This is a genomic window from Colwellia sp. BRX10-1 (genome assembly GCF_014077545.1).
In the GTDB taxonomy this organism is placed as follows: Bacteria; Pseudomonadota; Gammaproteobacteria; order Enterobacterales; family Alteromonadaceae; genus Colwellia_A.
The window spans coordinates 1-57671 of record NZ_JACGWC010000018.1; the positions used below are offsets into that span (position 1 = coordinate 1).

General features: G+C 37.8%; 53 protein-coding genes (1 of these 53 running past the window's edge). 27 read left to right on the forward strand and 26 right to left on the reverse strand.

What is annotated here, in order from left to right; genetic code table 11:
* Positions 1-633 precede the first annotated feature (633 nt).
* On the reverse strand, positions 634-2850 hold the full coding sequence (locus H4J75_RS13885; RefSeq protein WP_182222464.1) for an EAL domain-containing protein: 2217 nt from the start codon (positions 2848-2850) through the stop codon (positions 634-636).
* A gap of 1422 nt (positions 2851-4272) precedes the next feature.
* Between H4J75_RS13885 and H4J75_RS13890 the strand changes: the two genes are divergently transcribed.
* From H4J75_RS13890 to H4J75_RS13910, 5 genes are all read left to right on the forward strand, one after another.
* Positions 4273-6264 carry a hypothetical protein gene (locus tag H4J75_RS13890; protein WP_182222465.1) on the forward strand — a complete coding sequence of 664 codons (1992 nt, stop codon included), beginning with the start codon at positions 4273-4275 and terminating at the stop codon, positions 6262-6264.
* 550 nt (positions 6265-6814) lie between these two features.
* On the forward strand, positions 6815-7636 hold the full coding sequence (locus H4J75_RS13895) for a transporter substrate-binding domain-containing protein (RefSeq protein WP_310733765.1): 822 nt from the start codon (positions 6815-6817) through the stop codon (positions 7634-7636).
* A gap of 153 nt (positions 7637-7789) precedes the next feature.
* Positions 7790-8731: a DUF2785 domain-containing protein gene (locus tag H4J75_RS13900; RefSeq protein WP_182222466.1), complete on the forward strand. Its 942-nt coding sequence runs from the start codon at positions 7790-7792 to the stop codon at positions 8729-8731.
* Between the two features lie 114 nt (positions 8732-8845).
* Positions 8846-9433 (forward strand): LURP-one-related/scramblase family protein, encoded by a 588-nt coding sequence (locus tag H4J75_RS13905; protein ID WP_182215416.1) that lies wholly within the window; start codon positions 8846-8848, stop codon positions 9431-9433.
* A 22-nt stretch (positions 9434-9455) separates the two neighbouring features.
* The gene (locus H4J75_RS13910) at positions 9456-10409 is read left to right on the forward strand and encodes a glyoxylate/hydroxypyruvate reductase A (protein ID WP_182222467.1); all 954 of its coding nucleotides are present in this window, start codon (positions 9456-9458) and stop codon (positions 10407-10409) included.
* Between the two features lie 85 nt (positions 10410-10494).
* Here H4J75_RS13910 and H4J75_RS13915 read toward each other — a convergent pair whose 3' ends face one another.
* The 3 genes from H4J75_RS13915 to lgt all read right to left on the reverse strand — a co-directional run bounded on the left by H4J75_RS13915 (position 10495) and on the right by lgt (position 13696).
* A complete protein-coding gene (locus H4J75_RS13915) occupies positions 10495-11427 on the reverse strand; it encodes an exopolyphosphatase (protein ID WP_182215412.1) in 933 nt (310 codons plus the stop codon).
* 630 nt (positions 11428-12057) lie between these two features.
* Entirely contained in the window at positions 12058-12894 is an 837-nt protein-coding gene (locus H4J75_RS13925; protein WP_182215410.1) for a ribonuclease H family protein, read from the reverse strand.
* 13 nt (positions 12895-12907) lie between these two features.
* Complete coding sequence (gene lgt, locus H4J75_RS13930) at positions 12908-13696, reverse strand: prolipoprotein diacylglyceryl transferase (protein WP_070376208.1); 789 nt, start codon at positions 13694-13696, stop codon at positions 12908-12910.
* Positions 13697-13804: 108 nt separating this feature from the next.
* Between lgt and H4J75_RS13935 the strand changes: the two genes are divergently transcribed.
* The 4 genes from H4J75_RS13935 to H4J75_RS13950 all read left to right on the forward strand — a co-directional run bounded on the left by H4J75_RS13935 (position 13805) and on the right by H4J75_RS13950 (position 16266).
* A complete protein-coding gene (locus H4J75_RS13935; RefSeq protein WP_182215408.1) occupies positions 13805-14722 on the forward strand; it encodes an aldo/keto reductase family oxidoreductase in 918 nt (305 codons plus the stop codon).
* Positions 14723-14889: 167 nt separating this feature from the next.
* Positions 14890-15471 carry a DUF2975 domain-containing protein gene (locus H4J75_RS13940; RefSeq protein WP_070376210.1) on the forward strand — a complete coding sequence of 194 codons (582 nt, stop codon included), beginning with the start codon at positions 14890-14892 and terminating at the stop codon, positions 15469-15471.
* Complete coding sequence (locus H4J75_RS13945) at positions 15471-15680, forward strand: helix-turn-helix transcriptional regulator (RefSeq protein ID WP_070376211.1); 210 nt, start codon at positions 15471-15473, stop codon at positions 15678-15680. The genes H4J75_RS13940 and H4J75_RS13945 overlap by 1 nt, the downstream gene beginning before the upstream one ends.
* Positions 15681-15693: 13 nt before the next feature.
* Positions 15694-16266 carry an outer membrane beta-barrel protein gene (locus H4J75_RS13950; protein ID WP_182215407.1) on the forward strand — a complete coding sequence of 191 codons (573 nt, stop codon included), beginning with the start codon at positions 15694-15696 and terminating at the stop codon, positions 16264-16266.
* Between the two features lie 20 nt (positions 16267-16286).
* Here the strand turns inward: H4J75_RS13950 and H4J75_RS13955 are convergent, their stop codons facing one another.
* The gene (locus tag H4J75_RS13955; RefSeq protein WP_182215405.1) at positions 16287-17555 is read right to left on the reverse strand and encodes an MFS transporter; all 1269 of its coding nucleotides are present in this window, start codon (positions 17553-17555) and stop codon (positions 16287-16289) included.
* A 141-nt stretch (positions 17556-17696) separates the two neighbouring features.
* On the opposite strand from H4J75_RS13955, the gene recR reads away from it, so the two are divergent.
* Positions 17697-18302: a recombination mediator RecR gene (recR, locus tag H4J75_RS13960; RefSeq protein WP_070376214.1), complete on the forward strand. Its 606-nt coding sequence runs from the start codon at positions 17697-17699 to the stop codon at positions 18300-18302.
* 178 nt (positions 18303-18480) lie between these two features.
* The gene (gene htpG / locus H4J75_RS13965; protein WP_070376215.1) at positions 18481-20442 is read left to right on the forward strand and encodes a molecular chaperone HtpG; all 1962 of its coding nucleotides are present in this window, start codon (positions 18481-18483) and stop codon (positions 20440-20442) included.
* Positions 20443-20508: 66 nt separating this feature from the next.
* On the opposite strand, the gene H4J75_RS13970 is transcribed toward htpG, so the two are convergent.
* The 3 genes from H4J75_RS13970 to H4J75_RS13980 form a co-directional block, all read right to left on the reverse strand.
* On the reverse strand, positions 20509-20955 hold the full coding sequence (locus H4J75_RS13970) for a DUF255 domain-containing protein (RefSeq protein ID WP_182215404.1): 447 nt from the start codon (positions 20953-20955) through the stop codon (positions 20509-20511).
* Positions 20956-21201: 246 nt separating this feature from the next.
* The gene (locus tag H4J75_RS13975; RefSeq protein ID WP_182222468.1) at positions 21202-23013 is read right to left on the reverse strand and encodes an ATP-binding protein; all 1812 of its coding nucleotides are present in this window, start codon (positions 23011-23013) and stop codon (positions 21202-21204) included.
* A 42-nt stretch (positions 23014-23055) separates the two neighbouring features.
* The gene (locus H4J75_RS13980) at positions 23056-23820 is read right to left on the reverse strand and encodes a hypothetical protein (RefSeq protein ID WP_182222469.1); all 765 of its coding nucleotides are present in this window, start codon (positions 23818-23820) and stop codon (positions 23056-23058) included.
* Between the two features lie 688 nt (positions 23821-24508).
* Here H4J75_RS13980 and adk point away from each other — a divergent pair.
* On the forward strand, positions 24509-25153 hold the full coding sequence (gene adk, locus H4J75_RS13985) for an adenylate kinase (protein ID WP_182217507.1): 645 nt from the start codon (positions 24509-24511) through the stop codon (positions 25151-25153).
* A 225-nt stretch (positions 25154-25378) separates the two neighbouring features.
* Complete coding sequence (locus H4J75_RS13990) at positions 25379-25780, forward strand: MAPEG family protein (protein WP_182217508.1); 402 nt, start codon at positions 25379-25381, stop codon at positions 25778-25780.
* Between the two features lie 114 nt (positions 25781-25894).
* Here H4J75_RS13990 and H4J75_RS13995 read toward each other — a convergent pair whose 3' ends face one another.
* The 11 genes from H4J75_RS13995 to hisG all read right to left on the reverse strand — a co-directional run bounded on the left by H4J75_RS13995 (position 25895) and on the right by hisG (position 35368).
* Complete coding sequence (locus H4J75_RS13995; protein ID WP_182222470.1) at positions 25895-26353, reverse strand: GNAT family N-acetyltransferase; 459 nt, start codon at positions 26351-26353, stop codon at positions 25895-25897.
* Positions 26354-26597: 244 nt separating this feature from the next.
* Positions 26598-26894 carry a hypothetical protein gene (locus H4J75_RS14000; RefSeq protein ID WP_182222471.1) on the reverse strand — a complete coding sequence of 99 codons (297 nt, stop codon included), beginning with the start codon at positions 26892-26894 and terminating at the stop codon, positions 26598-26600.
* Positions 26895-27041: 147 nt separating this feature from the next.
* On the reverse strand, positions 27042-27926 hold the full coding sequence (locus tag H4J75_RS14005) for a hypothetical protein (protein ID WP_182222472.1): 885 nt from the start codon (positions 27924-27926) through the stop codon (positions 27042-27044).
* A 149-nt stretch (positions 27927-28075) separates the two neighbouring features.
* A complete protein-coding gene (gene hisIE / locus H4J75_RS14010) occupies positions 28076-28696 on the reverse strand; it encodes a bifunctional phosphoribosyl-AMP cyclohydrolase/phosphoribosyl-ATP diphosphatase HisIE (protein WP_182217514.1) in 621 nt (206 codons plus the stop codon).
* On the reverse strand, positions 28690-29466 hold the full coding sequence (gene hisF, locus H4J75_RS14015) for an imidazole glycerol phosphate synthase subunit HisF (RefSeq protein ID WP_182217515.1): 777 nt from the start codon (positions 29464-29466) through the stop codon (positions 28690-28692). Before hisF ends, hisIE begins: the two co-directional genes overlap by 7 nt.
* Positions 29467-29527: 61 nt before the next feature.
* Positions 29528-30265: a 1-(5-phosphoribosyl)-5-[(5-phosphoribosylamino)methylideneamino]imidazole-4-carboxamide isomerase gene (gene hisA, locus H4J75_RS14020; RefSeq protein WP_182204062.1), complete on the reverse strand. Its 738-nt coding sequence runs from the start codon at positions 30263-30265 to the stop codon at positions 29528-29530.
* The gene (hisH, locus tag H4J75_RS14025) at positions 30262-30885 is read right to left on the reverse strand and encodes an imidazole glycerol phosphate synthase subunit HisH (protein ID WP_259366406.1); all 624 of its coding nucleotides are present in this window, start codon (positions 30883-30885) and stop codon (positions 30262-30264) included. Before hisH ends, hisA begins: the two co-directional genes overlap by 4 nt.
* Complete coding sequence (gene hisB / locus H4J75_RS14030; protein ID WP_182217517.1) at positions 30885-31967, reverse strand: bifunctional histidinol-phosphatase/imidazoleglycerol-phosphate dehydratase HisB; 1083 nt, start codon at positions 31965-31967, stop codon at positions 30885-30887. Before hisB ends, hisH begins: the two co-directional genes overlap by 1 nt.
* 1 nt (position 31968) lies before the next feature.
* Positions 31969-33075 (reverse strand): histidinol-phosphate transaminase, encoded by a 1107-nt coding sequence (gene hisC, locus H4J75_RS14035; protein ID WP_182222473.1) that lies wholly within the window; start codon positions 33073-33075, stop codon positions 31969-31971.
* A gap of 2 nt (positions 33076-33077) precedes the next feature.
* Positions 33078-34376: a histidinol dehydrogenase gene (gene hisD, locus H4J75_RS14040; protein WP_182217521.1), complete on the reverse strand. Its 1299-nt coding sequence runs from the start codon at positions 34374-34376 to the stop codon at positions 33078-33080.
* 92 nt (positions 34377-34468) lie between these two features.
* Positions 34469-35368 (reverse strand): ATP phosphoribosyltransferase, encoded by a 900-nt coding sequence (gene hisG / locus H4J75_RS14045; protein ID WP_070376230.1) that lies wholly within the window; start codon positions 35366-35368, stop codon positions 34469-34471.
* 494 nt (positions 35369-35862) lie between these two features.
* On the opposite strand from hisG, the gene H4J75_RS14050 reads away from it, so the two are divergent.
* The 8 genes from H4J75_RS14050 (at position 35863) to fadD (ending at position 43622) form a co-directional block, all read left to right on the forward strand.
* Positions 35863-36219, forward strand: coding sequence for a hypothetical protein (locus H4J75_RS14050; RefSeq protein WP_182222474.1), 357 nt, complete (start codon positions 35863-35865; stop codon positions 36217-36219).
* Positions 36220-36316: 97 nt separating this feature from the next.
* Positions 36317-38245: an ATP-dependent DNA helicase gene (locus tag H4J75_RS14055; protein ID WP_182222475.1), complete on the forward strand. Its 1929-nt coding sequence runs from the start codon at positions 36317-36319 to the stop codon at positions 38243-38245.
* Between the two features lie 21 nt (positions 38246-38266).
* Complete coding sequence (tsaB, locus tag H4J75_RS14060; RefSeq protein ID WP_182222476.1) at positions 38267-38992, forward strand: tRNA (adenosine(37)-N6)-threonylcarbamoyltransferase complex dimerization subunit type 1 TsaB; 726 nt, start codon at positions 38267-38269, stop codon at positions 38990-38992.
* A gap of 66 nt (positions 38993-39058) precedes the next feature.
* Positions 39059-39538, forward strand: coding sequence for a hypothetical protein (locus H4J75_RS14065; protein WP_182222477.1), 480 nt, complete (start codon positions 39059-39061; stop codon positions 39536-39538).
* Positions 39539-39595: 57 nt separating this feature from the next.
* Complete coding sequence (locus H4J75_RS14070; RefSeq protein ID WP_182217530.1) at positions 39596-40276, forward strand: M50 family metallopeptidase; 681 nt, start codon at positions 39596-39598, stop codon at positions 40274-40276.
* A complete protein-coding gene (locus H4J75_RS14075; RefSeq protein ID WP_182230857.1) occupies positions 40263-40841 on the forward strand; it encodes a Slp family lipoprotein in 579 nt (192 codons plus the stop codon). The genes H4J75_RS14070 and H4J75_RS14075 overlap by 14 nt, the downstream gene beginning before the upstream one ends.
* A 5-nt stretch (positions 40842-40846) precedes the next feature.
* Entirely contained in the window at positions 40847-41719 is an 873-nt protein-coding gene (locus H4J75_RS14080; RefSeq protein WP_182222479.1) for an alpha/beta fold hydrolase, read from the forward strand.
* Positions 41720-41957: 238 nt separating this feature from the next.
* Positions 41958-43622, forward strand: coding sequence for a long-chain-fatty-acid--CoA ligase FadD (fadD, locus tag H4J75_RS14085; RefSeq protein ID WP_182217534.1), 1665 nt, complete (start codon positions 41958-41960; stop codon positions 43620-43622).
* A gap of 60 nt (positions 43623-43682) precedes the next feature.
* On the opposite strand, the gene H4J75_RS14090 is transcribed toward fadD, so the two are convergent.
* Positions 43683-44429: a YciK family oxidoreductase gene (locus tag H4J75_RS14090; RefSeq protein WP_070376239.1), complete on the reverse strand. Its 747-nt coding sequence runs from the start codon at positions 44427-44429 to the stop codon at positions 43683-43685.
* Between the two features lie 270 nt (positions 44430-44699).
* On the opposite strand from H4J75_RS14090, the gene H4J75_RS14095 reads away from it, so the two are divergent.
* Positions 44700-47120, forward strand: coding sequence for a VolA/Pla-1 family phospholipase (locus H4J75_RS14095; protein ID WP_182217535.1), 2421 nt, complete (start codon positions 44700-44702; stop codon positions 47118-47120).
* Positions 47121-47299: 179 nt separating this feature from the next.
* Positions 47300-48361 (forward strand): protease SohB, encoded by a 1062-nt coding sequence (gene sohB, locus H4J75_RS14100; protein WP_182217537.1) that lies wholly within the window; start codon positions 47300-47302, stop codon positions 48359-48361.
* Between the two features lie 166 nt (positions 48362-48527).
* On the opposite strand, the gene H4J75_RS14105 is transcribed toward sohB, so the two are convergent.
* Complete coding sequence (locus H4J75_RS14105; RefSeq protein ID WP_182222480.1) at positions 48528-48797, reverse strand: hypothetical protein; 270 nt, start codon at positions 48795-48797, stop codon at positions 48528-48530.
* Positions 48798-49094: 297 nt separating this feature from the next.
* On the opposite strand from H4J75_RS14105, the gene H4J75_RS14110 reads away from it, so the two are divergent.
* Genes H4J75_RS14110 through rlmM form a run of 4 tightly spaced genes read left to right on the forward strand, consistent with a single transcriptional unit; the run spans position 49095 to position 52203 of the window.
* Positions 49095-50003 (forward strand): transcriptional regulator GcvA, encoded by a 909-nt coding sequence (locus H4J75_RS14110; protein ID WP_182217538.1) that lies wholly within the window; start codon positions 49095-49097, stop codon positions 50001-50003.
* Positions 49993-50661: an alpha/beta family hydrolase gene (locus H4J75_RS14115; RefSeq protein ID WP_220465321.1), complete on the forward strand. Its 669-nt coding sequence runs from the start codon at positions 49993-49995 to the stop codon at positions 50659-50661. Before H4J75_RS14110 ends, H4J75_RS14115 begins: the two co-directional genes overlap by 11 nt.
* Positions 50615-51103 carry a DUF423 domain-containing protein gene (locus H4J75_RS14120; protein ID WP_259364611.1) on the forward strand — a complete coding sequence of 163 codons (489 nt, stop codon included), beginning with the start codon at positions 50615-50617 and terminating at the stop codon, positions 51101-51103. Before H4J75_RS14115 ends, H4J75_RS14120 begins: the two co-directional genes overlap by 47 nt.
* Positions 51104-51114: 11 nt before the next feature.
* Positions 51115-52203 (forward strand): 23S rRNA (cytidine(2498)-2'-O)-methyltransferase RlmM, encoded by a 1089-nt coding sequence (gene rlmM, locus H4J75_RS14125; protein WP_070376245.1) that lies wholly within the window; start codon positions 51115-51117, stop codon positions 52201-52203.
* A 93-nt stretch (positions 52204-52296) separates the two neighbouring features.
* Here the strand turns inward: rlmM and H4J75_RS14130 are convergent, their stop codons facing one another.
* The 5 genes from H4J75_RS14130 to H4J75_RS14150 all read right to left on the reverse strand — a co-directional run.
* Complete coding sequence (locus H4J75_RS14130) at positions 52297-53304, reverse strand: isocitrate dehydrogenase (protein WP_070376246.1); 1008 nt, start codon at positions 53302-53304, stop codon at positions 52297-52299.
* Positions 53305-53508: 204 nt separating this feature from the next.
* Complete coding sequence (locus H4J75_RS14135; protein WP_070376247.1) at positions 53509-53886, reverse strand: DUF3192 domain-containing protein; 378 nt, start codon at positions 53884-53886, stop codon at positions 53509-53511.
* A gap of 113 nt (positions 53887-53999) precedes the next feature.
* A complete protein-coding gene (xni, locus tag H4J75_RS14140) occupies positions 54000-54800 on the reverse strand; it encodes a flap endonuclease Xni (protein ID WP_182222481.1) in 801 nt (266 codons plus the stop codon).
* Between the two features lie 10 nt (positions 54801-54810).
* Positions 54811-56151 (reverse strand): nucleotide 5'-monophosphate nucleosidase PpnN, encoded by a 1341-nt coding sequence (ppnN, locus tag H4J75_RS14145; protein WP_182222500.1) that lies wholly within the window; start codon positions 56149-56151, stop codon positions 54811-54813.
* 105 nt (positions 56152-56256) lie between these two features.
* On the reverse strand, positions 56257-57671 hold the 3' portion of the coding sequence (locus tag H4J75_RS14150) for a GGDEF domain-containing protein (protein ID WP_182222482.1). 184 nt of this gene lie beyond the right edge of the window; the window shows 1415 of its 1599 coding nt (coding positions 185-1599); its start codon lies off the right edge, out of view; its stop codon occupies positions 56257-56259.

Here is a 57671-nt window from a genome sequence, read left to right on the forward strand (position 1 = left end):
TAACGGAGTACGGGTTCAGGATAACGGAGGTTGGGTTCAGGATGACGGAGGTTGGCTTCAGCATGATGGCGTTTGAGTGCATGCTGAATTTACTTCAGTATCCATTCTCGTCATACTGAATTTATTTCAGTATCTGGGCCTTTAGTTGTTAAGGTAGAATTATTATCTTTATTTCTGTTTAATAACCCAAAATATAGCTACTAAACTGGAATAGTAAGCACTGAATATGACCTACTTAAAAGTGCCAATAGCGGTCGTAGCGGTAGCTCGAAAAAAACTGGTTTTAACGATCTTATTTGTCACCATTGCCGCCGTTCACTGGTCCTAGTGCAATCGACTGTTTCAGATCCAAAAATGAAACTCCATCGACCCCGCAGGTAAATAGCTTTCGATTGTCAACGAGTCGCTTATTTCAGTTATAGAAAGTTTTCAACTTTAGTGTTCTCCGACATTAAGCGCCTTTTAGTGAGTGAATGAGAAGTCTATGATTTTTATTCTGCCGTGTTCGAACAATGTGTTGTCTTCAAGAGCAACTTCGCTCTTGATGTGAAACGAAATTTTATATTTTAAATAGCAAGTAAGTTTTAAAGACCCCGTTAGCATGAAATTAAGTCAAATATCAGACTTTAAGCATCATATCTGCCAAGAATCATCGGCTTTCCAGTTAGATACCCATTTGGGAATATCAATGGCAGGCATGGGTCGAGCAATGCCATAACCCTGCGCCAAATGACAACCAAGTTTTAATAATGCTAATCCATGAGGAATAGTTTCTACGCCCTCAGCAATCACGTCACGCCGGAATGCTTTAGCTAATCCTATTACAGCTTCAACAATAGTGGAATCATCAGCATTTTCTAACATCTCCCGTACAAAGGTTTGGTCGATTTTAATTAAGTGCGCTGGCAGGCGTCTAAGATAGGTAAGTGACGAATAGCCCGTGCCGAAGTCATCTAAAGCAAAGCGTACGCCAAGCTCACGGCATGCATTCATAGTCGCTGACACTTGGCTGATATCATGTAAGCCACTAGTTTCGAGTATTTCTAATTCTAAACAGTTGGGGGCCACTTCAGGATGGAGCGCTAGCAATGTAGCTAAGCGAGTTGTGAAGTTACTTTGTTGTACTTGATAGGCACTAATGTTGACACTGACTGGGAGATTTATTCCCATGCTTCGCCATTGGATTATTTGGCTTAATGCCCTATCTATAACCCATTCACCCAGTTCTAAACTTATGGCATGACCTTCTATCACAGGTAAAAAATCTAAAGGCGGAACTAAGCCACGTACTGAATGCTGCCAGCGGATTAACGCTTCTACCCCTATCACATCGCCAGTCTGCATATTCACCTTGGGTTGATAGTGCAGCACAAACTCGTCACTAGCCATAGCTGTACGAACATCGTTGATACTTTTTCGTTGCGTATTAATTAAATTATCTTTTGCAGTATCAAACAGGTGATAACGGTTTTTACCTTCTTGCTTGGCAACATACATGGCTTGGTCGGCACGACGTATGAGTGGGTCTGCTTCCACACCGTCTTGCGGATAAAAGGCGACACCCATACTCACTGAAACTTGCATGATGACATCGCCCACGGTAACAGGATTAGCTGCGGCCTTTAGTAGACATTCTAATACCGGCACACTATCTTCAGGCTTTTCTAAATTAATCATTACTGCGATAAATTCATCACCGCCAATACGTGCGAGCGTGTCATCTTCATGTAAAGCTGCTTGCATCTGTTGTGACACTGCAATAAGCAACTCGTCCCCCATATTATGGCCATACTTGTCATTGACGTCTTTGAAGCCATCTAAGTCCATAAAGGCAACGGCTAATGACTGACTACCACGTTGGCATTGCACCATAGCTTGTGTAATGCGGTCTGCCACTAATACGCGATTAGGCAAATTGGTTAGTAGATCGTAATGAGTAATGCGTTCCAATTGCCCTTGATAAGCCTTTATAGATGAAATGTCAGTGGATAATGAAACGTAGTGTTGCGTAAGACCATCAGCATTTTTTACAGCACTAATGGATAGCATTGCGGGAAATATTTGACCATTTTTACGACGGTTCGATATCTCGCCACGCCAATGCCCCTGTGTTTGCAGCGTATCCCACATTTCCCTAAAAAATTCTGGCGATTCACATCCAGATTGGAGGATCCTTGAATTTTCTCCCAGTACATCTTTAGAATCATAACCAGTGATGCGGCTGAATGTATCGTTGACTTCAGTAATAGTCGCAGTTGCATCGGTTATCATGATGCTCTCTTGGGTATGGGTAAAAACACTGGCTGCACGTCTTATCTTTTGTAGGAGATGCTCTTTCTCTTCGTTAGCAATGACTAATTCATCTGCTCGCTTGTCTTTTTCTTCGTTAGCAATGGCTAAATCATCTTCTAGCTTGTCTTTCTCTTTGTTGGCGATGACTAAATCATCTTCTAGCTTGTCTTTCTCTTCGTTGGCGGTGACTAATTCATCTACTCGCTCGGTGACGTCCTCCATGGACAATAAAATAATCAGTTCTCTATCTTCATCTTCTTCAATCTGTTGGGCATTCATCAGCATGATTCGCCGACCTATATTGGCAAAATTGTGCTCAACTAGGTAGCTATTAAAACTGGTTTTCTGGGGTAAAATTGTTTCTAATAGTTCTCGCAGCGCAGGAATATCCCATTGTTTATTGTCTAACTCGTATATGAGGTATCCGATGGCATTTTCAGACTTGACATGAAAAAACGTATAAAAAGAATCGTTTGCAGTGACTATCCTTAAATTTTTATCTAGTGTAATTAAGGGGGGGGGCGTCGCATTGATGATTATATCAGCATACTCAGACATTTTTTGATTTCCTCAGTCCATCTACAAACAACAGTGAAGCAATAAGTATTATTCATTGCTTCACTGTTGAAAAAATGACGTTGATTTAATTAGGCTAAAGCCGATTATTTTCATAAATGACTTAAAGCATTTGCTAAACGAAGAGTCCAACCGTTTAACGCTAACACATATCTCAATCGATTGTATCTTTAGGTCGATTGCACTATGAATTGATTTGTTTATCTAAGCTTTGTTATGACCTTTACAGCTATCGATTCAAAGATCCGCTTCTCGCTCAAACTTACCCTTTATTCAGTTTTGCAATAGCTTATTGCAAAACTGGGTGTCTCAGCGTTTTGGCAATAACCGAAAATTACTCGATTATTAAACATACAATATTAAACAGACACTCACTCTAAATTTCTGGTTTGAAGATTGTCTATTGTTGGTGTCTGGTCTTTGAGTTGTTAATGTCGAGATCCTGAAATAAATTCAGGATGACGGCGCTTGGGTTCAGGATGATGGAGTTTGCCTTCATACTGAATTTATTCCAGTATCCACTCACGTCATGCTGAACTTACTTCAGTATCCATTATCGTCATGCTGAATTTATTTCAGTATCTGGACTTTGAGTTGTTAAGGACGAGATCCTGAAACAAGTTCAGGATGACGGAGGTTGGGTTCAGAATGATGGCGTTTGAGTGGATACTGAATTTATTTCAGTATCCACTCTCGTCATGCTGAATTTATTCCAGTATCCACTCTCGTCATGCTGAATTTATTTCAGTATCTACTCACGTCATGCTGAATTTATTTCAGTATCCACTATCGTCATGCTGAATTTATTTCAGTCTCTGGGCTTTGAATTGTTAATGTCGAGATCCTGAAACAAGTTCAGGATGACGGTGTATGGATTCAGGATGACTAAGTAAGGGTTCAGGATAACGGAGGTTGGGTTCAGGATGATGGAATTTGGGGTCATGATGAAGAAGCTTGAGTTCATGCTGAATTTATTTCAATATCGATTCTCGTCATATTAGAAGGACACTCACTTTAATTTATCCGCTTTGGTTTTGTTAAAGGGTTTGATTGTCGGGGGTTGACTACACCAAAAGAGGGTTGGCTACACCAAAAGAGGGGTGAACGCCTAAGTCTATTTGAGCACAAAGAGCGCTTTTGCATAAATGAGCATTAAACCATAGCGTAACCCCCAAGCCGTTATTCCATAATTTTTTTATACGAGACTTGTCAGATAACTGGTATGTTAATTAAGTCGTCCAATGTTAAATCCTATTTTTATTTATGATTAACATCAATAATTACACCAAGGTTGTTAACTGTTATTTAATTATGTGTTAACATTTTCGCTCTATTGAAGGGAATTCGATACGACAAAGATTGTTTAATTCTATTTCCCTTCTAAATTTTAAAAGGAAAGTAAAATTGAAGTATGTAAATCTAGTGATGATAAGCGTTTCTTTATGTTTATTAACAGCATGTTTAGAAGTAGAAAACGACAATAATAACGAAGATGTAGTGCAAGCAATCCAAGCACAAAATGAAATTCTTAGTGGCACTAACAATTCTATCAATCCTGGTACTCCTGCCGCTTCTGTTGCATTAACGGGGATTGTTGTTAATGCATTGGATAATCAAGCCGTATCAGCCACGAACATTACAATTATTGCCGCTGATGTTGTCCTCGTCGATAGCGTTAGCTTCAACGGTGGCGAGTTTAAACTAGAAAACCTTCCTGCTAATTCTGATATTGAAATGATTATTGAAAGTAGCAATAATGAATTTTTATCACGTGCATATTTCATTAATACGGGTCATTCAAATGCAGTCAATACGGCCAATGATTTTGGTCAATTTGAAGTTTCTACAGCTAAAGATATGCAAATAACTGTTATTAATAAAACATCAGGATTGCCTCTTACTGGATTAGCGTTTAAAGCTTCATCTCATTACGGTACTAGTTCAAGGTCAAATAAGTATCAACACCACTCGACTTATAATGAAGCCAATGGCGTTTACCATATCACCATACCAAAGTTTCTCAATATTATGGTTAGAGTCAACTTAGATCTCAATAAAGATGGTGAAATAGATTATAATCCTGAGTTAAATAACAACATTAGTAGTAATGAATTATATTTTTTATCATCGAATAGTGATGAATCATTAACGCTTTATGTTGAAGAAAAAATGCCGTTAAAAGAGATTGAATTTCGCATTACAATGATTGATGCAAGTGCGAATGTTATTTTAGGTGCTGAGTTATTCTCAACAGATTCTGCGGGTACACAGACGACTTCTACTTTTGATGCTGCAACACAACAGTATGTGATTTCAGCAATGTTTGGCGATTACTCACGAGTAGAAATCCCTTCATTTATGGCAAACGATATATATTATCAAAGTGCTTCAATAGCACTGAATAAGAACGATGATGACAGCTTAAGAGTCAACATCTCAGGTGCTTTAGAAAACTGTTGTTATAACATCGCTAATACTGACGTTGTTGAGTTAGCTGTTATGCCAAGAGTTGTTACTAATGATAGCTCTTCTTTAGAGGTCGTTATTGCGGCAAATGAAGTAAACTATATAGATAAAAGTTTCAGTGTATTCTACTCTCAAGCTATTACCGCATCAGTAAGTAGCTTATCACTTATTAATACTTCTGGTTTTACCGTTGTTAAAGGTAATGATTCATCGACTGATGTTATTTTACCCGGCACTACAGTTGTTAGTGGCATGGTAGATATTCCTGTTTCATTTGAGACGAGTTTAAATGACACCAAACTTACGATTACGCCGGTTAACTCTTTGCCTAAAGGCCAAAATTACCAATACAATGTCGGTAACTTAGTTGTGAAGTCTACAGAAAAGTCTGTCGATGTTAATAATGATTCACTTTCGTTTTATATCGAAAATAATGATGACTTTGATATTAATGACGTACATTTAGATAACAATAATTTTACCAGCAACGGTAATGCGATTACTCTCTCCAATTCAGCGGGTGATAGTTCTTCACCTTCAAATTATGATCGCAGTGTTTATTTATATCTACCATCATCAATTGAAACGTTACAAAGCTTTTCAATGCGCCTTTACTCGGTAACAGAAGACGGCGTCAGTTATAATTCAGTAAGAAATTTTACTCTTGTTAGAGATAGTAATACTTATAATGTTTCACCATTGGGACTAGTCAAACTTGCTGAAAATGAAACATTAATTACCGAAAGTCTTCAAACGTCGATTGAAACAGGAACTGCTCAATCAGACAATCAGAAAGTTTACCGCGCCTCAACGTCTATATACGCTTCTGATGATTTAGATAGCTCGGAAAATAGTCTAACGTTTGAATATGCTTATCAAACAAAAGCGGGTGACATTGTTACGGGTACTATTAATATCCCGGTACAATAAATATCAATGTTGATTATTTTATATCAGTAAGTTTAGTCTGATTAATTCACCTTTAAAACCCGCTATCTAGCGGGTTTTTTATTTTAAAGCTAGCTTGTCTTGTCGCCGCTTTAGTCTTGTGAATAAAACACTAGGTCAGAGTGAAAAATATTACGTGTTGTTCATTGCGTAAGTCGCTAATATGCAACCTAGAGTATGAAAAGGTAGGCCTATGACTAAACCACGACTCGCATGACGCGAAGTCATGCCTTAGCTAAAACGAGTATCACGTGACCGGTCTAGTTAATCGAACAGTAGGCTTTTATGTTTAAATTTTGCCCCGATTGTTAACCTTTTGCGATATTGTTATGTGCCACTAGATAGCTATTATATCTGACTGAGCAAAGTATGCCGGGCCGCATTTTAAGGTTTTACTTGTCATTTTACCCGCCAATTTATATTATGGTCCTATCGAATAGGCTCTGCATAAGTAAAGTTTTCAAGAAAAACAAGGAGGTCGTTACCAAAAGGATTATACTTTATAAGCATTAATTTGAAGGTGGTAGTCCAAGTGAAAGTAATATTCAGTCTTTATTTTTTACTTATTGGTATATGCTTCATTTTGATGGTATCTCCAAATGTACTTGCTCACTCAATAGTTACACCTACTAATATTTCATATGATAATTCAGCCATTAATCCAAAGCATAGTTATCTATTACTGCCTAAAGCTCTCCACTACAATTTTGCTTCTATTGAATTACTGATCGAACAAGAAGTCGGTCGGATTGTTTTACCTCAAATTTATAAAAATATTGGAATAGATATTACTATTACGCCTTTACCCGCTAAAAGAGCGGAATTGTTAGCGAGTATCGGCCAAAGTGATGGCGAAATAATGAGAATTTGGTCCTACGCAGATGAGAACAAAGAAATGATCAGAGTTCCTACTCCTTATTATTCTTTGCAAACTATGCCATTTAGCCTAGCAAGTAAGCAGCTCAATATTGTCAGTAAAGATGATTTAAAAAGATATAAATTGGCCAAAATTAGAGGTGTAAAACACACCGATAATATAACGAATGGCTTAAGTAATGTTGTCGAAATGAATAGCACTGAAAATATGTTTAAAATATTACAAAGTGGCTTAGTTGATGTTGTCTTGACCAATACTATAGACGGTCAGCTAATCTTGAAAAAGTTGGGTTACCAAAACATAATTCCTGCAAAAAAGCCATTAGCTGTTTTTCCTCTTTATCATTATATACATCAGAAAAATAAAAATTTGGTTGCTCTTATTAACCAAGAAATAATGCGTCTGCAACAAAGTGGTGAATTAGAAACGTTAATTGCCTTAGCTGAAAAGCAAGTCATCAGTTTAAACCACCAATGATTGCTATATGCAAACTCTGTTAATTACTATCGTTCTTAAATCCTTTCTCAATACAACTCACTAACGTCTTCATTTTATGTTTTTTTTGCCGATGTGGTGGTATCCTGATGTGCTTATTTTTAAGATAATTAAATAACTTTAAAAGGATGTAAAATGAAATTTTCATTAAAAATACCAATAATATTAATGCTTTTTATCAGTAGCTCTGCCTTCTCTGCTAATGAAGTATTGATCAATGCGCAGCAAGTCAATAAACAGTGTTTATCGAAGCAATGGCATAAAAAAAATCTACTACAACTCAAAGAAGATAAATTTACCCTTGAAAACAAAGCAGATAAAGAAGCTTTAGCACTACAATTACTGGCTTGTTTAGCAAGCCCAGATGCTGAAATAAGAGATGGTGTCGCTTTTGAAGCATTAAGTTATTGGTTGCGAAACGAACACCTTAGCCAAGCAATACATATTAAAATGTTTAACTACTTAACTCGTGTTTTAGAATCGAAAGTAACTGACACCTTTGGTGTCTATCAGTCATTCTCAATCTTGGTATTAGCTGAAGTGGTTCGTGTCGATAGGCACTCACCTTTTTTAACCGCTGACCAAAGAGACTATTTAGTCAATGTCGGTACGAGTTTTTTAACTAATGTAAAAGATTATCGCGGTTTTTCAACTAAAACTGGCTGGCAACATAGTATCGCTCACGCTGCAGACCTTATGCTGCAATTGGCGTTAAACCCTAAAGTTAACAAAGCGCAACTCGATAAGATACTGGTCGCTTTAGCTAGCCAACTTACTGCTAATGATCAACATTCATATATTCAAGGAGAGTCAAAACGTATCGCTATGGCTGTTATATATGTTTTTTTACGAGAACAATACTCTGCTGATGATTTTAACCTTTGGCTTATTAAAGTGGTTGATCCTGCTCCTTTCAATCAATGGCAAGATGTTTATCAAAGTGAACAAGGGTTAATTAAATTACATAACACACAGAGTTTTTTATACGCGTTATATGCCACAATAAAACCCAGTAAGAATAAAGTATTAACTGAAATGTCTACCTATTTAGAGCAAGTGATTAAAGCGACTAAATAACGTCAATTTGTATGGTTTAATGGTAATTTCAATCAATATAAAAGCAAAGACAACTATTATCATCAATGATTTTCGTAATAACAACAATAGCTAAACTCACGGAGTGAGCGTTTAATGAATACTAGAATTAATAAGAATACTTATATAATCAAAGAGCATGTTGGCCTATTTAAAGCGGCAAATAATTACGACATTTATGATCCTGAAACAGGGGATATCATCATGGAATGTCGAGAGCCTAATTTAGGCTTTTTTACTAAAATGCTGCGTTTCACTGACTACAAAACCATGACACCTTTTGATGTTCAAATACGTACGCCTGACGATCAGCGTATCATCCGAATTCAGCGTGGTATCTCTTTATTTATTTCAAAAGTAACTGTTTTTGATTGTGACGGTAATGCGGTTGGTTACTTTAAACAAAAATTATTTTCAATCGGTGGAAAATTCGATATCTTTGATAACCAAGACCAACTTGTCTGTCAGTTAAAGGGCAACTGGGTTGGTTGGAATTTTCGCTTTATGGATGGCAATGATGAACTTGCTCATATATCGAAAGAATGGGGTGGCATAGGTAAAGAGTTATTTACCAGTGCAGACAATTACGCATTAGAAATTTCTGCTGATGTTCCTGAAGATCACCCGATTAGAAAGCTGATCCTTGCTGCCGTAATGTGTATTGATATGGTTTTAAAAGAATAATGCTAAGAGGAAACATTTAACAATGGCTGTTATTACTTTTGTTAGTCAACTTGCCCACCAAGAGCAGGATGCTTGGTTAGCGCTATTATCAACTAAGCTGCCAAATGAAGCAATTAAGCTTGATAAAGACTTGTCTGTTGAGCAAAAGCTTCAATGCGAAATCGCTATTGTTGCTAATCCAGATGCTAATATCTTGTCTCAATACCCCAAACTCATATGGGTACAGAGCCTATGGGCAGGGGTCGATGCGCTAGTTTCGCAATTAAGTGATAATAAACCAACGCCAAGTTTTAAACTTGTGCGTTTAATTGATCCAATATTAGCGCAAACCATGAGTGAGGCGGTCTTAACTTGGGTGCTTTATTTACATCGTGATATGCCAAAATACTTACAACAACAAAAATCAGCGCAGTGGCTACAACATCGCTATTTACTGCCACAAGAGCGCACCTTAGGTATTTTAGGTTTAGGTCAATTAGGTAAGTTGAGCGCGTTACGTTTGCATGAAAATGGCTTTAATGTGCTTGGTTGGAGTCAAAGTGATAAGTTAATTAATGGCATTACATGCTATTCAGGAGACGAGGGATTAGTGACTATGGTTAGGCAAACAGATATCTTAATTTGTTTACTACCACTTACTTCAGCGACCTACCAACTCATCAACGATGATCTGCTGACAAACCTACCGCAAGGCGCCAGTATTATTAACTTTGCTCGAGGGGGTATCGTCGCTAATCACGACCTTATTAATCACTTAGCCAATGGCAATCTTGAACATGCAATTCTAGATGTTTTTGAACAAGAGCCTTTAGATAAAAGTGATGATTTATGGTCGAATGAAAAAATAACGGTTCTTCCCCATATTTCTGCGCCGACACATTTTGAAAGTGCAGGTGAAATAGTGACCAAGAACATTAAACAATATCGAAGTAACGACCAGATACCTTTTTATATTGACTGGAATAAAGGCTATTAATATTTTTGATTAGCGATTTACTATTACCATCATTTTTGACGGCAATAGTAAGCTATTATTGAGCCGTGAGTCTGACTAATGCGACTTAGCCATCGGCATTAATCGTCGCAATAAGTTCGGCAAGGCAAGCTTCATTTTGATCATGTGGAACTTGACAGGTTCCCGCCGCATTATGCCCACCACCATTGTATTTCAACATAAGTTCACCGACATTTGTTTTTGCACTGCGATCAAAAATAGATTTACCGGTAGCAAAAACAGTATTTTGTTTTTTAAGCCCCCACATAACATGAATTGAAATATTACATTGTGGAAATAAGGCATAAATAACAAAACGATTACCCGAGTAAATAATTTCTTCTTCTCTTAAGTCCAGCACAACTAAGTTATTGTGTACGGTTGCACAGCGCTTAATTTGCTCTTTAAATTTTTCTTCATGCTCAAAATAAAGATCGGTGCGTTCCTTAACATCAGGGAGTGCGAGTAATTGGTCAATGTTGTGATCTTTACCAAAATCAATTAAGTCCATCATCAGTTCATAGTTCGAAATCCGAAACTCTCTGAAGCGGCCTAAACCTGTGCGTGAGTCCATAATGAAATTAAGTAATTCCCATCGCTTGGCATGCAAAACTTCTTCTTTATTAAATTGTGCTGAATCACCTTTATCTACCGCTTCCATCATGCTTGTCCAACTTGCGGGGAAAGTTTCTAGGCCACCGTAGTAGTCATAAACAACGCGAGCAGCTGAAGGCGCATCAGGGTCGATAACATGGTTATCTCGTTTTTTATTACGAAGTGTTTCACTATGATGGTGATCAAAAGCGATATGAACACCGTCAACATAAGGTAAGTTGGTGGAAATATCATCTGGCCCAACCGCTATCTTTCCGTCTTGCATATCTTTGGGGTGAACAAAGAGAATACCGTCAACTAAATTAATATGTTTGAGTAAAATAGCACAAACTAAACCATCAAAATCACTACGTGTTACTAAACGGTATTTTTTATTATCCGACATTTATTATCTCCATTATATAGATTTTTACACTCTGTTATTTAACACTATATTGTTTATATAAGCATAATTAAAGTAGATTAATGCGCGGAATCAACTTTAAGGTTAAATAAAGTGCTTTATGTGTAGATTATTTTATTTATGATTCTTTTATCTCGATTCTATTTGAAAAGTTTATGCCTAGGTTTAATTTTCTATGTATTGCTCTTGCATTAACCTAATGAACAAACCAAGCTGTAAGTCATTTCAGACCAGTTAGCATCCTCCTGCACGGCTTCTTTTAAAATAATGACTTGTGATCGGCTCTATATTTTTGCTTAATACAAGGGTAATCTTACTGGAATAGCTTTATGAGTCTCTGCAAAACTTGTTATATCTGCTTGGACGTTATTCATACCTAATTGGGAGAATATACAAGATATTGTATGATTTGAGAGATTGATAATGGCTACGTTTCTGATAAGAAATAGAATGTTGAGTATAGCTTAGATTGAGCAAAGCACCGAAAAATTTAAGTAAAGTAGGAAAAAAGAAACAATTGAATATCGTTGCATTTTTCCTATTTATTTTGAGGTTATGCGGCATTTAACCAATGAGAACGTTGACTATATGGCCGCATTATATATTGATCTATTATCCCGCTTCGGTTGCTAATATTTCGCGAATATTTATTGTTTGCTGATATTGTACAAAATTCATTTCTTGTGACGTTCTGGCAAGTACAGCCATGCGATCGGCGAGCTCATTACCTTCAATATTCGCGTGACCTTTAACATGAGTAATAGCAATATGTTTTTTAATTTCTTGATAGAGTGTATAGCAAACCTTGACTAACTCTGGATTTTTAATCGCTTCGCCATTTGCTTTTTTCCAACCTTTATTTTTCCATCCTGTTGCCCATTTCGTGATGCTGTCGATGGAGTATTTTGAATCAGACAGTACTTGAATGGTTCTACCAGGATTAGCTTCAATATAAGCTTTCGCCAATTTAAAGGCTTGTAACATTCCAATTAACTCAGCGGTGTTATTAGTACCATTGGCGTTATAGGCACCATACCAAAGGCTATGAATTTCACCTTGATGATAAACAGCGACACCAGTCCCTGATTTTCCAGGGTTGGGCGAACACGCACCATCACAATAAATATCGATATTAGCTTTAGTGACTTCACGATCGCTGCGTACTGTGCTGCCAGCAGGTTTTGCTGAAGCTGTTGCTCGACTCAATGATGAACTTGCGGTTTTAGCCGCAGCGGGGTATTCAGCTCCGTTGCGTGGTGGTGTTTTTAAGGATCGCTGGGTTAATGCTTTGGTGTAAGTTGACTTAAAAGCGGCTTCTGCTTCAACTTGTGAAGGAAACCCCATAAATTGAGCATCAGCACGCCCTGATGTTACGGATTGAACCGTTGTCCAGTTGTCAAAGACACCTGTTTTTGATCCTTTCCAAACCACGTAATATTTTTTACTCATTATGCTACTCAGTTTATTTTAGTTTGTTCTTGGCAGATAACGACCATATTAATAAAACGATACCAGCGATAAAAAATGGAATACTCAGCATTTGCCCGGTATTTAACGCCCAAATCGACTCATAAGCAGCTTGTTTAACTTTTACTGACTCAATTAAAAATCGAGCGGTGAAGGTTAATATTAAAAATAAGCCTAATAATGAACCCTTAGGCGTTTTATCTTTTGATTTTTTATAGATAAAGAAGAGAATAATAAAAATCAGTAAATACGCAATCGCTTCATAAAGTTGCGCAGGGTGGCGAGGTATATTATCAATACGCGCGAAAATAATAGCCCAAGGCGCATCACTGGCAACGCCTAATATTTCAGAGTTAACAAAGTTAGCTGAACGAACAAATACACCAAAGAGTGCGGTACAAATAGCTAATCGGTCGAGCAGCCATAAATAGTTTTCTTGATACTTTCTTGCGTATATACCTAATGCAATAATAAGTCCTAAACCGCCGCCATGGCTAGCAAGACCACCTTCCCAAATGGCCAGTATCTTTAAAGGATTAGCAAAGTAATATTGAGGATCGTAAAAAAAACAATGGCCTAAGCGAGCACCAATAATTATACCAAATACAGAATACATCAGTAAGTTGTCCAGAGCCTCTAGGTTTTTGTGCTCTGTTTGATACACCCATTTCATCACCTGTAAACCCGATATGATAGCGGCAGCAAATAGCGCGCCATACCAATGAACGCTTAAAGGACCTATAGAAAGTAAAACTGGATCAATATCCCAAATAAAATGTTGCAATGAAAAAACCTTATTTATACGTATGCAGTGATTGAGTTGTTGATGAACAACAACCATAAAGTCGCTATTATGTCAGTCAATTAGCGATAAAACGAGAGCAAAGTTGTAATGAAAAATTATAGTTTAGGTAAGAGCGAACTCCAGTCATCACGATTAATCTATGGTTGTATGCGAATTGCAGGTGATCAATCAGTTAATGATATCGATAAAGGCAAACGTGCGGTGCAGAGCGCGATTGATGCAGGCTACAATCATTTTGATCATGCTGACATTTATGGTGGAGGGGCAAGTGAACAATTATTTGGTGAATTGTTAAAGCAATTACCGCACTTGCGAGAAAAGATGATCCTTACCTCCAAAGCAAGTATTCGTCCAAAAAACAATGAAAATACTTATGCGCCAACACGCTATGATTTTAGCAAAGCATATATTTTATCGAGTGTAGAAGGTTCTTTAAAGCGTTTGCATACTGAGCAACTCGATCTTTTCTTATTACATCGCCCTGATTATTTATTTGATATTAATGAAGTCGCCGAAACCTTTAAACAACTCAAAGACAGCGGTAAAGTTGCGCATTTTGGCGTAAGTAACTTTAAACCCTCACAAGTAGCGATGTTACAAAGTGCATTAGATTTACCGTTATTGGTGAATCAGATAGAAATTAATATTCATAATGTTGATGCGTTAAATGACGGAACTTTGGATCAATGTCAACAAGATAAACTATCGCCAATTGCCTGGTGCCCGTTAGGTGGTGTTGCCTACTCTGCATGGGGGAATACCTTTTCAGTTGAAGATGAACAACGTATCGCCGAGGAGTTAACTTCGCAAGCACAAGTGTATAACTGTCAACCTTGGCAAATTATTCTTGCTTGGTTACTAAAACACCCCGCGAAGATATTTCCTATTATTGGTTCGACCACACCAGAACGAATTATTGCTGCAAAAGTAGCACTAGAACTCAATTATAGCCGTGAAGATTGGTATCGATTATTTGAAGCGAGAAATGGTCAAGCTGTTCCCTAGCGAGGAAGGTGAATCGATATTGAATCGTTTTTCTCGCTAACTAAAGTCAGCGGGTAATTATACAACAGTATTTATTTATCGTTTATCGATAAAAATAGATTGATAAGCATGTTTTTTCTGCTACATTAGGCTTATTGAATAAATTTAGGTTATAGGTTATAAGTTTTATGTTAGCGCATCATAGGATCAGCAAAGTAAGTAAAATAGTTAGGGCACTCGTTGCGCTATTTGTTGTTATGCAAGTTTTCAGCTTTACGTTTTTATTACTATTTGGGGTTAATAATGAAGGCACCTTTGAGCTAACTGACAATTTTTCATTTATTTCTTCAGCGGCCAATATCGACTTTTCAGGTAGTTGGGAAAATTTAGCGTTAGCCTTAACCGATGAAGGTTTTAACGCTTTGCTTATACTAGGCAGTGCAGATTTGTTGCCAAGCCTTTTAATTTATTGGTCTTTGTTTAAGTTATTTGGTTTATATCAGCAGGGTTTAGTATTCACTGTCGCCAATATTCAATGCATTAAAAATATTGGTACTGTGCTATTAGCTTGGATTGCCTTAAAGCTTCTTTATCCGATAGTGGTGACCTTAGTATTACGATTTTCAGGAGCTTCTGATACGTTATCGTTATACATAAGCTTAGGCTCTGATGAGTTAAGATTTTTATTAATTGGTTTAGTGATATACGTGATAGCTTGGATAATGAGCGAAGCGACTAGCTTGCATCAAGAGCAGGAGTTAGTTATCTAGTGGCTATGATTATAGAACTGGACGTTATGCTAGCAAAACGTAAAATGAAATTAAACGATCTTGCTTTGTCAGTAGGCATAACGCCACAAAACTTATCTGTACTTAAAAGTGGTCGAGCAAAAGCGATACGGTTTTCAACGCTTGAAGCCATTTGCCAAACACTAGATTGTCAGCCAGGCGATATTTTACTTTATGAAAAAGATCAATAAACAAGGAATGAAGATGAACAAATCTATAGCGATAATGATTACCTGTGGAGCCTTAGTGGGTCACCTAGTAAGCTTTTCGGCAATAGCAACTGATGAGGAATCGTATGCTTTTGTTGGTTTTGGTCTAAGCCATTATGATAATTTAGCTAACTTAGCCTTAAGTGAGACTCAAATTGATCTTGTTCCTGAAGTTTATCTTGGTGTAGGTAAGCGTTATCAATTGAATGACGACTGGCAGCTAGCGACAGAGGTTTCAATTCATTATGCCAAAGCACATTTTAGTGGCTTAGCTGAAAATGTTGACGCCAATCATTTATCTAAAGAACGGCAAGTTTCTTCGGGTAATTATCAATCACTGGGATTATGGGCAACTTCTCGTTTTAACTATGTTAGCTTAAGTGATAATGTCTCACCATTTATTGAACTAGCCCTTGGCGCGGTGCAAACGAACCAGAGTGCACTTTTTGGTGAAGAAAAAAATCAGCAGATTGCTTATAAAGCAATCGCTGGTCTAGAGTTTGAGGTAGCTGACAAAATGACTTTTTCTATTGGCGTTGGTCTTTCAGACAACGATGACCACCTGTAAATAAGTCGATGCTATTATTGCTAAGATTTAGCTGCCTTGTTGGTGGCTTTTTTTCTGTCTTTAATATAGTAAAACCAAGTTACTGCAAAGAGTATGGCAATAAAGGGCATACTCGTAAGAACTACTGTATGCCAACCCGCTTTAAATAAAACCCAACCAGCGAGTAACGATGCAGTTGCTTGTAAACCAAAAATAATAAAGTCATTAATTGCTTGTACTTTGTGTCGTTCACTCGGCTTATAACTTTGCGGCAGTAAGGTTGTTCCGGTCAAAAACAAAAAATTCCAACCTATGCCTAATAAAATCAGTGCCCACCAATAGTGCATAACCTGCTCGCCAGAAAGTGCCACAACAGCGACTAACGCATAAATCACTGTGCCAATTAACATTAAGCTTTTCAAGCCGATTCTTTTTACTAACCAAGCGGTAAAAAGTGAAGGGATAAACATCGCGGCAATATGGCTTTGAATTACCCATTTTGTCTCGTGTAAGCTATGACCGCTCATCTGGTGCATGCTCAAGGGGGTTGCTGTCATTAAGTAACTCATTAAGGCAAAACCAATGGCCGCTGATAATATTGCAATAATAAAAATAGGTTGTTTGATAATTTCACTCAATGGGCGAGTGTCGCCCACTTGTTGATGAGATTCAATCTGGGTGTTTTTAAAATTCAGCATAATAATCATCGCACAAACGATTAATCCGGCTAACACTAAAAATGAGCCAGCATATCCATAGGGAGATGCTAACCAATCTTTCGCGACTACGGCTATTTCAGGGCCTAGAAAAGCGGAAAAAATGCCACTTAGCATTAAAATCGACAACACGGTTGGAATATCTTTATCGTCCTTAATACTCTCAATTGCTGCAAAACGTAATTGCTGGATAAATGAGGTACTAATACCAAAGAGTAAACCAGCAAAGACAAAGAGTTCAAAGTTAGCAATAAGTGCAGAGACCATTGCCGTTAAGGTCGCAACTAAACCAACACTATAACCGGTAAAAATCGCAAAGCGGCGACCTTTATTTTTTGCCAACATAGCCGCAGGAATAGCACCACAGGCTACCCCTAAAATCATCACGGTAACGGGGAGGGTCGCTAAAGAAGGATCACTTGCCATACGGGTCGACAATATACCGCCAATAAAAACAATCACCGGTGATGCCGCCATAACAAGGGGTTGGGCAATAAAAAGCAGCCAAATGTTTTTAGGTAAAGTGAAATATCGTGATAAGAAAAAAGCGCTGACAATGAGTAAGGCTAAGGTAATAAAAATATTGGATAACATAGCGATTCGTTTTGATAATTATTCTTGGACTATCATAGCGTATTATTTTTAGTGACGAGAGAATAATTTATCTTGGTTTTTATGCTTCAACTGATAAACTGCCTGCGTTGAAAATTAGCTAAACATTGTTTTAAGGTTGTTATGAAATTTAGTCCACTGGTTCAAGAATTAATCAATTCACTTAAATGTTTACCGGGTGTTGGCGCTAAATCGGCGCAGCGTATGGCGTTTCATTTACTTGAACGTAATCGTATTGGCGGCGCTAAGCTTGCGGGTACATTAAAAGTGGCGATGGAAAATATTGGTCATTGTTCACAATGCCGAAATTTTACTGAAGATGATACCTGTGAAATTTGCCAAAGTGCTAAGCGGCTTATAAACCAGCAGCTCTGTATTGTTGAAAGTCCAGGTGATGTTATTGCTATAGAACAAACCGGGGAGTTTCAAGGACGTTATTTTATTTTAATGGGGCACTTATCGCCGCTAGATGGTATTGGACCGGATGATCTTGGCTTAGATATATTAGAGAAACAGCTGGCGACAGATCAGTTTAAGGAAATTATTTTAGCAACCAATCCAACGGTTGAAGGAGAAGCTACCGCACATTTTATTGCCGAACTGGCTAAAAAATATCAAGTGGTTATTTCTCGAATTGCCCATGGTGTGCCTGTTGGTGGTGAACTTGAATATGTTGACGGTAACACCTTATCTCATGCTTTATCAGGACGTAAGAGCTATTCATTCTAATCTTGAGTAAATTTATGCTTTGAACACATATTCAAAGCATATTTTTAAATTTATTTTACCTAAGAAACATCACATTCCCTTGAAATAATTTCTCTTAGCCCCACATGTTATCTATCAACGTGAGCATCATATTTGCATGTTCTCTTTTAAACACCGATAAATGTAGGATATATTTCAAATGTCAGAAACAGGCCAAAAAGAAAATCATCAGTTTGCAACTGATAACGCTAAATTACTTAAATTAATGATCCATTCACTTTACTCAAACAAAGAAATCTTCTTACGTGAGTTAGTGTCAAATGCGGCCGATGCTGCTGACAAACTTCGCTTTAACGCACTATCAAATGCTGATCTATACGAAGGTGATGGTGATTTACGCGTACGTGTTAGTTGCGATAAAGAAAATAATACGCTTACCATTTCTGATAATGGTATTGGTATGACGCATGATCAAATTATTGATCATTTAGGTACTATCGCTAAATCAGGTACGGCTGAGTTTTTCTCGCAACTTTCTGGCGATCAAGCTTCAGACTCACAACTTATTGGTCAATTTGGTGTTGGTTTTTATTCAGCATTTATCGTTGCAGACTCAGTAACTGTGCGTTCTCGCGCTGCTGGTGTTGATGCATCCGAAGGTGTTGAATGGACAAGTGCTGGCGAAGGTGAATTCACCACCGCTAAAATTTCAAAGACTAATCGTGGTACCGATATTATTCTTCACTTAAAAGAAGAAGAGCAAGAATACGCTGACGATTGGCGTTTAAAATCAATAGTCACTAAGTACTCAGATCATATTTCTGTTTCTGTTGAAATGCTAACACCAGCAGTTCCTGGTGTTGAAGCCGTTGCTGAAGTTAAAGATGACGAAGACAATGTTACTGTTCCAGCTGCTGAAGCCGTTGCTGAAGTACCTGCCAAATGGGAACCTGTCAATAAAGCCACTGCATTGTGGACTCGTGAAAAATCAGAAGTTTCTGATGACGAATATAAAGAATTCTACAAGCATGTATCACATGACTTTGGCGACCCACTTGTCTGGGAGCACAATAAAGTAGAAGGTAAAACTGAATATACATCATTACTTTATATTCCAAGCAAAGCGCCATTTGACATGCATAACCGTGAAAAACAACATGGTTTAAAGCTATTTGTTCAACGCGTATTTATAATGGACGACGCTGAACAGTTTATGCCTACATATTTACGTTTTGTAAAAGGTTTATTAGATTCAAATGATTTACCATTAAACGTTTCTCGTGAAATTTTACAAGATAACAAAATTACCCAAGCGATCCGTAAAGGCTGTACTAAACGCGTACTTAAAATGCTTGAAAAACTAGGTAAAAAAGACAAAGAGCAATACCAGTCATTTTGGAACGAGTTTGGTCAAGTATTGAAAGAAGGCCCAGCAGAAGATCAAGGTAATAAAGAGCAAGTTGCAAACTTATTACGCTTTGCCTCAACAGAGCATGATACTGCGGTTCAAAGTGTTTCAATTCCTGAATACGTAGAACGTATGAAAGAAGGACAAGAAAAGATTTACTATGTTGTTGCAGACAGCTTTGAAGCGGCTAAAAACAGCCCACATTTAGAAGTTTTCCGTAAAAAGGGCATTGAAGTATTATTAATGTCTGACCGTATCGATGAATGGTTAGTGAGCCACTTAACAGAAGTTGATGGCAAGCAATTACAATCGGTCACGCGTGGTGGTTTAGACCTAGGTGATATGGAAGATGAAGAATCAAAACAAGCACAAGAAAAACTTGAGCAAGAGTTCGATTCTGTTGTTACCCGTATTAAAACATCATTAGCTGGTAAAGTGAAAGATGTTAAATTGTCGCAACGTTTAACTGATTCTCCAGCTTGTATCGTTGCCGATGAGCACGACATGAGCAGCCAAATGATGAAGCTTATGCAATCAGTTGGACAAGAAGTACCTGACGCATTACCTATCTTCGAAATCAATGCAGAGCATGAGTTAGTAAAACATGTTGCTAATGAAACTGATGATGAAAAATTCAATCAGTGGACGCAAGTATTGTTTGAACAGGCGATGTTAGCTGAGCGTGGTAGCTTAAAAGACCCAGCAAGTTTTGTTGCACGTTTAAACAAATTAATGTTGAGCCTTACTAAGTAAGCTTTTAATATTTCTTAGTGTACAGATTAAAAAAAAAGGAGCTTCGGCTCCTTTTTTATATCTAATTCAGTCTACTTTATTTGTGGCTTTATTTAACAGTGTTTGTAGTTGCTCAACACTTTTATAACCATGACTCAAGGAATATTGGTCACCGCGAACGATCATCACCGCTGGAAATCCTCTAAAAGTAAGCTGCTCACCTTTGTTATCTTTAAGATCGTCAAAAACAAAACTTGAAAGCATAAAGTTGATAGTTTCTCTAACAGGAATAAACTGCTCATTCAATATTTTAGCTAGAGCGGGATCTGTAAAAACATCTTTTTCCATTGCTGCACAGGTTGTACAAAAGCGCATTTTAGCAAAGACAAAAATTGGTTTTGTTGAGTCCATTGCACGCGCGTCTTGATAATTATGCCATTCAACTTGAGTGGTATATAAAGTTGATGAAATACCCGCATAGAGGCTAGGTATTAAAATAATGGCGGCAATTATTGCTATAAAAAATTTATTCATGGGCTTTTCGATAATATAATTGAACAAGTACCCACTAGACCCACTATCTAAGTATATGCTTTCATTTGAGTTCATTAATTTAAAGCTGAACGTTAATACTCAACGCAATATCAAGATGAACGCTAGCAGAGCCTGTTATTTTGACCTATAACAATTATCTTATCTCACCATAAAATTGGCATTATCGTATCGGTTATTTGCAGCCTAAAGGCATTAAAAGTTAACTAAGCATGTAGTAACCATAAGTTACTTCTCTCTATAGGTAATGGCGTTAATTTTTAAAGAACCGTTATCAATATCACTGGCTTTATTGGTCTGGGCACTTGTTAAAAATTTTTGCAATAGTGTATAAATTTCCTGAACGTCAATGGGCTTGCCTAAACAATCATCAAATCCTGCTTGTCGGTACTTTTTAATATCGTGGGCCATAACATTCGCCGTTAAGGCAATAATTGGGATATTTGGATTGCTTTTTTTTATCGCCTTACACGCTTCAACGCCATCCATATTTGGCATTTGAATATCCATAAAAATTAAATCAGGTATTAGTTTGCCGATTTCTGCTATTGCCTCTATGCCATCATTTGCAATACGAATGTTTGCTTTAGTCGGGCGTATAACAGCATTAAATACTTTTTGATTTATTTTGTTGTCTTCTGCCAATAGAATATCGAATCCCAGTGCCTGTGGGGCTTGCGTTTTTTTCAATGCTAACTTGCTATGACTTTTCAACGTAGTTTTCTTTAATGGCAATACCACACTAAAAATAGAGCCAACATTTTCTTCACTAATGACGTTAATGTCACCCCCCATCAAGTTTGTTAATTGCTTGGCAATAGACAGACCTAGACCCGTACCACCATAATTTCTTGTTGTGGAAGTATCTGCTTGTTCATAACGGATAAAAAGTTTTTTAATTTGAGCGGGTGATAATCCAATTCCCGTGTCTTTGACTTCGAAAACCACTTTCTCATCTTTCTCCATAAGCGTTATGCTAACTTCACCTTTAGGGGTAAATTTAAGCGCATTAGAAATTAAATTTACAATAATTTGTCTTAACCTTATCGGGTCCGTTAAACAGTAAGTACAAAGATCTTCTTCTATAGTAAAAATTAAGGTAATACCTTGTTGCTCTGCTAAAAAAGACAGTTCTAAAATAATAGATTTGAACAGTTCACCAATGTTGGTTGGCAGCGATTCTAAGCTAATATTGTTTGATTGGATTTTAGATAAATCTAAAATATCATTAATAATTGTAATGAGATTTTTAGAGGAAATAATGCCGATATCAACTAATTCTTTTGATGAGTCAGATAGAACTTCTTGTTTTAATACTTGTAATGAGCCTAAAACACCATTCATTGGTGTGCGGATCTCGTGACTCATGTTTGATAAAAATTCGCTTTTAGCTTGATTCGCCTTTTCAGCTTTCATCGTTGCTTTTTCCGCATCTATCTTAGCTTCTATCGCCAATGATTTTGCCTCACGCAAACCGACCTCAGCTTTAACTCTTGTTTCTACTTCATGTTTTAGTTTTAAATACATTTTGTATTGAAAGATAACTAAGATAAAAATAATAAATAATACCGTCGCCAATGTGATACTGGCTTGTTCAGACTTCAATAACAGTTGCTCGACAACTATTCTGCTTTTTTGTTCTTCATCAATGACTTTCTTGAGGGTATTCCTAACATCAATAATATTATTTTGCTGGTTGGTTTTTATTGTTAAGTATTTTTTCCACCAAAATTTATCTTGCAAAGCTTTTGCCTTGCTATAATCCTTACTGTTAAAGGCGAGTATTGATTCAATTTTTATAAATTCATCAGGGGTAGCTAAGTCGGGTTGAGCATCAAAGTAGTGCTTTGCTACATCGAAATAATACCGTGACATTTGCTCGTTTTGTTCAGTTGCATAATAAAATGACAATACAGTATTTAACCAAGCCTGCCAAAATTCATCATCAGTGGTAACTGATTTTATATAGCTTATTGTTTCAGTAGGAACATTTTCTTTAAGCCGTGCTTTATTATCTAAGTAGGCTAATAAAAGTAGCACTTTACTGCTTTCATCTGTTTCTTCTTTGGCGAGTTTTAGTAACTAATTAGCCACACGATTGGCAATAATAATTTCGTTAACACCGGTTAAATGCGATTGTAAATTATATAGAAAAGACGCTTTATTAATAACGTAATTATGTTTGTTTGATGAGCGTAATAACCGCAGAGTTAAATTAACATATTCATTTGCATCTTTAGAAATAGCAGAGAGTGCCCAAAGCATGGCAAATTCTTCGAAAGAATAATTTGATTGTCCGATTATTTTTTGCAGGCTATTACGCAGTATCTGATTTTCTAAAATAGGAAAATCTTCTCTAATAGCTGTCATGGCTAAGGCTATATCATAATGAATTTTTGCGCGCTTGCTTATTAATGTTGGGTAAAGTGTACTTAATTTTTTATGTGCGACGTCGGATGAGTCTTGTAAGTTTACTTCTCCAACGATTAAATAAATAGCGGCAATATTTTTCGCACTTTTATTTTTAATCTGCACGGCTAAAATACTGAGACGTTGACTACAAATTTTTACCTCACTGTATTGATCGGCAAACATGCTATAAACACAAGATTGAATCAATAAGTTTATTTTTTGGTTATCGTCATCAATAGTGGCCAGGCGTGGCAATAGTTTTTCTTGAAAATAGTCTGTTGAATATTGTTGTTGGTTTAACAAACTTATTATTTCATCAACATCTTCACCCACTATGTCTTGTGCTACAACAGAAGTTATCGTTAATAAATTCGCTACAAGGCAAAATATAATAATAAAAAAAGAGTTTCTACAACATCTATGTATCTGATTCATTGCTGCTTTCCATAAGGCTGATCGCGGAACTACTTATTATTACCACATAAATTTATATAGTTAATACTGTCAACAAGCAATAGGGGTAACCACCTAGAAGCGGTTATTAAAAGTATGCTTAACGCTTTATTTTATATATAAAATATATTGAGTGTGAATAAATTAATTTTTTACACTCAACCACAATGACTCATCAGTAGGTGACAACGCAAGCCTTACCTTTACTGATCCTATTAAAGGTAAGGCACTGAGTGTTTAATCATTTTTTTGGCTGCTCTAAGCTACATGATTAACGTATTGCGTATCTATGGAAATCTCACAGTAGAAAAGGGTCATTTAAATTTACTTATTACCCAAGTGCTTGGAGATTATATTTTTATCGCAAGTTTTTTCTTTATAGTAAGTAAGACTCATTAGTCCTTATTTGCTTGTCTCTTTGTTGATTATAATTTTGGGTATTATCTTTAAATGCCTTATATCACCACTATAACCCCATAGACTTTAGTATAAAAAATAGCTTTTTAGTGCCTTTTTTGATGATAGAGCGGTAATGCTACTTGTCTGACTACAATTGAACTTGTATAGTGTTGCACAATCGAAAAAATACTCATTTGGCTGTTATATTCGAGACGTTTTGACACCAGTACAACAGCCTAATTAGTATATTAAACATATAAGGCAATATTTTATGCGCATTATTTTATTAGGTGCTCCGGGCGCTGGCAAAGGCACTCAAGCACAATTCCTAATGGCTAAATTTGGTATTCCACAAATTTCTACGGGTGACATGTTACGTGCTGCTATTAAAGCAGGTACTGACCTGGGTAATAAAGCTAAAGCAGTGATGGATGCTGGACAATTAGTTTCTGATGATCTGATTATTGGTTTAGTCAAAGAACGTATTGCACAAGATGATTGTAAAGCAGGTTTTTTGCTTGATGGTTTTCCTCGTACAATTCCACAAGCAGATGCGATGAAAGATAACGGCGTTTCAGTTGACAGTGTCGTTGAATTTGATGTTCCTGATGAAGTCATTGTTGATCGCATGAGTGGTCGTCGTGTTCATGCCGGTTCTGGTCGTGTTTATCATTTAGTTTATAATCCGCCTAAAGTTGAAGGTAAAGATGACAATACCGGTGAAGACTTGTCTATTCGTCCTGATGATGAAGAAGCCACAGTCCGCAAACGCCTGGGCATTTACCATGAGCAAACTAAACCATTAGTGGCTTACTATCAAGATGAAGCAAAAGCGGGTGCATGTTCGTATTTAACGATTGACGGCACTAAGCCTGTAGAAGAAGTCAGTGCTTTACTTGCTAACGAATTAAATTAATTCGGTTGATTTTATAAGCCCCTTATTAACAAGTAACTAATAAGTAGCTAATAACGAGCTTATAAATACCTAACAAAAAATTCGCTTCGGCGAATTTTTTTGTTTTTATTGGCTGTGAAAAATAGACAGGGTAATTTTTCTTAAAATAATAGCCTTTTAGGCTATCAAAATTAATTTTAAAACGTAAACTATATTCCCTCATCTATAAATATAAGAAGAAATTTCATGGTAGTAAGTTTATCGATAACAGGCCTCTACACGAGTTTGTTGGCGCTTTTATTTGTTGGTTTAGCCATCAATATTATTCGCCTACGTTTACAGTTTAAAGCCGGTATTGGTGACGGTGGTCATCAACCCCTTGCCAAAGCAATTCGTGTACATGGTAACTTTGCTGAGTATATTCCTATGGCGTTAATAATGTTGGGTATTTATGAGGTTAACGGGGCGAGCCCGATAGTACTGCACGCCTTAGGTGCGATATTATTTATTGGCCGTATTCTGCACGCCGTAGGACTTTCAAAAACTACTGGGGTTTCTAAGCAGCGTCAAATAGGTATGTTATCACTATTCCTTGTTATGCTTATTCTAGCCGTTGAAAATATCCGCTTATTTATTACTGCAGTTTAGCGAGTACTACACTCTTTTGAACTAATACATAACATAACTCAAATAAGCATGCATACTGCAATGCTTATTTGAGCGCTACGCTTGTAATAACGGTTTAAAACACCTGCTTATTTATTAAACAACTTTTAACATAGCGATGTGCGGAATATCATCTTCAAGATACATAGCAGAAACACGTTCAAAACCGTGATTGCCATAAAAGCTTTCAAGGTGCTCTTGGGCTGATATTTTAATTTGTTGATCTGGAAAATATTGCTGACAAACGATTAACGCCTCAGCCATTAACTGGTGACCTAAACCTGTCCCTCTCGCATGACTGGCAACAATAACTCTGCCAATAGCAATATAGTCGCGGTAACTTTGGCCTTTTGCTAAAATACGCAAGTAACCAGCAATCTTACCCTCTAGGTAACAAAAGAGGTGAACCGTATCCTCGTGCCGGTCAATATCATCAATATCAGCATAAAAACAAGTTTGCTCAACCACAAAAACATCAATACGAAGCTTTAATATTTCATACAGTTCATCGATATTGAGCGCTTTAAAATGCTTCACTTGCCAAGCTACTTTCATTAAACCTTACCTATTGTGATTATCAGGAAACAGTTTATTTTTTCATGATTTATCTACTAGGTAAAGTTAATAACACCCATTTTATTAATTAGCAGGGTTACTTTATTAGCAAAGCCAATGCTCAAGATAAGCTTACTGGCTTTAATAGTGAGATATTATAAATATTAAATATCTAACGCATTAATAGCTAGTTTCATCAGTAGACGTCCTCAGATAATGAGTCATATTGGCATAATACCTAGATTTAGTGGTGAAGTACCTGTAAGTAGCCATGATAACTTTTACTGATTAAATAATTTGAAATTTCTTGTCGATATTCATTAACATCTATGTGAGGGAACTCGATATACATCGTTTCTTTTAAAGAAATCTCATCAAGAAAGAGTATGTAACCTAAAGGTAAGTAGGTGGGGGAGAAGTTATTTTTAAAAATTGTTATGCGAATTTCAGCTGCGGTATAGTATTCTTTGCACCCAAAATCACGTTCTAGTGTTGGCAATAATTTTGTGCCATAACTTTTTATTGACCAGTATTTAAACATTGCTATTCCTTAGCTGTTTTTAACATCCATTTTCTGCTGGAAAAATATACGCTCTTCTCTGTAAATGTCAATGAAAATAATGAATTACTGAATTTTTTATGATGTTTAATAAGGGCTGTAGGACATAATATGCAGATAGTACAAAGATTAGTTTAGGTTTAATATTTTGACTTTATCAGGGCTTACAAAAAAACCGGCTTGTGTAAAAGCTTGTACAATTCTATGCTGACTTCGTAATTTCTTTAACCCGATATTAATGGCTTTAAATGCGGTTTTTCCGTGAGGGTGTTTTGTACTAATAACAAAGTGGCGACTGTCTTTGAGCTCTATAGCAACACCTTTTACCGGCACTAAATGAATTTTATCCATTGTAAAGGATTGATCGGGTGTCGAATTAAAAGGCATTAATAAGAAGTCTATCCAACCTAGGTTTACCATGCGAGCTTGGCTTAGCCACTCATCTTCGTGGATCAGCTCTTTTAAAGACAATAACTTTAACGTTTGCCAGTCAGTACGCCATTTTGGCGTAGAAACGGCAGTAAATTTTTGCAGGTCATCGAGTTCTGTTATAGCTAAAACAGCATTATTACTTGGGCTGGTGTATATACCGGCAATGTATTCGCCTTGTCGGATAACTGCATCAGAAGTATAAACACTGTCATTAAGTGCTTTGGCATCAGCAAGCCAATAAGAGTCAAAACTAATGAGTAAGCGTCCTGATGCCAACATCTTAGTATTTCTAAAGTTAATTTTACCTGTTGCATATTTGAAGCTGTGTTCAAAACCACCTATTTTTAAAGCTTGCTGGGCGATAATCATATCGACAACATCGCGGCGGATATTTTTTCCTGAAAAATTTTTAATTGTATGCACATCCTGACCATTTAAGAAGGTCATATAATCTTGGTAAACATCATCACGAATGAAGATTAAGATATCTTCTGCTTTTGTAAGGGGACTAAATAATGAACTCTGTATAAAGAGCAAGGGTATAAGAACAGTGATTAATTTTGTAAATATTTTTAATATCATGAGTGTTAAATAACTCTATGTCGGGGCGTATAAAAATCTTTTTCTAAATTATTTATCCTTAGACGTAAAATTGAGTATAGCCGCTTAATTAAAGAAAGATAGCTGTTGATAAAGTGTCTTATAAACAACTATCTTAAAGTTAACTCAGCTTACTTGTTATGTCGTTTTTGTAGTACCGCCATCACCTCAGATACTTCAATGTTTTTATCTTGAAGTAAGACGAGTGTGTGGTAAAACAAATCAGCACATTCACCGAGTAAGTCTTCTTTGGTTTCAGCAACCGCAGCAAGTGCAACCTCAACGCCTTCTTCGCCAACTTTCTGTGCTATTTTAGTGGTGCCTCGCGAAAATAAGTGCGCAGTATAACTGCTTTCAGGATCGCAACCTTTTCGACTAGCAATCACTTGCTCTAATTCGCTAAGGAAGTTTTGCTGAGTTAATTTTTGTTCTGGAAAGCATGACTCAGTTCCTAAATGACAGCTTGGTCCAATAGGTCGACAAGCAATTAACAAACTATCGTTATCACAATCGGTTAGAACCTGGCTAACATTGAGAAAGTTTCCTGATGTCTCACCTTTCACCCAAAGTGCTTGTTTTGAACGACTAAAAAAAGTCGCTTTACCCGTTGTTAATGTTGCTTTGAGGGATGCTTCATTCATATAACCTTGCATTAAAACGGCACCCGTATCTTGATGCTGAATAATTGCAGGTATTAAGCTTTCCATTTTAGCCCAAGCTAATTCATTAATGTTCTCTAGGGTAACTAGCATAATCTTATCTCTATATTTTGATTCTTCAATGTTTGTTTTAATTGGTTTATTTCAATGATACCTTTATGGAAAACACTTGCAGCAAGTGCGCCATCTACATCGGCTTGTTTGAAAACGTCAGCGAAATGCGATATTTCACCCGCACCGCCTGATGCTATTAAAGGAACATTACACACCGCACGTGCTTTTTGTAATTGCGCAATATCATATCCTTGGCGAACACCATCTTGATTCATACAATTTAAAACGATTTCACCTGCACCACGTTGCTGAACTTCTTTGATCCAATCAAAGGTTGTCCACTTGGTTTGTTGGGTACGACTTTCATCTCCAGTAAATTGATAAACTTGATACAACCCCGTTTCTTTATCATAAAAACTGTCAATGCCGACAACAATACATTGCTGACCAAAAACGTCAGCCAAACGAGAAATCAAATTAGGGTCACGCAAAGCAGGGGAGTTAACTGATATTTTATCCGCGCCCATCATTAAGATTTCTTTTGCGTCTTGCTCTGTTTTTATACCACCAGCAACACAAAAAGGAATATCGATGACTTCAGCAATACGGCTAACCCAGCTTTTATCAACCACTCTATTATCTGAGCTGGCGGTAATATCATAAAAAACTAATTCATCAGCACCTGCGGCTGCGTATTTTTGGGCGAGTGGTACAATATCACCAATAATTTCATGGTTTCTAAATTGGACTCCTTTAACAACTTTGCCATCACGTACATCGAGACAAGGTATAATTCTTTTTGCTAACATAAAACTTCAACCTTTGTACTTTGCTTAGACAATAAAAAACTCACGGTTTCAAGCCCATAACTTAAGCGTTTGGCCAGCATGCAATCGCCTCCTCAAGTGTGAATTTACCTTCAAGTAACGAACGACCTAAAATAACACCGCTGACACCAGTTGGAATTAAAGCCTTAATATCGTCAAGGCTGCCAATACCCCCTGAAGCTTGCCATTGGATGTCAGGATATTTTGCACAAACCTCGCGATACAAGTCTACATTGGTGCCTGTTAACGTACCGTCTTTACTGATATCAGTACAAAGTACGTGTTTGATGCCAGCGTTTTGGTATTGAGCAAGTAGGTCTTCTAAATTAACGCCACTGTCCTCAATCCAACCGTGTGTAGGGAGTGTTTTATTGCCAGCAGCATCAATTTTAATATCTAGTGCTAAGACAATTTTTTCACATCCATAGGTTTTTAACCACTGAGTCACAAGTTCAGGTTGTTTAATCGCTAAACTCCCAATGACTACACGGTCTGCACCTAATGCCAATAGCTGTTTAACATCGTCTTCACAACGAATTCCACCACCGACTTGAATCGTCATCGTTGGATGTTTGACTACGGTCTTTAAGGTTTCAAGTTGGCGCTTTGTTGAGTCTTTAGCACCGTCTAAATCAACGAAGTGCATTACGGTTGCCCCTGACTTAGCATAGGCTTGTTGGCGCTCTTGCACTGTGTATTGGTAATTAGTTTTTTGGCTGTAATCACCTTGAAATAATCGTACAACTTGGCCATCGATTAAATCAATTGCTGGGATCATCATAGGGCTAACTCCAAAAAATTCTTAATGATTTTACTACCTAATTTACTTGAACGCTCGGGATGGAACTGGCAGCCAATGAAGTTATCTTTGGCAATCACCGCGGAGAAGCTAGAGCCATATTGACAAGTTGCTAAGGTGTATTCACTTATTGGCGCGGCAAAGCTATGAACAAAGTAAAAGTAGTCACCTATATTTATGCCTTTAAATACCGGGTGATCGCCAACAGATGTTAATGTGTTCCAGCCCATATGCGGTAATCTATTATTTTCAGCATTGAGCGGTATAATATCGGTATGAATAATACCTAAACAGTCAACTTTTTTGCCATCGCTACTTTCTACTGACGAGTCACACATTAACTGCATACCTAAACAAAAGCCCAACACGGGTTGAGTTAAGTTTTGCAAGGTTTCAACCAGTCCTTTCGCGCAAATGTTTGCCATAGCATGTTTTGCTGTGCCAACACCTGGCAGTATCACTTTGTCGGCATTTTTAATAAGAGTAATATCGTCAGTGATGGTCACTTGAAAGCCTAAACGTTCTACAGCAAACTTAACCGAAGAAAGATTGGCACAACCAGTATCAACAATAACGTTCATCATTGCTTTTTCAACAGACATCACAGGGTACCTTTTGTGCTAGGTAGCACATCACCACTTACCGTAATGGCTTGACGTAATGCTCGACCAAACACTTTAAATAAACTCTCTACTTGGTGATGGCAATTACCTTCGGTTGTTGAAAGGTGCAGGGTAATAGCCATAGAGTCAGCAAGTGAACGGAAAAAGTGTGAAACCATTTGCGTCGACATATTGCCTACTCGGTTATCAGTAAAATCAGCATCAAATTCAAGCCACGGACGACCCGATAAATCGATAGAACATTCAGCCCGACATTCATCCATCGGCAGAACAAAGCCAAAACGACCGATACCACGTTTGTCGCCCAATGCTTTCCTTAGTGCTTGACCAAGTGCCAGAGCGGTATCTTCAACGCTGTGGTGCTCATCAATGTGGTAATCACCATCGACACTGACCTCCAATGAAAAACCACCATGGGCAGCAATTTGCTCAAGCATGTGATCGAAGAAGCCTAATCCGGTGTTAATTTTTACTGTACCGACTTTATCTAAATTCACCGCAACGTTAATATTGGTTTCTTTAGTGGTACGAACAACTTTAGCTTCACGTTCTTGTTGGTTCAATAATTGTGCTGAAATTGCCAACCAATTTAAGCTTTCTTTGTTATATTTTATACCGCGAATACCCATGTTAGCAGCAAGTTGTATATCGGTATCACGATCGCCAATCACAAAAGAGTTTTCGAAGTTTACTTTTCCTTGCTGTAAGTAATCACTTACTAAGCCAAGTTTAGGCTTACGACAACTGCAATTTTCATTGTCAAAATGCGGACAAAGTAATACATCGTCAAATATAACGCCTTGTGAGGAAAAAATATCCATCATCTTGTTATGAGGTAAATCAAAGTCGGCTTGTGGATAACTAGTCGTTCCTAAGCCATCTTGGTTTGACACCATAACTAAGCGGAAACCCTTTTTTTGTAGTGCTAATAACACTGGAATAACGTCAGGCTCAAAAACCAATTTTTCAAGTGTATCTACTTGCTTATCAGAAACAGGTTCTTCAATTAAAGTGCCATCTCTGTCGATAAATAGTATGTTTTGTTTTTTTGTATTGAGCATTTTATATCTCTTTTACTGCATTAATAATCGTTTGTTTTAGGAGCGATAATTCACGTTCGCTACCTATGCTAATACGTAAACAATCGGCTAATTGTTGTTGCGCAGATTGGTCGCGAATTAAAATACCTTGTTGTTTTAGGCAATCGAAAATAAAGTTTTTAGTGTCAGTATCTACGGCGCGAAATAAAATAAAGTTTGCATCACTGTTAAAAACTTTAGCACACCAGTCTTGGTCTTTCAGCCAATCAAATAATTGGCGACGTAAAATCACCGTTTCTTGAACACGGATACTTACTTGTTCAAGCGCTAATTTTGCTAATGCTTTACTGGCAATGTCTGCTACTGGTGCAGAGATAGGGTAAGGGGCGATAACCTTACTCAGCATAGTAATAATATCAGCATTAGCTAAAGTAAAGCCACAGCGTAAACCCGCTAAGGCAAATGCTTTTGATAACGTTCTAAGAATCACTAATTGCGGGTAATCTTTTAACCAGCTTGCGGTACTATTTTCAGGACTAAATTCAATATAAGCTTCATCAACAACAACAATTGCGCTATCACCAAACATCTCAAGTACGGTTCGAATTGAATCTGTGGTTAATACATTACCCGTTGGGTTACCTGGTGAGCATAAAAAAACAACTTTAACTTTACCCACTTGAGCTTTTATAGCCTCAATATTAAGTTGGTTATCAACTAGCGGTACGCGCATTATATTTGCGCCGTGATTCTCTGCGCTAATCGCATACATACCATATGTTGGTGGACAAATTAAAATACTGTCTTGATAGGCTTTACAAAAGGTACGTATGATAAGTTCAATACCTTCATCAGCACCGCGTGTAGCAAGAATATTAGCAGGGGACAATCCGGCATATTCACTATAAGCATTGATTAAGTTGTCAGGTTGAAAATCAGGGTAGCGGTTAATGCAATTGCTATCTATAGCATATATCCCTGGACCTGATGCTTCATTGGCATTAAGCCAAATTTTATTACTATTCGCAGACGATGTGTCACTTCCACTTGCATAAAGTCGCCTTGCTGATTGGTATGGCACCATATCAACAAGTTCCTCACGGGCAAGTTTATCAGCTATTGTTGACATGATTATTCCTCTAACCTGATGGTTACTGCTCGTTTGTGGCCGTCTAGTCCTTCGGCATCGGTGAGCTCAGTGATACATTCGGCAATATTTAATAAGCCTTGTTTAGTGATCTCTTGCACAGTAAATCGTCGAGAAAAATCGGCCAATGATAAACTAGAAATTACTTTAGAATAACCATAAGTGGGTAAAACATGATTTGTACCACTGGCGTAATCGCCTGCGGACTCTGGCGTGTACTCACCAACAAATATTGAACCTGCGTTGCGTAAGGTTTTTAATAGCTCTTGAGCATTATCGGTTTGAATAATTAAATGTTCAGGAGCATAAATATTTGAAACCTCAACCGCTTGCGACAAACTTTTTACTAAAATCAAACGACTTTGTGTAAGCGCTTGTTCTGCTATCTCTCGACGAGAAAGTACCGCGACTTGTTTGAGTAATTCATTTTGAACGTTAGTAATTAATTCGGCACTGTCAGATAATAAGATAACTTGGCTATCTGGTCCGTGTTCAGCTTGAGAAAGCAAGTCAGCTGCGACAAAGTTTGCTTTTGCATTGGCATCGGCAATAATTAACACTTCAGAAGGACCCGCTGGCATATCAATGGCAAAACCATTCACTTGTTGAGCAAGTTGCTTTTTGGCTTCGGTAACGTATTTATTACCTGGCCCAAATATTTTATTGACCGGTTTTATTGTTTCTGTGCCAAAAGCCATTGCTGCACAACCATGCGCGCCACCGACTGTGTAAATTTCATCAATTTCACATAATTTTGCGGCCACTAGAATTTCGTCAGCAAGGTTACCATTGATATCGGGAGGGCAAACTAAAACAGTACGCGGACATTGGGCTAACTGTGAAGGTACACCAAGCATTAGTACCGTCGATGGCAAAGGTGCAGAGCCTGCCGGAATATATAAACCAACACTTTCGATTGCTTCAGTTTTTAAGGTACAACGAACGCCTGGGGATGTTTCTACAGTAATGTCGTCACATATTTGTGCTTGGTGAAAGCGCCTGATCTGACCATAAGCCGTTTCAATGGCTTTTAATCTTTTAGTCGACAATGCTGCTCTGGCTGCGGTTATTTGTTCATCAGTAACGGTTAATGTGGTTAGTTTTACACCATCAAATTTTTCCGTTAATTCATAAAGCGCTTTGTCACCATTTCGTTTCACGTTATTTAATATGTTTTCAACTTGCTGTGAAAGTAAACCACTCTCACTTATCGCGGGTCGAGCAAGTGCTGTTTGTTGCTCTCTTTTTGATAATGCTTGCCAATCGATCATTTTATTTATCATTACTTTTAACCTTAATACTTTACTTACCGTGAAAGGTACCCTAGATTTTTGGGATCACAGCCGTGGCGATGCAATCCCAAAGATGACGCGCATTAGCCCATCATTTTTTCAATTGGCATAACTAATATAGAGTTACAACCGAGTGCATTGAGTTTTTCCATTGTTTCCCAAAAAAACGTTTCGGTAGCAACAACATGAACAGCAACTAAATCATCGCGACCCGCTAAAGGTAAGATTGTTGGCGTTTCTTTACCAGGCATTAAGGCACTTACTTCGGCAATTTTATCTTTTGGCGCATGCAACATAATGTATTTGCTTTCTTTTGCTTTCATAACACCTTGGATGCGTGGCAATAAGGTATCAAGAATACTTTGTTTTTCGCTACACAAAGTACTCGCTGTTTGAATAAGCGATGCTTTAGATTTAAAAATCTCTTCTACTTCAACTAAACCATTGGCTTCTAGTGTAGCGCCGGTTGAAACTAAATCACAAATACCGTCAGATAAACCTACTCGCGGAGCAACTTCAACAGAGCCTTTTAATAAACAAAAATCAACATTGATGCCTTTTTCTTTAGCATAACGATTGAGTAGTTGAGGATAAGTCGTTGCAAAACGTAAGCCGTCTAAACTTTTGACGCCCTGATAATCAAAGCCTTCAGGCATCGCAATAGATAATCGACAACCACCAAAATTAAGCTGTGAAGTTCGAATGTATTGAGACTTTTGCCCCATCAATTCACGTTCTAATGCCGCTTCTTCTAGGGTGTTGTCACCAACAATACCTAAGTCACAAACCCCGTCCATCACTAAGCCTGGGATATCTGAGCTACGTACGCGCATTATATCGATAGGCATATTAGCAACATGTGCTAACAAACGTCGATCAGTAACATTGAGTGTTAAACCACAACGTTTGAGTAAGGCTTGAGTGTCGTCACTTAAACGACCTGATTTTTGCATAGCGATGCGTAAGCGAGTTTCTGTAGTCATGTTTGTATTTCCTTTAATAAAGCGTTGGCCAAAATTCTAGTACGTGTATATACAATTTCAAGGCCTATAAAATGCGAAAAACCCCCGAGAGAGATAGACTCTTTCGGGGGTTAAATCTGAGTTATACAACTCGCCGAAAGGTCACAGCCCCTCAGCGAATAAACCTGAGCAGCTAATCGATATGGTGATGATGGCGATGTAATGTGCTTAGGTTAATATTCATATTGTACTCATAGTTTGTTTTGTTATTTAACGAGTAAGTGTCATTCACTTTACACGTTAAATGGGTTAAATAATCTGACGAAAAATTTATTCCGTGACGATTATTCTCTCATGGCTTTTACAGTACTGATTATTTTTATAATGAGCAAGTAATAAATAAACACTTCTTATAAAATAATCGCATAAGGTAATAAAGAATTGTCTAAAATAGTCGATACTTAAGTAAAATAGCCGATACTTAAGTTAAGAATTTAATAAAGGACCTATAACTGATGGATATTTTTACCACCGTATTAACACGTGTTGTATCGGTGCCGATTAAACCTGAACGTCTGCGTGTGAAACCACTGACTAAAGAAGCTGCAATTAACGAGCTGACCGATGATTTGGATCATCTTGAAAATCATGAGCATTACGTTGTTTTAGCTAAAAAAGATTCTGATCAAAAAGAACATCAGCAAAATAAAAAGAAGCATCAATCAACGTCTGCTGTGATTGCCGATACTATTGTGGATAACACCCATGATGACACCGATAACGTGATCACTCATAAAGATGAACTGACTCACCCTAAGAAAAATCATGATGAACCCGATGAAGATATCACTCATTTGGATATTTTTGTTTAAGTTTTTTACTGGGCAACTCGCTCATTAATCGAATGTATATTTCTCTCTGGCTTTTTATTCTTTATACTGGTGGCAATATTTATCAGTAGTATTTTCTATGACCCTAGTTGAACAAGCATTTTCACCCTCAGGTATTCTCGCTAAAGTACTTAACGGCTATTCTCCTAGGCAGGCGCAAATTGATATGGCGATAGATGTTGAACGCGCCATCTCACAAAAGAGTTGCTTAATTGTAGAAGCGGGCACAGGAACAGGAAAAACCTTTGCTTACTTGATCCCATCTTTACTCTCTGAAAAAAAAGTCATTATTTCTACCGGCACTAAAAACTTACAAGAACAGTTGTTTCATAAAGATATACCGCTTATTCGTAATGCTATGGCAACGAATACGCAGATTGCTCTATTAAAAGGGCGGGCCAATTATCTGTGTATATATCGCCTTGAACTTTATGTAAAAGAACGTGGTCAGCTAGATGCGGCAATGTTGACAGATTTTGTCAAAATTCGTACCTGGGCAACGTCGACTCGCAGTGGTGATATTGGCGAAATAGTCGATGTCGCTGAAGATTCTGGCATTTTTCCTTTTGTTACCAGTACCACAGATAATTGCTTGGCAAAAGATTGTCCTAACTTTGACGACTGTTACTTAGTGCAAGCTCGAAAAAAAGCGATTGATGCGGATGTTTTGGTTGTTAACCATCATTTGTTTTTTGCTGATATGGCCTTAAAAGACACTGGATTTGGTGAACTTATTCCCAAAGCAGATGTGGTGATTTTTGACGAAGCCCATCAAATACCTGATATCGCCAGTGAATACTTTGGTGACGCTTTTTCTACTAAGCAAATTCTCGATTTATGTTCTGATGTTATTCAAATATACAAAACAACCTTAACCGATGTGAAACAATTAGGCAGAGCTGCAGAGAAGTGCCAAAAAGCGGCGCAAGAATTTCGTTTACTCTTTTTTTATGATCCTGAACGCGGCAACTGGCGAGAAAAATATGCCCAGCCAAGGTTTCAACAGGCCTTTGCTGCACTAAAAACAGATTTAGACTTTCTCTATCAAGTGATCAAGTTATGCATTTCTCGTAATGAAGCCATTGATAATTGCTACGATCGTGCCGTGGACATACTCGCGAAATACGACATTATGGCAAACGTTGATATCGATGGTATGAGCTTTTGGTATGAAACAACACGGCGGCATGTGGTCTTACATTTAACACCATTGAGTGTCGCCGACAAATTCAGTGATTATATTGCTAAGTCTGAAGCGGGTTGGGTTTTTACCTCAGCTACGTTGGCGGTAAATGGCGGCTTTGATCACTTTTCTCAGCAATTAGGTTTAAATATAGCGAAAACGAAAGCAGCGACCTTACTTGTTGATAGCCCGTTTGATTATCAATCGCAGTCACAGCTAATTGTACCGCGCTATTTACCTGCTGCTCAGCACCATAGTCGAGCACTAGCACTCGCTGAATTAGCGATACCGTTAATAACAGCAAGTAAAGGAGCTTGCTTTTTATTATTCACTAGCTATCGGATGTTAAACCAAGTTGCAGATATTTTAGCGGAAAAGATTGAATCACCCTTATTAGTGCAAGGGCGAATGAGTAAAGGACTTTTGTTAGCCGCTTTTATTGACAACCCACAAGCGATTTTATTAGCAACCGCCAGTTTTTGGGAAGGAGTTGATGTTAGAGGTGACAAATTAACTTGTGTCATTATAGATAAACTTCCTTTCGCTTCACCCGATGACCCGATGTTGCAGGCGCGCTGTGAAGATGTTCGACGGCGCGGAGGTGATCCTTTTGCTGAAATCCAATTACCACAAGCTGTTATTGCATTAAAACAAGGCGTTGGTCGTTTAATTCGAGATGTTACCGACCAAGGTGTCATGGTAATATGTGATGATAGATTAGTGAATCGTCCTTATGGCGAAGTTTTTTTAAAAAGTTTACCTATGATGAAGCGCAGTCGAGATATTGAGCAAGCGAGTGAATTTCTTACTTCACTATCAGAGTAATAGTTAATTTAAATAGTAATAATGATAAGTATTAGAGAGAATAATTTGAATTTTTTGGCAATAGACGCTTCAACGGAAGCATGTTCAGTAGCATTAACGTTTAACGACCAAACGATCAGTGAATTTGAGCTAGCACCACAATCGCATAGCTTAGTGTTACTGCCGATGATTGACCGCTTACTTAAAAAAGCCGATATAACGTTAGCACAATTAGATGGGCTTATTTTTGGACAAGGACCGGGAAGTTTTACCGGCGTTCGAATTGGCGTTGGCGTCGCACAAGGCTTAGCTTTTGCTGCTGATTTAAAAGTTGTAGGGGTATCAACCCTGCAGGCTATGGCTCAACAAGCTTACAGTCGGCACCAGCAAGTAGAGGTTATTGCAACGATTGATGCTCGTATGTCAGAGGTTTATGCGGGCTATTATCGATTAAATGAGCAAGGTATTATGGAAGCTGCGCTGCAAGATACCGTATTAGCACCTGAAAAATTAGCTGAGTATTTGAATGAGTCTTTAACTGAAAATCAGCAGGTCTATGGTGTAGGAACTGGCTGGGACGCTTATAAAAATGAACTTGAGCCTTTAAAAATTAATGCGGGAACACCAGAGATACTTTTTCCTAATGCGGAAGAACTACTAGAAATTGGTCAGTATTACTTTTCTCAAGGTAAGGCGGTTAGTGCTGAAAACGCTCAACCGGTTTATGTACGTGATACTGTTTCATGGAAAAAGCTACCGGGTAGGTAATCGATTTTATTTAAGTGAAAATACAAAAAGTTTTGTAATTTGGCAAAACTTTGGTAAATTTAAACTATGCAAATAAATAGTACGAGTTCGTACACGCCCCAATCAAGCGCATCGTTGTCGGTTGATAATCAAAATCAGGTTGCTGAGCAACGTGATCGTTTTCGTGTCCAACAAATTGAGCAAAGTACAGGGCAAGCTGAAAAAACCAACAAAGACAGCACGCAACAAACCCAAGAGCAAGACCAACAAGCGAGTCAAATTGCACGTTTTGATATCGATGAGCAAGCACTTGCTTTAGTCGAACAAGCTCAATTTGAGAATCAGCAAGCACAACTCAACTCAAGTGCATCACAAACCGTTTCAGCAAGTAATATTTCTTTTTCAGGCCAAACTAACCAGCAAGTCGGCAATAAAAATAATAGCCAAGCAAGTTATGACAGCCCATCAAAGCAAAACCAAACCGCAATTGCAGCATATTCTTCAGTAGATAATATTGCTCAACGTGAAAATATTCAGCAGGTATTTGGTATCGACTTACTTGTCTAATTAACACTAGCCGCGTTTTGTCACATATTCTTCTTTTATCATAATGAAAAATAATCCATGAATAGTAAGTCTTCGTCCTTTTTGAAAAAATATCACTTTTGGTTAATATTGATTACCGCATTAATTATTAGCCAAATTCCCATTGTTTCAATACCCTTCAAATGGCTTGAAAGTTATTTTCATGAAATCAGCCATGGCCTAGCTGCGCTCTTTACCGGGGGGACTATAGTACAAATTCAATTGTTTTCTAACGGGGCAGGGCTATGCACAACTCGTGGAGGAATGAATTTTTTTATTAGCTTTATGGGTTATGCTGGCGCGGCGTTATGGGGAATAGGGATTTACTTTATCGCGAGTATGCACCAACGGGCAGCACAAATATTAAGTGGTATTATCGCATTATTGTTACTAACCACTTTGATTTTTTGGGCTAGAGATATTTTAACGCTAATTATTATTAGTGTTTTGTTAGCACTCGTTTTATTGAAATTTAAATATAAAAAATTAAGTTACTTACAGACAAGTTTGCAAATAACAGGGGCAATTATTTTACTTAACAGTGTAAAAAGTCCTTGGTACTTGGTTGATGGACGAAACTTTGGCGATGGTGCTGCATTAGCACAACTGACTGGCATACCTGAATTTTTATGGGTCGTTATATGGTTTAGTATTGGTGTTGGTGGTATTGTTTGGTTAGCGAATATATCTAGAAAAGGTAAATATGATGAAAAAACGTAATATAATCTTAATGCTACCCTTATGGGTAAGTGCAATATTTATAAGTGGCTGTTCATCTGTTCCAGAAGCATTGCAGGTACCTGATAATACAGCATTAACAGACTTTGTCGTTGTTCGAGATAATGCTAATACAGAACAAGGAAATGCGGCTCGCTGGGGTGGCGTTATTGCAAAAGTAACCAATAATGCGAACAATAGTATGTTAGAAATTGTTCACTTTCCGTTAAAGTCATCAGCGATACCCAAGCAAGGTAATGAAACGTTGGGACGATTTCGTGTTTATTTTTCAGGTCTACTCGATCCCGTTATTTATAAAGAAGGTCGCAGTATAACTGCATTAGGCACTGTCGCCGCTTCAGAAGAAGGGAAAATTGGCGAGCACGAATATAATTATCCGGTCCTAACCGCGACAAAAATACACTTGTGGAAAGAAAAAAAGCAAGTCGATGTGCGCGTTATCCATAATCCATTTTGGTCGTCTCCTTCTTTCTGGCAGCCTCGCTATTCAAATTATCCAAGAAGAGTTGTAGTGAGAAAAGCACCAGCGCCTGTTAAAAAGAAATAGTCACCTTGCGTATCCCCGATAACGTCGAAGAGGTGAGTTTTAACTTAGGTGAACTCACCCTGACTGGTCTAGCTTGTGGTGACAAAAACGACGAGCTAGTCTTGTGTCTACATGGTTGGTTAGATAACGCGGCTAGTTTTGTACCTATGTTACCTTACTTTAAAGGTAAGCGTGTAATCGCTATAGATTGGCCGGGGCATGGCTTATCGTCCCACAGAAGTGCTGATGCCCATTATCATTTTATCGATTACGTTTATGATTTGTTATTGCTGTGGGAAGTAAATCACTGGCAGAAAGTTGATATAGTTGCCCATTCAATGGGCGGAATGATTTCATCAGCATTCTCAGCCGCTTTTCCTGAAAAGGTTAAGTCATTAACCTTACTTGATTCAATTGGCTTTATTAGTGGTGAAGCTGAGGAAGCGACCGAGCATTTACGTAAGGGGCTGTTAAGTCGTTTAACGTGCAATCAACAATTATCGCCTTCAGCAAAAAAGAAAAAATTTCACCCCAGTTTAGATTCTGCAATTAAGGCTAGAGTACAAGTGTCTGATTTAAACTTTCAACAAGCAAAATTATTGGTTGAACGGGGGATTATTGAAGATGGTAATGGCTTTATTTGGCGAACTGACCGTCGTTTAAGGAATACATCGCCGTATCGGCTGACGTTGGCGCAAGCAAAACAGTTTATTGAAGATATTACAATTCCTGTGCAATTAATTTATGGTGACAAAGGCTTGTCATTTGTACAAACTGGTTTGAAAGAATTTGGTCCATTGTTTGATAACTTTATCAGCTATAAATTAATTGGGGGACATCACTTCCATATGGCTGAACCTGAGCAGACTAGTAGACATATTTTAGAGTTTATTGGCTGATTTTTTCTAAATGTTACCGTTTATAAAGAGAAAACGGTAAACGTGGCTAAAATTTATAGACATCAGACCAGTAATCACGTAAAAAGAAAATTCAAACATCCGTTTTAAAAAATAAAAATTCATTCATATAGAGTAAAATGACGATATCGATTAAAAAATAATACGTAAAATATAAAAGTATTAATCGAGTAAAACCAATAATCGTCTACAGTTAAGCTATTATTAGAGGAGTCGCAAAGTGCAACAAACGCAAAAAATTTGGCTTGAAAAAAGTTATCCACCCGGTGTCCCATTTGAAATCGATGCAGATAAGTACTCCTCGTTATCTGATATGTTCAATAAATACGTTGATATTTATGCCGAACGCACTGCCTTTATTAATATGGGCGCAGAAATCAATTACCGAGATCTAGAGATACAATCAAAAGCGTTTGCTGCTTATTTACAAAATGATTTAGGTTTAGTTAAGGGCGATAAGTTTGCCATTATGGTACCTAATTGTTTGCAGTATCCTATTGCATTGTTTGGTGCTTTACTTGCTGGTTTGACCGTGGTTAATGTTAACCCACTATACACGGCCCGTGAACTCGAGCATCAATTGAAAGATTCAGGCACTAAGGCAATGTTAATCATTGAAAACTTTGCTAGTACCTTAGAAAAAGTCATTGATAATACCTCAGTTGAACATGTCATTCTTACTTCATTAGGCGACCGACTGGGTACTGTAAAAGGTGCGCTAGTTAATTGTGTGGTCAAATATGTTAAAAAAATGGTACCAGCCTTTAAATTATCAAACACCATTAGATTTAATAAAGTTGTCTCTCAGGGGATGCTCAAAGCTTACACGCCAGTAGAACTTTGTGGTGAAGATCTTGCGTTCTTGCAATATACCGGTGGTACAACAGGTGTTTCAAAAGGGGCTATGCTGACCCATCGCAATATGATTGCGAACTTATTACAAGCAAAAGCCGCAATAAAGCCTTTGATGGAAGATGGCAAAGAACTCGTGGTCACCGCATTACCGCTTTATCATATCTTCGCATTAACGGCTAACTGCCTAACCTTTTTAACGTTAGGTGGTACCAACTTATTGATCACCAACCCTCGTGATATGCCTGGTTTTGTAAAAGAGCTGGCTAAATATCCTTTTACCGCAATTACTGGCGTTAACACTTTATTCAATGGCTTATTAAATACTCCTGGTTTTAAAGACCTTGATTTTAGTACATTGAAAATGTCGCTTGGCGGCGGTATGGCAGTGCAACGTTCTGTTGGTGAAGCATGGGAGCGTGTCACAGGCACACGTTTATTAGAGGGCTATGGCTTAACTGAGTGTGCACCTTTAGTAACATTATGTCCTTATGATCAAAAAAGCTATAGTGGCAACATTGGTTTACCGGCGTCATCGACAGATATACGCATCATTAAAGATGATGGTAGTGATGCTGAGATTGGTGAACCAGGTGAGATGTGGGTAAAAGGTCCACAAGTCATGAAAGGATATTATCAGCGCGAAGCGGACACGGCTGAAATTCTAAAAGAAGGTTGGCTGGCGACAGGCGATGTAGCTCTTATGGATGATAAAGGTTTCTTTAAAATTGTTGACCGTAAAAAAGATATGATTATCGTTTCAGGCTTCAATGTTTATCCTAATGAAATTGAAGAAGTGGTCATGATGCATGAAGGTGTATTAGAAGTCGCTGCTATTGGTATAGATAATGACGCAACAGGTGAAGCGGTCAAGGTATTTGTTGTGCTTAAGGATAAAACATTAACGGAAAAAGATCTGATTAAACATTGTCGCGCCAATTTAACCAGTTATAAAGTACCGAAGTATGTTGAGTTTCGAGATGACTTACCCAAAAGCAACGTAGGTAAAATTTTAAGAAGAGAATTACGATAATTCTTAATTGATAAAACATAAAGGCTGTAAGTTTATTCTTACAGCCTTTTTTTTAGCTGCTTATTTTGCTTTTTGCGCGTTAACTCGTTGGCCATTAACAGCCAAACTATCACTCGTCATTAAATACACATAGGCTGGCATTATATCTACCGGTTTTGCTGAATCGTTTTCATGTTCTGCTGGGTAGGCAGTGTTACGCATATTAGTGCGTGTTGCGCCTGGGTTTATCGCATTTACACGTAACGTGGTATTTTCGTATTCGTCAGCAATAACTTGCATTAACCCTTCTGTTGCAAACTTTGAAACGCTGTATGCCCCCCAATAAGCTTTACCACTATTACCAACACCAGAGGTGGTAAAGACCAATGACGCATGATCACTGAGCAGTAATGCAGGGATTAACGCTTGAGCCATTAGATGCTGAGCCGTGACATTAACTTGCATTACATCTTGCCAAATTTGTTGATGTATCTGCGTGTAAGGTGTTAACTCACCTAGCATTGAGGCATTGAGTAACGCGCCATCAAGTTTACCAAATTGATTAACAATGGTCGCGGTCATATCTATGTAGTGCTGTTTGGTCGCACCCTTTAAATCAAGGGGGATAATGGCAGGTTCAGCGGAACCTTGTGCGATGATTTCGTCGTAAACTGACTCTAATTTAGCGGTTGTTTTTCCTAATAAAATAACCGTAGCACCTAATTCAGCATAGGTTAATGCCGCTTGGCGACCAATACCATCGCCTGCGCCGGTAACTAAAATTATTTTATTGGCTAAAGAATTTGCTGTTATTTGGTAATTAAACATAGTATCAATACAAATTATTTGAAGGTAAATAAGGCAGTAATTCTACTACTTTGACCTATTGACTGACGAGTAATATTTAAAAGTTTTAGCTAAAATGTTAGTTAAAGTTATAATAAAAGAAGAAACCGCTAGCACTTAGGCAGTTCTTACGGTAAGTTTAACTGGTCGAACAAGTTAGTTTTGTGAGCTACGCTTCACGAAATTACAGATAAATAAAAAATAAAAGCATAAAAAGCTAAATAATATAAAGCTCGTCTGTGGGGAGATAAAATGAAAAAGCTCGTACTTAGTGTTGCTATTGCCAGTGTTCTTGGACTAACGGCATGTGATGATGAATCAATTAAAGATGTTCAAAATGAAGTGGTTGAAAACGGCAGTGCCGTAACACCAACCGCTCGTGTTAAATTTAATCCAAGTGCGGGTGCTGCCGGACTTTCTATTCCGAATGACTTGATTTTTTCTGGTACCGTTGACGGTACGTTAGAAATTCCTGTTGCAGATCCAACTGATGGTTCAGACCCTTTTGTAGCCATTAGTGCACTGGACGGTTGGTCTATTTCTCAGCCTTTTCCTCTTGGAATTGAATTCCCAGCGGGTACATCTTTAGATGCCGCTAGTGCTTCTGAACCTGCGTCGGTAAGAGTCTTCGAAACAATTATGGGTGGTGATGCGAATGACAGTGATTGTACTGCTGTAACTCGTGGCCTTGCCTGTAAAGTTGTTGGTGAACTTGTGTTCATGCAAGATTTTGTTACGCAAAAATCTGGCGATAATGTTTTATTTATTCCGATTCAACCGCTTAAAGCAGAAACGACCTATGTTATGGTAATGACGAACAATCTTCGTGATAACAATGGTAAAGCTATTGCGGGTTCAACTACCTATGAATTAGCACGTCAAGATATTAATACTTTGCCACTAGGCAATGCATCGCAATTAGGTTTGCAAGCTGCAATTAATAGTTATGAGGCTGCTGTAGTCGCAGCAGGGGTTAGCAGTGATACTATTGTTTATACCGCTGCAATGACAACACAATCAACGACGCGTGTATTAAGCACGGTTAAGTCTTTGATGGCTGCTGGCGTACCTCAAATGGTTGCTAATGCTCAACAAGGAATCCCAGCAATTGGCGTAGCCGATACCGGTATTTCAGTTGCAAACGTATTAACGGGTTTAATTCCAGAAAGTTTGATCCCATTATATTCAGCAGCAAACTATATTCGTGGTTCAATTACACTTCCTTATTACTCAGGTGTACCTTCTGCTGAAAACCCATTAGCTCCTGTTAATGACTGGTGGCGTGCACGTTGTGATTCTGGCGCTACACTTGCTGGCTTAGCAGCAGCAAACCCAGCGGCGATCCCTGCTGATGCGTTAGATGCAAATGATGGTTTTTGTATGAATTTTGGTTTACGTGATTTAAGCTCAAGCGAAAATCCAGGATTAGCCACTCTTGATACTGAGCGTAATTTAACTAAGTTTAACCCTATCCCAGCAACAAGCGTCATGATGCCGATTGATGTGCAAATGACTACTCCTGATTTAGCTTGGGCTAACCCAGTGCGTGCAAGTATGGATTTAGAGCCATTAGTAGAACCTGCTAACGGTTGGCCAGTAGCAATATTAGTGCATGGCATTACCTCAACTAAAGAGCAAATGTTGCCAATCACTGGCATATTATCTTTATTTGGAATAGCAACTGTTGCAATTGATCAGCCATTGCATGGTAGCCGTGGTTTTGATTTAGACGGTGACGGTACTGATGAAATTAACACCAGTACTGTGTCTACATTACACTATGTTAATTTGGGTAGCATGCTGAGTATGCGTGATAATACTCGTCAAAGTACTGCTGATTTATTAGGTTTGCGTTTAGGTATGAACTTTTTAGGTGGTGCTGACAGCGATGGTAACCCAATTAAAATTGATAGCAGTAAAGTACACCTTCTAGGACATTCATTAGGTGGTATATATGGTATGAATGCTGTTGGTTTAGCAAATACCGAACTAAATCCACAAATTGATGGATTATTCAAAATTGCTAGTACCTCTTTAGCTATGCCAGGTTTAATGTTAGCTAACTTTGGTTTAGACTCTCCAGCATTTGAAGGCTTGGCTAAATCTAATTTAACCATGCAGTTATCGCCTGACTTTGCCGCAGCAGTTGCAGCAACATTACCTGCTGATTATACTCAAGCCGAACTAAGTGCTTTCTATTTTGCTTTCTATGATGGTTTATCTATTGAGCAAAAAGCAACACTAAATGCTGGTTTCGCGCAGTTCACATTTGCCGCGCAAACCGTTACTGATTCTGGTGACCCTATTGCTTATGTACAAGCATTAGCTGCGACACAAACACCTACACACTTCATTGAAGTTGTTGGTGACGGCGCAGACAACCTTTCAGACCAAACAGTGACTAACAGAGCACCGTTTACACCTATGGGTGGCACAGAACCTGCTATTGCTTTATTAGGCTTGGAAGCTGTTAGTGAAACTACTGCTGGCTCTGGTGTGGTAAGATTTGTTCATGGTCATCATAGTTCAATACTTGACCCTCGTGCTAATGCTGCTTCACCTGATGCTGCGTTAAGTGCTAGAGCAACACAAGAGATGCAATCTCAAGTAGCCGTATTCTTTGCGACTATGGGACAATTAATTCAAGTAACAGATACAGGTGTTGTTAAATAACTTTAGCAATAACTAAAAAAACCCTCTTAGGAGGGTTTTTTATTGCCTTTTTATTGCCTTTTTAACTTATTAACTTTATTTATTTGCAATATGCCCCATATAGCTAATAGATAAATTTAAATATTAGCCTCAAGTCAATAAACGATTTAGACATATGAAGTTAATAACAGGAGAATGTATTGGAATTTTTGTATGAGTACGGGTTGTTTTTAGCTAAAGCGATCACCTTAGTTATTGCGATTGTCGCAATTGTCACGGTTATTGCTTCTTCAGCGATGAAACCCGCCGGTAAAAAAGGTGAGTTAGAGCTTAATGACTTATCTGAAGAATTTATCGATGTTGAAGAAGATATTATTCATTACCTCTTATCAAAAGAAGAATTAAAAGAAAAAGATAAGAAAGATAAGAAAGCAGCGAAAGAAAAAGCTAAAGCCGATAAGAAAGCAGCAAAATTATCAGCCGATAATGAAGGTACTATAGTTAAAGCTGAAGCTAGGATTTTTGTTGTTGATTTTAATGGTAGCATTGACGCAAGAGAAGTGAGTGCACTACGTGAAGAAATATCAGCAATACTAACGGTTGCAACCCCTGAAGATGAAGTGTTTTTACGTTTAGAAAGCGGCGGTGGTATGGTGCACGGTTATGGCCTAGCAGCTTCACAACTTGACAGACTTCGTCAGCATAATATCCCGTTAACTGCATCAGTTGATAAGGTTGCGGCAAGTGGTGGCTATATGATGGCATGTGTTGCCAATCATATTATCTCTGCACCGTTTGCAATTGTTGGCTCAATCGGTGTTATTGCGCAAGTTCCTAACTTTCATAAATTGCTCAAGAAAAACGATATTGACTACGAACAATTTACTGCCGGCGAGTTCAAACGTACAGTGACTATGTTTGGTGAAAATACCGATAAAGGTCGTGAAAAGTTTTCTGAAGAATTGGAAGAAACTCACTTACTCTTTAAAGACTTTGTTCGCGAACGTCGTCCAAGTTTAGATATTGATAAAGTAGCAACCGGCGAACATTGGTTTGGCAGTACCGCGAAAGAGCTTGGTTTAGTTGATGAAATTCAAACCAGTGATGATTTCCTTCAGTCTCGTAGTAAGTCACACAAAATTATTGCTTTAAGATACGTAATGAAAAAAACCTTAGCGGAAAAGTTTTCAAAAGCGGCATCAATGTCTGTTGATTCTATCTTTAGTAAACTTTGGCAAAATAATCGTATATTTCCAAGTTAACGCATGCGTTTTGAGTGAATAAGATCTAAAAAAGGATGCTAATGGCATCCTTTTTTGTTTCTTTACGCTGGGCTATTATAGGTTAATATTTAATTATCCACTTTAGATAAGTTCTAGAGAAACTCCCGTAAAGCTTTTAAAGTATACCTATAATTAAGATAAGCGCTTACTCAGCAATCAATAGTGACTTTTCAAAGTCACGCGTAGACTTTACTTCTTTATCGCTTATTTGTGTCACTGGCACGTTAATATCAGCTGTTGCTAACATGGTACTAAAGGTACTTAATTTCATTGAATCAGCGAGACTCTTTTCAGCCGCTAATGTTATTGAAAATTCAGCGACTGTTTCTACTTCTACCAATTGTATGGCTTGAACTTGTGCTACCATCATGGTTGCTGCTACTGTTAATATTGCTACTTTATTAAAAAATTTCATAGGGTCACCCTTAAATTAAACGTTATATCCATATAGATGTTCTGGGACCTTTTCTTACTTAATTCTTGAACATGGGTTGGGAATCACATTCAATAGCTAGCCCAATATGTTTGGGATAAAGATGAAGTCCTTCATCTATGAAACGAATTCTACGTTAACTCTGGTAACTTTTGAAATGACAATTTATAATGTTTATCATTAGAAAAACTAATGAATAATAGTTATTTATCATTGTTGCTTATTTATGCATTTATTTTGAATGCTATTCCACGTAAAAGTTATAATTAAAGGTGAATTTTGTCTAACAGGCTCCCGCCACTAAACGCTTTGAGAGCATTTGAGGCATCAGCAAGACAGTTGAGTTTTACTCGCGCTGCTGAAGAATTATTCGTCACTCAGGCGGCTATCAGTCATCAAATAAAATCGCTTGAAGATTTTTTAGGCATAAAGTTATTTATGCGTAAAAATCGTGCTTTGTTGCTTTCTGAAGAAGGTCAAGCCTACTATCTTGATATTAAAGATGTCTTTAATGCCATTAACGAAGCAACTGAGCGATTGTTTGCCCGTGGTGAAAAAGGCGCGATAACCGTTAGCACACAACCAAGTTTTGCTATTCAGTGGTTGGTGCCAAGATTAAATGCTTTTTATGCTTTACATCCTGACATCGATGTTCGAATTAAAGCGGTAGATCAACCTGAGAATTCATTGACGGGTGATGTTGATGTAGCGATATATTTTGGCCGCGGCCATTGGGCTGATATTGATGCAGAACAATTACAAAAAGAATATCTTATTCCTGTTTGTTCACCTTTATTGTTGCAAGGTAAAAAGCCACTCGATAAAGTCGAAGATCTGATCAACCATACTTTATTGCATGATACTTCTCGCCGTGACTGGAAACGATGGTTCAAACAAGTAAACGTTAAAGCAACCAATGTCAATCATGGACCCATATTCAGTCATTCCGCTATGGTTGTTCAGGCGGCAATGCATGGGCAAGGTGTCGCCTTAGCTCATAGTTTCCTGGCGAAACCTGATATTGATGCAGGTAGGCTTATATGTCCCTTTGAAGATGTTTTAGAAAGTAAAAATGCCTACTACGTCGTGTGTCGAGACCGACAAGTTGATTTAGGTAAAATTGCAGCATTTCGTGAATGGGTGCTTGATACTGTTGCCCAAGACCAAGAAGAATTAAATGACCAATAAGATGATTAATCTCACTCCTGATATTTCAACTATTATTAGTACCGTAGCAAAGCCTAAAGCTTTGGTTGTTTTTGCTCATGGTGCGGGTGCCGATAAAAGTCATGAATTTATGGAACAAGTCAGTCTTGCTTTAAACAAAAAAAATATCAATATATTGAGATTTAACTTTTCGTATATGGATGTTCGCTTGGCGCAAGGTAATCGTAGACCACCCGATAGAATGCCAAAATTACTGGAATGTTTTTCCACCGTTATTGACGGGTTAGATAGTGATTTACCCCTTTTTATCGCGGGGAAATCAATGGGTGGACGTGTCGCTGCGACATTGGCTGGAGATAAAACAACTAAGTTTTTAGGGGTAATGTGTTTAGGTTACCCGTTTCATCCACAGAAAAAACCTGAAAAATTAAGGTTGGCACCTTTGCAAGAAACACAAATGCCTATATTAATTTTACAGGGCACTCGAGATGCGTTAGGTAGCCAAGAAGAAATTGCACAATATGAATTTTCAGAGCGTTGTCACTGTATATTTTTTACCGATGGGGATCATAATTTGAAACCACGAGTAAAGTCAGGTTTTACCCATGCTCAACACATACAATCGGCGGTTAATGAAATGGTTAAATTTATTGATGAGCATAACCCAGATGAAATATAGTTGTGTTTATAGAAATTACTTGACCGCCATTATGATATTTATTGGTATCAGTGGCTGTTTTTCTGTATTATTCGGCGCTTGGTTTGCTCATGCTGGGGCAAATTTACCAAATGAAGTACAATCACGCCTTGCCAATGCATTGCAATATCAATTTTTTCATACTATAGCACTACTTACTGTGGCCATTTGGTTGCAAGTTCTAATGAGTAAGCGTCATGCGGCTAAAGTTATTAATCTTTTATATTTATCAGCAAGCTTTTTTATAGCCGGGATTTTATTTTTTAGTGGTGTTTTGTATATAAAAACATTTTTTGATTTTACTGTTATTGGAAAAATAGTTCCCTTTGGTGGTATATCATTTGCGCTGGGTTGGTTGTGTATCAGCTGGGCGGGAATTAATAGTACTCTGTGTACTTTAAACACAGACCAAGATCGTTTGTAGGTAAATTAGTTATGACCTCTATTATATTATATTGTCGCCCAGGCTTTGAAAAAGAGTGTGGTGCAGAAATTCAAGAAAAAGCCGCGTGGAATGAAGTGTTTGGCTATTTACAGCTAACTAAAAACGAAGGTTTAGTCTATTTTCATTTAAACAATCCTCAAGACGGTGAAGTTTTAATGGAAAAAATCCCATTGCGCCGCCTGATATTCGCTCGCGATTGGTTTGTTACCGTAACAGATAAAATTGACTTACCTGATTACAATCGTGTTGAAGCTATTACCGAAGTTTTAGGTACCGAATGGCAATATGCTGATTTACGGATGGAAATGCTTGACACAAACGAAGGTAAAGAACTTTCGAAATTCTGTCGTAAGCTGTCTGTACCGCTACGCCAGGCATTACGTAAGAATAAAATTCTTATGGAAAAAGGTGATAACGATGGCGCTATCTTACATGGTCTTTTTCTAAGTGGTAAAGAAGCTATTTTTGGTTTTTCGTTAGCCGATAATAGCTCTGTTTATACTATGGGTATTCCAAGGTTGAAGTTTCCAAGCGCTTCACCGAGCCGTTCAACATTAAAATTAGATGAAGCTTTTCTTCACTTTGTACCTCGCGATGAATGGGACGAACGTTTAACATCAGGTCTTAAAGCCGTTGATTTAGGCGCTGCTCCTGGTGGTTGGACATATCAATTAGTACGTCGTGGTATGATGGTGACAGCTATTGATAATGGCGCTATGGCTGAGTCATTAATGGATACAGGGCAAGTTAAACATCGCATGATGGACGGTTTCAAATATGTACCAATGAAACAAAATGTTCATTGGTTAGTATGTGACATGATCGAAAAACCTCAACGCGTTGCTAAGCTAATGGCTGAGTGGTTATTAAAAGGTTACTGTAAAGAAGCTATATTTAATTTAAAGTTGCCAATGAAAGGCCGTTATCAGGAAGTCACTAATGACTTACAAATACTTAAAGATGCTTTTAGTGAGCATAAAGTAAAGTATGAACTCTACGCTAAGCACCTTTATTATGATCGTGAAGAAATAACTGTTCATGCAAGATTATTATCTCCACCGCCAATGAAAGAAGAATAGCACGGCTCTTCTTGCATTAAAAAACCGACGTAATGTCGGTTTTTTAATGTCTGTTACAAGCTGGTATTACTAACAACTTCTAACCCGTTAGGTTTATAAACGCTCTAATACCGCTTGGGTAAAATCAGTGGTGCCGTGAGTGCCGCCTAAATCACGAGTCGTTCTATCACCCGTAGCAATAACATCTGTAATTGCATTACGGATCTTACTGGCTTTATCACCCATGTTTAAATATTCAAGCATTTGAATAGCGGCTAATATCACTGAAGTAGGGTTAGCTAAATTTTTGCCTGCAATATCTGGTGCACTACCATGCACAGCTTCAAAAATAGCGCAGTCGCCACCAATGTTAGCGCCAGGAGCCATACCTAAACCACCAACTAAACCTGCACACAAGTCAGATAAAATATCACCAAATAAGTTGGTTGTTACAATGACATCGAATTGTTCTGGGTTCATTACTAATTGCATACAACAATTATCAACGATCATTTCTGTCGATTCTATTTGTGGATAACGGGCAGCAACTTCACGCGCAACTTTTAAAAACAAGCCAGAAGTTGATTTTAAAATATTCGCTTTATGAACAGCTGTTACTTTTTTTCTACCTTCTTTGATAGCCGTTTCATAGGCAAAAGTAAGAATGCGTTCAGCACCTTCACGGGTAATTAAACTTTTTGCTTCAGCAACTTCGCCATCATCAGACAATATTTGTCCTAAGCCTGAATACATACCTTCGGTATTTTCACGTACCGTTATGATGTTTATGTCTTCGTAGCGGGCTTTAGTGCCTTTAAACGATATTACAGGGCGAACATTTGCGTAGAGTTGGAAATGCTTACGCAAAGTAACATTGATAGAAGTAAAGCCTTCGCCAACCGGTGTGGTAAGTGGACCTTTAAGGGCTATTTTATTCTTTTGAATAAGCGCTAAGGTACTTTCAGGGATCAAGTCGCCATGATTTTCAAGAGCAGTAAGACCGGCGTCTGCATATTCATATGCAAAATCACATCCGGCTTTGTCTAGTATTTTAATTGTAGCATCGATAATATCGGGACCAATGCCATCGCCGGGGATCACTGTTATGGTTTGTGTAGCCATTTTTCTGCCTTTCAAAAGAGTTTGTCAAATTAGGAAACGGGTGCTGTTATAGCACGCGGTACTTGTGTAATCTAGGATAAAACCTTTCAGGCACCCTACATCGTTTGGTTTTACCTGATTGTGTTTTATAGTTGTTAGTATAAAGGATCGTTTAATAAAACGTTATTAGACTTTTGTTTTATTAAAGCTGCTTTCAGCGTTAGTTTATAGTTGTTGAAACTGTTCGTAAGCTGTGTTGCCAATAGCGATAAGTGAGCCATTTTTAAATAAAAGTGCGGTACATTCGTCTTGGGTAGTAAATCCATCAGATTTAACGTGTTGAGTACGATAAAATGTCACTTGAAAACTGTTTTCATTAACTTTTTTCGCCTCTGTTATATCTGGGCTGCCTAATTCTTCGATCGCTTGGTCGAAATTAAACTTTTCTAAGGTTAATTTACCTATGTATTGCTTGTTATATGATTCGCGATCACCCCATTCCATATCAGATGGACTGTCATCATAAAAGTTTACCACTAGGGCAACAAAAACACCGTAAATGGCTAATGCGATTAAGATACGAGAGATGACTTTCTTATTCATTTATTAAAATTTCCGTTAAATTGTTGATCAATATTGAAAGATGAAGCTTAACAACCGCTAATTATTTTAGTTAATTTATACAAGGTTTAATACTAATATTTTGTTCACGCCCCCTAAGAAGAAAGGCGAATATCTTTTAAATTAAAGCCCAGTGCTATGTCTTTTTTTAGTGTAATAAGTTCTTGGCTGAGTGCAATTTGTTCCTTATGTTCAGCAAGCTTATTGGCTAATGTTGCTTTAATGTCAGTTGCTTCAAGTATACTTTTTAATGATCCGTACTGATTTAATAACTGTGCAGCAGTGACTTGTCCAATCCCCGCAACCCCTGGAATCTTATTGGTATTGTCACCGGTTAATGTCCATAAATCCATAAGCTGTTGTGGCTTAACATTGAATTTACTTAGTACAAAGTTAGTATCAAGATGGCGACGATTAAAGTGATCATAAACGCCGATATGTGGACCCAGTAATGAGAGGAAGCCTTTATCTGTCGAAACGATCGTAACATTTTGATCTTTTAATGCCATTTTTACCGCCAATGTCGCAATGATATCGTCAGCTTCATCTTCTTCCGGTACTAATGAATCGACTTGTTGCTTCATTAACTCATCTTGAATATCAGGAAGGCTGGCAGCCAAATGTGCTGCCATTTTTTTTCTACCTTTCTTATAATCAGGGAATAGCTCGTAACGCCAACAAGGCTTATCACTATCAAATACCGCTAAAACATGGCTAGGTTGTAGATGATCAAGTATTTTTGTTAACGCTTGTCCGCAAGCGATCTGGGTATTAAACAGGACTTGTTGTTTGGTGTTTTCTGCAAGCTCGTTATTAAAAAGAAAAGGACGCTCTTGTACTGCGTATATTCTCCTAATTAAATTCAACGCATCAATTAATACAAGATGTGCGGACATTCATTTACCCTTAAATTACTTTATAGCATGGTATATATTTACTGCCAGGTAGTTTCATTCGTTGTTGCTCAACAAATGACGCCAGTAAATTATCCATTAGTTTCATTATTTTTTTATCGCCAGATATTTCAAAGGGACCATTCTCTCTGATCGCTCTAATACCTTGCGATTTTACGTTACCGGCTACTATAGCAGAAAAAATACGGCGTAAGTTTGCTGCTAATGTCGCTTTGTCTAAATCATAGCTAATTAGCAGGTTAGCAATGTTCTCGTGCGTAGGTTCAAAAGGCTGTTGAAAGTCGGGCTCAATCACTAAAGACCAGTTAAAATGGAAGGCATCACCCGTTTTTTTGCGATAAGTTATGACTTCATTTAATTTATGACGCATGGCTTTAGCTACTGCAATTGGGTCATCAACAATAATTTCATAAAGGTTTTGTGCTTTTTCACCTAAAGTTGCGCCAATGAAGCGATCAATTTGAATAAAGTATTCTGCGCTCTCTTTAGGTCCTGTCAAAATAATAGGTAATTTTTGAGCTTCATTTTTGCTATTGAGCATAATACCTAAAATATAAAGCAATTCTTCGGCTGTTCCTGCGCCCCCAGGGAAAATAACAATACCATGTGACATTCGAACAAAAGCCTCTAAGCGTTTTTCGATATCAGGCATGATAACTAATTCATTAACGATAGGATTAGGTGGCTCAGCCGCAATAATACTTGGCTCTGTTAAACCAATATAACGACCGTCTTTATTACGCTGTTTTGCATGAGCTATAGTTGCTCCTTTCATTGGACCTTTCATTGCACCTGGGCCACAGCCTGTACAGATATTAAAGCCTCGCAGGCCCAATTGATAACCCACTTCCTTAGTGTACTTGTACTCATTATCGTTTATAGAATGACCACCCCAGCAAGTAACCAGATTAGGATCGCTTTCAGGGATAATAACATTCGCATTTCGTAAAATATCAAATGTAAGATCTGTTATCTGCTGAGTATGTTTAGCATCGGCTTGGTATCGATTATGGGTAAAAAGAATATCGCGTAACACCGCTGATAAAAGCTCTTGTATGCCTTTTATTATTTTACCATCAACGAAGGCATCACCGGGTGGGTTTGTTAAAGCTAGTTTTACCCCACGTTCGCGGCGCAAAACTTGTATCTCAAAATCTTGAAATTTTTGATATATTTGTTCGGCATCATCGGTATGGCTGCCGGCATTTAATACCGCGAGTGAACAATTTCGATAGACTTGATAAGTTTTACTGTTCGCTGATTTTTGAAGTTGCTCTATTTCTGATTGTGAGAGCAGGTTCATATTGCCAACAGGATTTATTTGCGTATTCATCATTGAGCTCCTTCAGAAAAATGTAAAGCTAATAACTTGAAACGTACCAAGGTTATTAGCTTTTTATGGATAATTGCAGGAAAAAACGGAATTTTCAGACGATATTTATAGGTAAACAACGTTGTTTTTGCCTTTCTCTTTGGCTTGATAAAGTGCACCATCTGCTCGTTCAAAAGCCATATGGACATTATCATCTTGTTGGATATGTGTAACGCCAATAGAAATGGTGATGGTCACTTTATTACTTTTAAATTTAAAGGGTAATTTTGCGACTTGTAAGCGCAGTCGGTTAAGTTTATCGATTAAGTTTTCTTGATTGGTACCAGAGAATACGAGTACAAACTCTTCTCCGCCATAACGTGCAATAAATGCGTCACTACCTATGTGTTTTTTTAAGGTACTTGAAATAACTTGCAAGGTTTTATCGCCAGCAGTGTGGCCGTAGGTATCATTAATACGCTTAAAGTTATCAAGGTCCATTACCACAATAGCCAAGTCGAAATTTTTATTATGAAAACGCACCATTTCTCTAGCGAAGTATTCATCAAATGCGGCGCGATTGTTGAGCTTAGTTAAGGCGTCTTGTAAGCTTCTGGCTTGTTGTTCTTGAATGCGTTTTTCAAAGTTTCTGCTTTGTTTTTCTAATAATTCGACCTTTTCAGTCATTGACGATAATTGGCCGTGTAAAGCATCTTGTTGTTCACGTTCAAAGGTTGTTTTCTTTAAAAGCGTACCAGCAATAAGTTTTAACTTAGCATTAATATCAACTTTAATATCGGCTAGAGACGTGGCTTTATCTAATCCATTAGCCATATCTACAATCTGTTTTTGCAACTGTTCATTTAATAAACCATGTTGTGATTGAGATTCTTTGCAACTGTTTAGTGTTGTTTTTACTGCGAACTGCACCGTTGTTAAGGTTTCGCTTAATGTTGAAAGAAATACTTTTGCAGTATTTCTTTCATCGTTTAAATCTTCAATGATCACATCAAATACGGCCAAAAAACTGTCTAGTAAGCTGTTGTTTGATATACCTTCATTGAGCTGAGACTTAATCACAGCGATATCTTTTGCATGTTTATCTGAGACAACTAAGTCGGCAATAATTGTTTCAAAACGAGCGATGTATTTCAGCTCGGCATCGTTATTAACTTCAACCGTTTTTGTTGTTGAGTTCTGTTGTCCTAATAATCCCCCCACAGGAGCAGCGTCAATAAACTTTGCTGCTAAGGCGTCATCGTAAAAGGTTAATAACTGACTTAACAAGGGAACATATTGTATAACAGCATCTTTGGGATCTTTTGACTCCGTGATTAAACTACGTAATTTACGTCGTAAGTCAGCAGGTAAGCCATTGATTTTTTGCAAAGCTAAACCAGCGATATGGAATCTTTCGTGTAATTGGTTAAGATTTGAAATGTTTATTTGAGATTGCTTTTGTAGTAAAAGTGAAGTTGCGGCTATGTGTGCTTGAATGTCAGCAAGTGGCGCCGACTGTTTGAGTAAAAGTCGTAACTTAG

Excerpts from the sequence above, each read along its gene's own strand:
- H4J75_RS14050 (WP_182222474.1), top strand. The coding sequence starts at position 35,863 with ATGGATATTTTTACCACCGTATTAACACGTGTTGTATCGGTGCCGATT.
- H4J75_RS14095 (WP_182217535.1), top strand. The coding sequence starts at position 44,700 with ATGAAAAAGCTCGTACTTAGTGTTGCTATTGCCAGTGTTCTTGGACTA.
- H4J75_RS14005 (WP_182222472.1), bottom strand. The coding sequence starts at position 27,926 with ATGATATTAAAAATATTTACAAAATTAATCACTGTTCTTATACCCTTG.
- tsaB (WP_182222476.1), top strand. The coding sequence starts at position 38,267 with ATGATAAGTATTAGAGAGAATAATTTGAATTTTTTGGCAATAGACGCT.
- xni (WP_182222481.1), bottom strand. The coding sequence starts at position 54,800 with ATGTCCGCACATCTTGTATTAATTGATGCGTTGAATTTAATTAGGAGA.
- H4J75_RS13885 (WP_182222464.1), bottom strand. The coding sequence starts at position 2,850 with ATGTCTGAGTATGCTGATATAATCATCAATGCGACGCCCCCCCCCTTA.
- hisB (WP_182217517.1), bottom strand. The coding sequence starts at position 31,967 with ATGCTCAATACAAAAAAACAAAACATACTATTTATCGACAGAGATGGC.
- hisA (WP_182204062.1), bottom strand. The coding sequence starts at position 30,265 with ATGATGATCCCAGCAATTGATTTAATCGATGGCCAAGTTGTACGATTA.
- H4J75_RS13980 (WP_182222469.1), bottom strand. The coding sequence starts at position 23,820 with ATGAATCAGATACATAGATGTTGTAGAAACTCTTTTTTTATTATTATA.
- H4J75_RS13910 (WP_182222467.1), top strand. The coding sequence starts at position 9,456 with ATGGCTGTTATTACTTTTGTTAGTCAACTTGCCCACCAAGAGCAGGAT.
- ppnN (WP_182222500.1), bottom strand. The coding sequence starts at position 56,151 with ATGAATACGCAAATAAATCCTGTTGGCAATATGAACCTGCTCTCACAA.
- H4J75_RS14000 (WP_182222471.1), bottom strand. The coding sequence starts at position 26,894 with ATGTTTAAATACTGGTCAATAAAAAGTTATGGCACAAAATTATTGCCA.
- H4J75_RS14065 (WP_182222477.1), top strand. The coding sequence starts at position 39,059 with ATGCAAATAAATAGTACGAGTTCGTACACGCCCCAATCAAGCGCATCG.
- H4J75_RS13995 (WP_182222470.1), bottom strand. The coding sequence starts at position 26,353 with ATGAAAGTAGCTTGGCAAGTGAAGCATTTTAAAGCGCTCAATATCGAT.
- H4J75_RS14090 (WP_070376239.1), bottom strand. The coding sequence starts at position 44,429 with ATGTTTAATTACCAAATAACAGCAAATTCTTTAGCCAATAAAATAATT.
- H4J75_RS14075 (WP_182230857.1), top strand. The coding sequence starts at position 40,263 with ATGAAAAAACGTAATATAATCTTAATGCTACCCTTATGGGTAAGTGCA.
- recR (WP_070376214.1), top strand. The coding sequence starts at position 17,697 with ATGAAATTTAGTCCACTGGTTCAAGAATTAATCAATTCACTTAAATGT.
- H4J75_RS13935 (WP_182215408.1), top strand. The coding sequence starts at position 13,805 with ATGAAAAATTATAGTTTAGGTAAGAGCGAACTCCAGTCATCACGATTA.
- H4J75_RS13900 (WP_182222466.1), top strand. The coding sequence starts at position 7,790 with ATGAAATTTTCATTAAAAATACCAATAATATTAATGCTTTTTATCAGT.
- hisG (WP_070376230.1), bottom strand. The coding sequence starts at position 35,368 with ATGACTACAGAAACTCGCTTACGCATCGCTATGCAAAAATCAGGTCGT.
- H4J75_RS13970 (WP_182215404.1), bottom strand. The coding sequence starts at position 20,955 with ATGAATAAATTTTTTATAGCAATAATTGCCGCCATTATTTTAATACCT.
- H4J75_RS13925 (WP_182215410.1), bottom strand. The coding sequence starts at position 12,894 with ATGAGTAAAAAATATTACGTGGTTTGGAAAGGATCAAAAACAGGTGTC.
- H4J75_RS13955 (WP_182215405.1), bottom strand. The coding sequence starts at position 17,555 with ATGTTATCCAATATTTTTATTACCTTAGCCTTACTCATTGTCAGCGCT.
- H4J75_RS14115 (WP_220465321.1), top strand. The coding sequence starts at position 49,993 with ATGACCAATAAGATGATTAATCTCACTCCTGATATTTCAACTATTATT.
- hisIE (WP_182217514.1), bottom strand. The coding sequence starts at position 28,696 with ATGCTAGTTACCCTAGAGAACATTAATGAATTAGCTTGGGCTAAAATG.
- hisF (WP_182217515.1), bottom strand. The coding sequence starts at position 29,466 with ATGTTAGCAAAAAGAATTATACCTTGTCTCGATGTACGTGATGGCAAA.
- H4J75_RS13940 (WP_070376210.1), top strand. The coding sequence starts at position 14,890 with ATGTTAGCGCATCATAGGATCAGCAAAGTAAGTAAAATAGTTAGGGCA.
- adk (WP_182217507.1), top strand. The coding sequence starts at position 24,509 with ATGCGCATTATTTTATTAGGTGCTCCGGGCGCTGGCAAAGGCACTCAA.
- hisD (WP_182217521.1), bottom strand. The coding sequence starts at position 34,376 with ATGATAAATAAAATGATCGATTGGCAAGCATTATCAAAAAGAGAGCAA.
- htpG (WP_070376215.1), top strand. The coding sequence starts at position 18,481 with ATGTCAGAAACAGGCCAAAAAGAAAATCATCAGTTTGCAACTGATAAC.
- H4J75_RS14105 (WP_182222480.1), bottom strand. The coding sequence starts at position 48,797 with ATGAAATTTTTTAATAAAGTAGCAATATTAACAGTAGCAGCAACCATG.
- H4J75_RS14130 (WP_070376246.1), bottom strand. The coding sequence starts at position 53,304 with ATGGCTACACAAACCATAACAGTGATCCCCGGCGATGGCATTGGTCCC.
- H4J75_RS14135 (WP_070376247.1), bottom strand. The coding sequence starts at position 53,886 with ATGAATAAGAAAGTCATCTCTCGTATCTTAATCGCATTAGCCATTTAC.
- H4J75_RS14055 (WP_182222475.1), top strand. The coding sequence starts at position 36,317 with ATGACCCTAGTTGAACAAGCATTTTCACCCTCAGGTATTCTCGCTAAA.
- H4J75_RS14120 (WP_259364611.1), top strand. The coding sequence starts at position 50,615 with ATGAAATGGTTAAATTTATTGATGAGCATAACCCAGATGAAATATAGT.
- H4J75_RS13990 (WP_182217508.1), top strand. The coding sequence starts at position 25,379 with ATGGTAGTAAGTTTATCGATAACAGGCCTCTACACGAGTTTGTTGGCG.
- H4J75_RS13950 (WP_182215407.1), top strand. The coding sequence starts at position 15,694 with ATGAACAAATCTATAGCGATAATGATTACCTGTGGAGCCTTAGTGGGT.
- rlmM (WP_070376245.1), top strand. The coding sequence starts at position 51,115 with ATGACCTCTATTATATTATATTGTCGCCCAGGCTTTGAAAAAGAGTGT.
- hisC (WP_182222473.1), bottom strand. The coding sequence starts at position 33,075 with ATGTCAACAATAGCTGATAAACTTGCCCGTGAGGAACTTGTTGATATG.
- H4J75_RS13915 (WP_182215412.1), bottom strand. The coding sequence starts at position 11,427 with ATGTCGGATAATAAAAAATACCGTTTAGTAACACGTAGTGATTTTGAT.
- H4J75_RS14070 (WP_182217530.1), top strand. The coding sequence starts at position 39,596 with ATGAATAGTAAGTCTTCGTCCTTTTTGAAAAAATATCACTTTTGGTTA.
- hisH (WP_259366406.1), bottom strand. The coding sequence starts at position 30,885 with ATGTCTGTTGAAAAAGCAATGATGAACGTTATTGTTGATACTGGTTGT.
- H4J75_RS13905 (WP_182215416.1), top strand. The coding sequence starts at position 8,846 with ATGAATACTAGAATTAATAAGAATACTTATATAATCAAAGAGCATGTT.